The following is a 56915-nucleotide window of genomic DNA, read 5'->3' on the forward strand; positions in this document are numbered from 1 at the left end:
AACGTCAAGGGCGACTACGTCAACGCCTTCTGGAACATCGTCAACTGGAACGACGTCGCCGCACGCTTCGACCGCGCCCGCACCCAGACCGCAGGCCTCATCGTCTAAGCAGCTCCGCCGCACGACCCACTCCGCCGCGCCCGACCTCCGGGCGCGGCGGAGTCGTTTCCGGCAAACGGTCGTATCGTTGAGGGATGGACACCCTCGTCGAGGGTCTGACCTTTCCCGATGGGGCACGCTGGCACGACCGGCACCTGTGGTTCTCGGACACGCACGCCGGTGAGGTGTTGGCGTACGACCCGCTGACGGGCGCGCTCAACACCGTGGCCGAGGTGCCCGGCCGACCCGCGGGCCTGGGCTTTCTCCCCGACGGTCGGCTCCTCATCGCCTCCACCCGCGACCTGCTCGTGCTGCGCCGGGAACCGGACGGCACCCTGGTCGTGCATGCCGACCTCTCCGGCATCGCCACCTGGTACCTGAACGAGATGTGCGTCGACCGGTTCGGACGCGCCTATGTCGGCAACGTCGGCGACGGCAGCGATCCCCCGCGGCCGCCGCGGCCCGCCGACCTTGCGATGGTCGAACCCGACGGCACCGTCCACGACGTCGCGACCGCGATGGTGCTGGCAGGCGGCATGGTCGTGACCTCCGACGGCAGCACCCTCATCGTCGCCGAGAGCCGATCCACCCCCGGCCGGCTGACCGGCTTCACCATCGAGCCCGACGGCGGGCTCGAGCAACGACGGGTGATCGCCGAGTTCGACGCCTCGGTGCACCCCGACGGCCTCGCGATCGACGCCGAGGACGGCGTCTGGGTCGCCTCCCCGTTCGGGGACGAGATCTTCCGCGTCGACGCCGAGGGCGCCATCACCGACCGCCTGTCCGCGCCCCACCCGTACTCGCTCGCGCTGGGCGGGCCCGACGGTCGCGACCTGTTCGTCTGCACCGCCGAGACGTGGGTTCCAGAGGAAGCAGAACGGGACCGCGCCGGCGCCGTGCGGCGGGTCCGGGTGCGGGTTCCCGCCGCGCGGGAGTAGCGCGTCCCGCGGTCGGGCTGGCACTCCATCCCGCTTGTCTGCCAGCCGAGTTCGGCGCATCCTGGAGGTGTCCCGGGTGCGCTCCCGGGTCGCCGTCGTGCGGAAGGGGACGAATGTGAACCAGCACGGACACATCGGCGTCTCGCCCTTCCATGCCGCCGGGGCGCTGCGCGGGTTCATCATCTCCGGCCGGTGGCCCGACACCACCAAGGAGTGGGCCCAGCTACTGGTGTTCGCCGTCCGGGTCGCCGGCGTACCCGGGTTACTTCCCACCTCAACGGTTTTCGGCGCTCACGAGGACCTCCCCGACGACCCGGAACCCGGCACCGTCGGGCTCGTGGTCGCGGAGGGCCCGGTGCTCGGCGAATCCGCCGTCGCACCAGGATGTTTCGCGGAGCATCAGCCTCCTGCCCTACTGGTGCTGCACCCGCCGTCGGAGACCATGCCGTCGTTGCCGGAGTGTGTGGGCGCCGCCTCGGGCTGCCTGTTGCTGCCGGGCGTGCCGCACCTCGGCCTTGACCACCGGGCAGCCTGGGTGGAGGCGGACGCCGACGGGACCGTCACGTCCCTGGTCAGCCGGATGAGCCTCGATCCCAACTCCGACCCCGACACCGCCGTTTTGGCCATGCTGCTGGCCTCCTGACGCATACCGAAAGAACAAAGTTCGGTCTCCCAAACTTGTTGTGCGCTTTGCGATCTCGTGAACCTCGGGTAGTCTTACGCCTAGCGAAGGGGAGTAGCCCCCAATCGAGCAGTCGACATACTGGTCAGCATCGCGAAATGCGATGCGCCCGGCTGCCCGAACCGGCGTCGCCGTTCAGGCGACAGGCACCGGTGGGCGAGACCTTCGGCTGTCGACGTCCACACGTCGGCGGCCGGAGGACCGGTTCCCAACATCCTCCGAAACCAGATAACGGAGGAGGTTCGCATGCTTGCCGCGCTGCTGCTCAGCTTCGGCGTCATCTTCGTCGCCGAACTCGGCGACAAATCCCAGCTCATGGCGATGACGTTTGCCCTGCGCTACAAGTGGTGGGTTGTGATCGGCGGCATCACCGTCGCCACCACCGTGGTGCACCTGGTCTCCGTCGGCGTCGGCCACTACCTGGGCGTGGCCATCCCCACGAACCTGATCAGCACCGTCGGTGGCATCGCCTTCCTGATCTTCGCCTTGTGGACCCTGCGCGGCGACAGCCTCAGCGACGACGAGCAGAACAAGGCCGCTCGGGTCGGCACCTCGGCGTTCCTCGCGGTCGCCTCGGCGTTCTTCCTGGCCGAGCTCGGCGACAAGACGATGCTCGCCACCATCACCCTGGCCGCGGACAACGACTGGGTCGGCGTGTGGATCGGCTCGACGGTCGGCATGGTCGCGGCCGATGCCCTCGCGATCATCGTCGGCGCCGTGCTGGGCAAGCACCTGCCGGAGCGGTTCATCCAGCTCGCGGCCGCGACCCTGTTCTTCGTGTTCGGCGTGATGCTGCTGCTCCAGGGCCTGTTCCCCGGGTCCGCGGCGGGGCCGATCGCAGGCGGCGTGATCCTCGCGGTCGCGGCCGTGGTGGGCGGCGTCCGGTACGCGCGGGCGCGGGCGGCCGTACCGGTCGAGGAGACGAGCGAACCCCTCGACCGGTAGGCGCGACCAGCGGTCAGGACCCGGTGCTCCCTGTACCACCCATCGGGGTGACCCGGGTATTCCCTGTCGCCAACCAGCCCTCCGACGCCGGGACTCCGGTGCCGGTGACCGTGACCCCGCTTGGGTTGTCGAGGCCGTACCCGCTCGCGCGATAACGCAAATGGACCGTGACATCACCGGAGAGGAACAACGTCGTGTCGGGATTGGGGTGGTACTCGCGGGACTTAGGGACAGCCCAGCCCCCGGCAGGCGGGGTGACGGTGACATTCCCGGTGACGGGATCTACCGCAACGGTCGAGTCCAGTGCCCAATGCGTGGATCCCTCCGGATACCAGCCGGGTTTCCGGGCGAAAACCGTGGCGTCCATGAATTCGAAGCCTCTCGGAGGGTGGTGGGTGACGCTCGAAACTTCGACGTCCGGCACGGCCGGTTGGTATCCGCCCTCCCCTGCGCTGCTGCTCGCATAGAAGGACACAACGTCACCCGATTTGACGTCCTTGGGACCGGCATAACTCATATGAAGGTCGCCAGCCATCCCCTCGTCCGTGAAGGCTCTTTCGTAGCACGGCCCCCCCGACGGCATCGACTCGATGGTGCATGGAGGCAACAGATTTTGCAGTACCTCATCCTCCCACCACGACTGCCCGGCCGCAGTTCCCACACCCATCGTGATGCCGCTCGCGACAACGGTCAGCGCCGCGAGCACCGACCCACCCTTACGCACCAGATTTCCGACCATTGAACAGTTTCCTTCGGTTTACAGAGCCGCTGCCGTCGATGGCCCGCCGCTGTACGCGGTTGGATTCAGGCACGAGACTCGGCGTCGTAGATGATTCACGGCGACCAGGTCAGGAGGCCGGCATGATGGGCACTCGAAAAGGAGACGGGCGCAATCAGTTTCCCGAACTATTGAAACCACCGATGCCCGGCGTGACTCGGGTGGCACCCGTGGCCAGCCACCCCTCCGAAGCCGGGACGCCGGTGCCGGTGAACGTGACACCGCTGGTGCCATCGAGATGCGACTTTGTCACCTGGTAGCGCAATCTGACGTCGACCTGGCCGGTGCGCCAGCTACCGGAGCTTTCTTGACTCCTCGGGATCGCCCAGCCACCAGCGGGGGCCGCGACCGTCACATCCCCCGTGACGGGGTCCACCACCACGGTCGCGTCCAACTCCGTGTACGTATCAGGGTCCGGATACACGGCGCCCCGGCGGGACTGCACTTCGGCCCCTACGAATTCGAAACCTCGCGGAGCATGGTGGGTAACGCTCGTCACTGCCAGGTCCGGCATGGCGTCCCGGGCCAAGAACCTGGAGGTAAACGCGACCTCACTATCGACTTCGGCCTCGGCGGGCCCCCAGTAGGAGAGCCCGATGTTGCCGGCCGTGGCGCCGTCCGAGAAGATCCCGTCGCACAGCGGTGATGTGAGCCCGACGCAGGGCACTCCAGTGCTTCCAAACCCTCCGCCAGCCGCACCCCCCGCGACGCCCGTACCCATCGCCGCACCGCCCACGACGACGGCCAGCGCCGCGAGCACCGACCCACCCCTACGCACCAGGTGTCCAACCATCGACCATGTCTCCTTCAGTGTTGGGAGACCGGCCCACCGCCCGCCCCCCAAGAACTCGCCAAGGGTAAGGGGCGGAACGGCGCGCTGCGGCAGAATCGAACGGTTACTTTTCCCCAGGTCAAAGCGTTAAACACTGTCGCCGACGTTCCCGCCGCCGCATCAACGCAACCCGCCGCCGAAAGAGCGAGATTCGACGGATACTGGAAGGGTCTCGCAGGCACCCAGACGGAGGGTGACATGACCGAACAGATTCCCCCGGAACCGATCGCGGCCGCCAAGGTGGTGTTGCTGCAGACCCGCAAACGGGACGGCAGCTGGGTCGATACCCCCGTGAACATCGCGGTGGACGGGTCCCACACGTATTTCCGAACACCCGGCAGGGCCTCGAAGAACAAGCGGCTGCGGAACTTCCCCGAGGTCCGGATGTGGCCCTGCACCTGGTCGGGCAAACCGACCGGCGAGGAGGCGGATGCGACCGCGCACCTGCTCACCGGCACCGAGGCCGACGCCGCCGGCCGGGCCATCGACCGCCGCTTCCCGATCCTGCAGCGAGTCATGGTGCGGGCGGCACACAAGGTCATGCGCACCCCCACGCTCCACTACGAATTGACGGACTTCCACGCGCCGTGACCGAATCCAGGTCGGCGCCAAACGGAAGCATCGGCTGCGCTGTGGTGTTGTATCGGACATGACCAAATCCGCCGCTGCCACCGCCCGCGTCCGGATCGCGGCGGAGCAGGCCGCGACCGTGCATCGGATCGAGTCGCTGACCGCGCGTCTGGCCGACATCCTGGACGGCTCCGAGCTGACCACGAACGATGACGAGCACGATCCGGAGGGCTCGACGATCGCGTTCGAGCGCGCACAGGTCACCTCGCTCATCGGCGACGCTCGGCAGGAACTCGAGGACCTCGAAGCCGCCCTGCGCCGGGTCGGCGACGGCAGCTACGGGGTCTGCGAAAAGTGCGGTCGCGCAATCAACCCGGAGCGACTGGATGCCCTCCCCGCGGCCCGGCGCTGCATCGACTGCGCGTGACGCGGCGACGTCCACTCGGGCTAATCCGGACGGCCGACCGTCAGGACACGGGCGACGGGCCGAACACGTACGAGAGCGGGTCGACGACCCTCGTGCCGGTGCCCGTCGCGACATCCGAAAATTCGGGGTGCCCACCGCCTCACATATTGCCGGTATAGGGCGGGCGGTAGCACAACTCCTTCGCCTTGAAGCCAAGTCCGTCCATCACCGGCCAGTCCTGAGGAGGGAGGCCACTGGCGGTGAACCCGACGCCACCCTCCTGGATCGAGCCGGCCTCTACCGTCCACGGAACGTCGTACTCGAAATAGAAGTATGTGTTGTTCGGGGTGTACCCGCCCCCTCTGACAGTCCAGTTCCCCGTGACCGTCACCGCTCCGGTCTGCGCATCGACGGACGTCGGGGGATGATTCTCCGTCACGAGTTCGCCCGTACCCCCGTCCCGGTACTCGATCCGGATCGATCTGAGCTTGTAGGCGGCCGAGGGCGGGTAGTCGGTGTAACGCTGGATGTACCTGGTCTCATCGCTCGCGACTCGGAAGAAACTGCTGGTGAGATACCCGGATCCGGGTTCTCCGGGCGTGTCGACCCCTTGGCGCACTGTGACATCCCCGACCTGCTTCTCGGCGACCCCCGCGAAGCCTGGCCCGCAGAGGGGCAGACCAACTGAGCCGAGTCCCGTCGGCGTCCCCCCGAGGTCGGCGGACCCGACGGCCGCTGCCGTACCGACGCCCGTGGTCAGCCCTCCGGCAACGACCGCGAAAGCGGCGAGCAACGACGCACCCCGCCGGATCGGACTCGTCGACCGCTTCGAGCTTGTTCGCACTGAAGAACTCCATTCGATGAGTGATGGGTGCGCCTCACGTGCTGAACGCCCCGACCGCGTCGGAGTAGGGCGGTTTGTCAGGCTTGGCGGCCGAATCGGGTGACAATTTTCCCGCAGGTCAAAGCGTTAAACAGGACTCGACACCCAGCGATACCGCTCCACTCGGTGAACCGTCGTTAACCAGACTCACGACCGGGGCGCTATCGTTCAGGTCACTACCGGTCGGCCAACGGTGGCCGCCAGAAAAGAGGATCGACTGTGGAAATCCAGGGAACCGCGGCACTGGTCACCGGAGCTGCCTCCGGCCTCGGCGCTGCGACCGCCAAGCGCTTCGCCGACGCGGGCGCCACCGTCTTCGGGCTGGACCTGGCCCAGTCCATCGAGCGCGCGGGCGACAGCGTCCCCGCCGGCGTCACCCTCATCCCGACCGACGTCACCAGCGGCGACGAGGTCCAGGCCGCCGTCGAGCAGATCGTCGCCTCCGGCGTGCCGCTGCGCACCGTCGTGAACTGCGCGGGCGTCGGCTGGGCCGGCCGCATCCTGTCCAAGAACGGCCCGCACGACCTGGAGCTGTTCCGCACGGTCATCACCGTCAACCTGCTCGGCACGTTCAACGTGATGCGCCTGGCCGCCGACGCGATCGCCAAGACCGACACCGTCGACGAGTCCGGCCAGCGCGGCGTCGTCATCAACACCGCCTCGGTCGCCGCGTTCGAGGGCCAGATCGGCCAGATCGCGTACTCCGCGTCCAAGGGTGGCGTGCAGGGCATGACCGTCCCGGCCGCCCGCGACCTCGCGCAGTTCGGCATCCGCGTCAACACCATCGCCCCCGGCATCATCGACACCCCGATGCTCGCGGGCGTCACCGACGAGTACCGCAAGGGCCTCGAGGCAGGCGTGCCGTTCCCGTCCCGCCTGGGCAACCCCTCCGAGTACGCGCAGCTCGCGCAGATGATCGTCGAGCACGACTACCTCAACGGCGAGACGATCCGGATGGACGGCGCGCTCCGGATGGCGCCGCGCTAGGCAGCTCCGCTGCCCGTGCGTGGTTGACGGGTCCCAGGACTCGTCAACCGCGCACGGGCGCCGCAGGCGCCTACAGCTCCGAGGCCAGCGGGACCTCAAGATCGGCGCGGTCGGTCATCCACTCCCGCAACACCCGCGTCGCCTGCACGTCGTCCTCGTTGTAGACGAACAACCGCTCCCGCTGTTCGAGATCCGGCTCGTGGTCGTAGCCGACCGCCTCCCGATACCAGCTCATCGACGCCTCGCCTCCGGCGTCCGCGTCCCGCCAGTTGAACCCGGCGACGGGCGCAATCTTCTTGAGCCCCTTACCGTTCGGGCAGATGAACTGGTCGCTCACCGCCTGGTAGACGTCCACCCAGTCCGGGCTGTCGATGAAGGCGCGGATCTGCGCGACCGTTGGGATCCCCGGCATCCCGGCGAACCGGCTCGCCGAGTCGAGCAGCCACTTGTCTTCCGCCGCACGGGAATAGCAGTAGGCAGCGAAGGTCTTGCCCGCCGCGAGGGTCTCCTCCCTGACCCCCATCAGCCAGCCCCAGAACTCCGCGAACGACCTGCCCTCGTCCCGGGTCGGCAACGGGTCCCAGGTGACGAACGGCCGGTACGGCTGGGTGACGCCGTCCGCGGTGAGCAGCGTGCCCCACAGGTAGGCGCCGTGCTCCTGGTAGCTCTCCATGTCCACGTCGACCTCGACGTCGGCCCGGCGCACCGTTACCTCGGGCCTGCGCCGCACCAGCGGGACCTGGCCAAGCCAGGCCTTCGCGATCACCACCACGTCCTCGAACCCGTTGCCCTGCCACTCCTCCGGCGCCGGTCCGTCCCAGGCCGCCAGGTCGTCGATGGTGTAGACCCCGGCCGCGCGCAGCGCCTCGGCCCGCGAGCCCGTCGCGACCAGGCTGACATCCCGCGCGGCCGTCAGGTTCTCCTTGCACCGCGACCACCAGGGGCAGGACCGGCACTCGCCGATCTGCGACGGCGAGGTGAAGCGTTCGCCGCGCGCGACGGCCAGCCGGTCGGCGAACCGCTCGTCGTACACGTCCATCACCGCGGCGAGGTCGTGCACGAGGAAGCGCTCGCCGCCGTACCCGATGACGCCGCCGAGCATCGACGGGCTCGCCATGCCCTGCGCCTGCAGCATTCGCTGCAGGTGCGCCAGCCGGAGCTGATCGCGGAGCTGGGCGCGCACCTTCCGGTCCGGGTCCACGCTCGGGGCCCAGTCGTCCAGCCCTGAGATGACCGCGCCGCTGCCCGGATCGGTGACCTTGTGGTTCACCACGATGGCCGGGATGTATCCCCCACGGTCGGCGTCCCGGATCAACAGCTCCGCTCGCCCGCGCCTGCCGGTGTCGAACTCGAGCGGCAACACCGCGCCCCAGATCCGGTCCGCGCCCTCGGCGCAGGCCCGCAGGGTCGCCGCCGCCCGCTCGCGCGTCGGGACGGACTGATCGATCAGCACCCAGGTGTGGCCGCCGGGCGCCATCAACCGCCGGAGCATGTCCTCCCGGTGTGCCTGGGCCGATTCCCGGCGCTGCTGGACGCCGATGTCCTCCGGCGCCGAGGCGATCAGCTCGGGATAGGCCGAGTCGAGGTGGACCCGGTGCCGGCACGTGGTCAGCGTCCTGGGATCGATGAGCACCGACCGAGTGCCGTTGCGGCCCGGCTCGGCGTCCTGGTGCGGATCCCGGAGGTCCTGCGAAGAGTTCACGATGACGAGATTATGGTCCGTCGCACCGACAACCCGCACCGCGCCCGCCTGCGCAGCGGCAAGAACCAGCGCTGCCGGACTCGCCGCCGCCACCCTGAGCGGTGCGGATAGGCTGTCGGGGACGAGGTGTGCCGACGCTCGAGCGCCAAGAATGAGGGGCCTTACGCATGGGTTTGTTCAGGAAACGTAAGACACGCGCGACCCGGCGTGCCGAGGCGAAGGCCCTCAAGCACAAGGCGAAGGTCGAGGCGAAGCTCGGCGCCCGCAACGACCGCAAGAAGATGCGCACCGAGGCCAAGTCCGCGAAGAAGGTCGAGAAGGCTCAGCTTGCGACGCTGAAGGCGCAGGAGAAGGCCGCCACCCGCGGCAAGCTCAGCGTCGGCCAGATCCGCAAGTACCTGGGCATCGCCCGGCTGCTGACGCCGGTGCTCGCCCCCCTCGTCTACCGCGGCGCCACCATGCTGCGCGCGCAGCTCGACCAGCAGCGCGCCAACAAGATGGGCATCGCCCCCGAGGAGCTGGGCACCTACACCGGGCACGGCGCCCACCTCAGCGCCCGGATCGCAGGCGCCGAGCGGTCCGCGAACACCATCGCCGCCCAGTACCCCGACCCCGAGACCACCCGGTTCACCAACGCCGTCCTCGGCCGCCTGGCCGAGCTCAGCACTGCCGTCCGGGCCTCCGAGCAGATGCCGGTCCAGCGCCGCAGGGCCGCCCACCACGCGATCTCGGCGGAACTCGACGGCGTCGAGGCCGACCTGCTCGCCCGCCTCGGCGTCCGCTGACCCGGGCGCGACCGCTCCCAAGATGCCGACCCCCCGCCCCGACCACACCGCCCGCATGCGCGGCGCGGCGGTCGGGGCGCTCACCGCGGCGCTCGCCGTGGCAGGCCACGGGGTCGCGGGCGGCGGCTACCCGGACTCCTCGGCCCTGACGCTGCTGGTGCTGTGCTGCGCCGCCGTCGGCGCGCTCACCGGCAGCCTGCGCGGCGGCCGGGTCGCGCTGCTCGGTGCGCTGGCGGCCGGGCAGCTCGTCGGACACCTCGCGCTGTCGACCGCCCTCACCGCGCACCAGTTCCACGGCCCCGAGCTCTCCCCCCGCGGGCTCACGATGCTCGCCGCCCACGCCGTCGCGACGGCGCTGTGCGCCGCGCTGATCCTGGCCGCGGAGGCCGTGTACGGCCCGATCACCCGGGTGTTGCGGTCCGTCCTGCGTCGGTGGAATCCGCTGCCGCGCACGACCTTCGCACTCCGCACCGCGTCGACGGACCCGATCGCGACGGCGACGCTGCTGCACTTCTGCATCTCGAGACGGGGACCGCCCGCGGCGGTGCCCGCATAGTGGACTCGGTGACCCGAGCCCGCCCTCCCCTCTCGAGAAAGAACCCCATGACCACCCTCATTTCCCGCGCCCTCCTCACGGTCGGCGCCACCGGCGGCGTCCTGCTGCTCGGCACCGGACTCGCCTCCGCGCACGTCTCCGTCAGCGCCCCCGACGCCGAGCAGGGCGGCTACACCGTTCTGACCTTCAAGGTGCCCACCGAGTCGGAGACCGCGGGCACCACCAAGCTGACGGTGGCGCTGCCCAACCTGGCATCCGCGCGCACCGAGCCGATGCCGGGCTGGACGTCGCAGGTCACCAAGGACGCCGCCTCCGGCGAGGCCACCTCGGTCACCTGGACCGCTGATCCCGGCGTCAGCGTCGGACCCGGCCAGTTCCAGCAGTTCCTGCTGTCCACGGGACCGCTGCCCGAGCAGGACGAGGTGTCCTTCGCCGCCACGCAGACCTACAGCGACGGCCAGGTCGTGAACTGGGATCAGCAGCCCGGCGCCGACGGCAGCGAGCCCGACAAGCCGGCGCCCGCCCTCTCGCTGGCCCCCGCCTCGGAGTCCGGGGACGGCCACCACGGCGCCTCGACCGCCTCGTCCGCGACCTCCGACGACGGCGTGGACACCACCGCCCGTTGGCTCGGCGGCATCGGCCTGGTGCTCGGCGCCCTCGGCGCCGCGCTCGGCGTCGGCGCGACCGTCCGCGGACGGCGCTCATGAGTACCCGGGTCCGCGTCCTGGCCGTGACGATGTTCGCGGCGGTGGCCGCGCTGCTCGGCGCGGGCGTCGCCGGGGCCCACGCGGTCGTGACCAGTTCGAACCCCGCGGACGGCTCGTCCGTCGCGGTGGGCCCGGAGCAGGCCATCATCACGTTCAACGAACCGATGCAGCCCAGCTTCGCCACCCTCACCGTGGTCGGCCCGGACGGCAACCTGTGGTCGAAGGGTGAGCCAACCGTGCAGGGCCCCTCGGTCAGCGTCCCGGTCGGCGAGCTCGGCCCCACCGGGGACTACACGATCGCCTACCGGGTGACCTCCGCCGACGGCCACCCCGTCAGCGGGACCCGCACCTTCACCCTCACCGAGCAGGGCTCGGGCACCCCCGGCGCGAAGCCGGGCGGCGACAAGGCCGGCGCCGAGGGCGGCGATTCGGACGGGCTGCCGATGTGGCCGTTCATCGTCGCGGGCGTGCTGGTGTTCGGCGGCGGGCTGGCGTTCGCGCTGCGCCGTCCCAGCGGCAAGAGCTGACCTCGGTGGCCTCGGCGGGCGCGCGGCGGCGGTGGCAGATCTCGCCACGATGGCTGCTGTTCGCCGCGCCCGCCGGCCTGGCTGGGGTCGGGGTGGCCTGGCTGCTGGCCCGCCCAGCCGGCCCCGATCCGTCGAGCCTGATCCGGGTGCTCGCCGTCCTCCTCGGGTCGACGGTGCTCGGCCTGACGACACTCGAGTGGCTGCAGCGATCCGAGCCGCGACCGGTGATCGCGCGCGGCCAACTGTGGCGGCCGATCGCGGCGCTGGCAGGGGCCTGGACCCTGGCCGAGGTCGCCCTGGTGGTCGCCGCGGCGGCGGAGACGACCGAGACCGGGGCAGGCGCGCTCTCCTCGACCACGTTCGGCCGGTTTCTCGGTGACGTCAACGCGGGCCAGATCGGCGGCGCCACCGTGGCCTGCACCACCGCGATCGCGGTGATCGCGGCGCTGGCGTTCCGGCGGGGCGCCGACTGGCCGATCACCTCCGTCGCGGTGCTCGCCGCGGTCGCGCTCGCGTCCCGTCCCGTCACCGGGCACATGTCGGCGCAGACCCTCGGTTCGCTGCTCGGCGCCGCGCACGCGCTCGCCGCCGCGCTGTGGCTGGGACCGTTGGTCGCGATGGCACTGCTGCTGCGGGCCAGGGGCGCCTGGGCCGCCCTGCTGCCGCGCTACTCGGAGCTCGCCTGGCGCTGCGTCGCGGTGTTGACGGTGACCGGCGTGATCGACGCCGCGGTCAAGCTCGGCGGCGTTGGCGCGCTCGTCGACACCGGCTACGGGCGGATCGTGCTGGCCAAGACCGCGGCGCTGCTCGCGCTCGGCGCGCTCGGCTGGTGGTGGCGCCGGACCTGGGTGCCCGCGGCGGGTGCGCACCGCATGCAGGCGGAGGACTCGCTGCGGCGCGCGGTGCTGGAGGCTCTGGCGATGGCCGTCGCCTTCGGCCTGGCCGCCGCCCTCGCCACCACCGCATGAACGGTGCGGGTGTCGGCGGGCGGCGCTATAACTGCCTCATGCCCTCCGAGCAGGATGTACGCGCCCTGATGCTGGCCCTTCCCGAGGCGGAGGAGATCGTGGTCGACAGCTGGGGCAACCAGCCGACCTTCCGGGTGCGCAAGAAGATGTTCGCGATGGTCGGATACGGCGCGCCCACCGCATGCCTCAAGGCCACCCGCGACGACCAGGCCGCGCTGCTCGCACAGGACCCCGAGACCTTCCTGGTGGCCCCGTTTTTCGGGCGCTGGGGCTGGATCGACGTCGTCCTCGACCGGGTGGATCCGCAGGAGCTGGCCGAGCTCGTCGAGGAGGCGTGGCGGCTGACCGCCCCGAAGCGGGTGGTCGCCGCCTACGACCGCGACCGAGCGGCCGGCTAGGTCTCCTTGCGGGATCGCGCGTTCAGTGCGGTCGCGCTGACCAGGCCGAGCGCCAGGAACCCGGACGCCACGAACAGCGCGGTGCGGGTCGCGTCGCCGAAGCCCTCCGACAGCGCCGCGGTCACCTCGGGCCCGGACGGGCCGAGCTTGCCCTCCTCGCCCTGCTCGCGGATCCCGGAGATGGTGCCGCCCGCGGAGTCCCTGGTCGCGGTGACCAGCTGTTCCTGCACCGGCGGTGGCACCGACGTGACCGGTTCGAGGCTGTCGGAGAGGTTCTGCGCCAACGAGATCGAGAGCACCGCGCCCAGCACCGCGGACCCGAGCGCGGCGCCGAGCTGACGCACGGTGCTCTGCGTCGCCGAGCCCTGGCCCGACTTCTCCGCCGGGATGTCGGCGAGCACCGTCCCGGTCAGCTGCGCCGACGCCAGCCCGAGGCCCGCGCCGTAGATCGCCAGCAGCACGGCGAGCAGCCACGGCGACACCGTGGAGGACAGCGCGAACGCCACCACAGCCACGCCGACGGCCTCGAGCGCCAATCCCAGGATCACGGTCTTCGGCGCACCGAACGCGGCGGCGACGTGCCGGGCCGCGGCGCCGGAGGCGAAGGCGCCCAGCGCCATCGCGGCCAGCACCAGACCCGCGCCCATCGTGGTCAGGCCGAGCGCGTTCACCAGGAACAGCGGCAGCACCAGCAGCAGGCCGAACTCGCCGATCGCCACGGTCAGCGCGGTCAGGTTGCCCCAGCTGAACGTCGGGACCGAGAACAGGGTCAGGTCGAGGATCGCGGACCGGTGGCTACCGCGGGCCCGGTGCCGCTCCCAGAACACGAACAGCACGAGGCTGGCCAGGCCGATCGCGCCGACGACCGGGACCACCGACACCGGCGCGTCCGCGGGCCATTCGAGCCCGAACACGCTGAACGGAGCGATCGGCTTCCACCAGCCGAGGCTCTGCCCCTCGATCAGGGCGAAGATGACGCCGCCGAAGCCGATCGCGCTGAGCAGCAGCCCGTCCACGTCCAGGCCCGGCTCGGTGATGGTGGCCTTGGTCTCCCGCACCGCGTACAGGGCACCGATGATCACCGCGATGCCGATCGGGACGTTCACGATGAAGATCCACGGCCAGGTGAAGTAGGTGGTGAGCCAGCCGCCGAGCAGCGGGCCGACCGCCGCCATGCCCGAGATCACCGCTCCCCACACGGCGAACGCGACGATCCGGTCCTTGCCGCGGAAGGTCGCGTTCACGCTCGAGAGGGTCGTCGGGAGCACGAAGGCTCCGCCGACGCCCTGGATGACGCGGGCGATGATGAGCGAGGTCGCGCTGGTGGCGAGCGCGGCGAACACGCTGCCCAGCAGGAACACCAGCACGCCGAGGATGAACATGCGGCGGCGGCCGAGCCGGTCGCCGAGCCGCCCGGCGGTGAGCAGCAGCGCGGCGAACACCACCGAGTAGACACTGTTGACCCACTGGGCGTCGGTCAGGTCGAGGTCGAGGTCGGTGATGATCACCGGCAGTGCGACACCGACGATGGTGCCGTCCACCACGATCATGGACAGCCCCGCGGCGAGCACCCCGAGCCCGATCCAGGCGCGCCGATCGGCTCTCGGCTCCAAGTCGGTCGACTCGGCGGTCATAGGGGGTGCCCCTTCCACGTGACAAGCCGGCGCCGAACAGCGCCGCCACGATTCCACCATCGTCACCGACCCGTGTCGCCGCGAAATGCCGGGGGCGCGCCGAGCTTCATACTTTCGATGGATTCGCCGCGGCGCCGAGCCGGCTCCGGGCAGTGCCCTAGACCTCCTGGTGCGCCTCCAGGTGCGCCTTCATCCGCTCCAGCGTGGTCTGCATGCCGTCCCGCATCAGTGTGTCCCGGTTCCGACCGAGCACCTTCGAGCGCTGCACGATCCGCACCCACAGCGCGGGCGTCCCGTAGATCTCCCGGGTCTCGGTGAGCCGGGTACCGATGCCGGACGGCTCGAGCAGGTAGCTCCAGCGCGCCTTCGGCTCGTCCGCCTCGAACGAGAACCGCTCCCCCGGAACGACATCGACCACCGTGCAATGGGTGGTCCACCGCACGGGGCCGTGCCGGTTGCTGCCCGTGAAGGTCGCACCGGCGGTCACCGGCTCGCCGCCGGTCCACCGCCCGCCGGTGTTCTCCGGGCTGAACCGGCCCATGCCGGCGATGTCGGTGACCACATCCCACACCGCCGACGGCGCGGCCTCGATCAGAACGCTCGCGTGATCCATCCGGTCAGCGTCCGGGGACGTACTGCAGCACCTTGATGAACGGCGCCAGCACCTTTGCCCAGACCTTCGGCGGAAGTCCGCGGGGCCCACCGAGATTCAGCACACGCGTCGTCGCGATGGTCTGCGACTCGGTGTACTTGAGCAAACCGTCGGGACCGTGCCTGCGGCCGACACCGGACACACCCATGCCTCCCATCGGCGCCGCGGTGCTGCCCCAGGCGGGCGCGTACCCCTCGTCGACGTTGACGGTGCCCGCGCGGACCTGGGCCGCGATGGCCTCGCCCTCGGCCTTGCTGCCCGCCCAGACGCTGGCGTTGAGGCCGTACTCGGTGTCGTTGGCCTGCCGGATCGCCTCGTTCACGTCGGCGACCGGGTAGATCGACACCAGCGGACCGAAGGTCTCGTTGCGGGCGCACTCCATCTCGTCGGTGACGCCGGTGAGCACCGTCGGCTCGTAGAACAGCGGGCCCAGGTCGGGGCGCGCCTTGCCGCCCGCGACCACGGTGGCGCCCTTGACCACGGCGTCGTCGACGTGCCCGGAGACGGTCTTGACCTGCGCCTCGGAGACGAGGCTGCCCATCTCGATGCCGAACTCGTAGCCGGCCCCGAGGGTCATGTTCCTGACGCGCTCACCGAAGAGCTTGGTGAACTCGTCGGCGACCGGCTGCTCCACGTAGATCCGCTCGATGGAGATGCACAGCTGGCCGGAGTTCGAGTAGCAGGCGCGGACCGCCGCATCGGCGACCTCGCGCAGGTTGGCGCCCTTGGTGACGATCATCGGGTTCTTGCCACCGAGCTCGGCGGAGAAGCCGATCAGCCGTCGGCCTGCCTGCTCGGCGAGCAGCTGGCCGGTGGCGGTGGAGCCGGTGAACATCAGGTAGTCGGTGTTCTCGACGATCGCGGTGCCCACCACGGATCCGGGGCCGGGGACCACGGCGAACACCTCGCGCGGCAGTCCGGCCTGGTACATCAGATCGACGCAGGCGAGCGCGCAGTAGGGGGTCTGGCTGTCCGGCTTGATGACCACCGCGTTGCCCGCCATCAGGGCGGCGATCGCGTCGGACACCGCGAGGGTCATCGGGTAGTTCCACGGCGAGATGACACCGACGACGCCCTTCGCGTGGTGGTGCACCACGGTCTTGGTGAGGCCCGGCAGCATGCCCTGGACCCGCTTCGGCTTGAGCAGCTTCGGTGCGACGCGGGCGTAGTACCGCGAGGTCATGGCGATGTCGAGCACCTCTTCCAGGGCGGCGGCCCTGGACTTGCCGGTCTCCGCCTGCGCCATGTCGAGCAGCGCGTCACGGTTCTCCAGCACCAGCTCGCGGTAGCGGTGGAAGACGCGGGCCCGGTCGTCGGCTGAACGCTTGCCCCACTCCCGCTGGGCCACCCGGGCGCGCTCGATCGCGGCGACCGCGTCCTCCGCGGTGCCGACCGGGACGGTGGTCAGCTCGCGACCGGTGAAGGCCTCGACGATGGGGCGGGTCGGGCGGCTCGCCGCGTCCGGGATGGCGATGAGGTCGGCGAGCCGCGCGAAGGTCGCGGCGGACGGAGCAGGCATTTCGTACCCCTACTGGTGAGTAGTTCTTGCGGTTACACACAACTTACCTGTTCCGTGGCCGGCGTCACAGGGGAGTGCGACTCAGCCCTGCGCGACCATCTCCTTGGCCCAGCGGTAGTCCGCCTTGCCGCTCGGCGACCGCACGATCGACGGCACCACCACGATCGACCGCGGGATCTTGTAGCCCGCGACGTGCTCGCGGCAGTGCTCGGCGATCTCGGCGGTGTCGATGCCGTGATCGCCCTCGCGCAGCTGCACCACCGCCGCGACCCGCTCGCCGAACCGGGCGTCGGGTACCCCGGCGACGAGGGCGTCGAGCACCGCCGGGTGCGTCTTGAGGGCCTGCTCCACCTCCTCGGGGAACACCTTCTCGCCGCCGGAGTTGATGCACATCGAGCCGCGGCCGAGCAGCACGATGGTGCCGTCCGCCTCCATCCGCCCCATGTCGCCGAGGATGGCCATCCGCACCCCGTCCACCACCGGGAACGTCGCGGCCGTCTTCTCCTCGTCGCCGAAGTACGCGACCGGGACGTGGCCGCGGCGCGCGATGTAGCCCAGCTCGTCCGAGCCCGGCACGATGGCCAGGCCCCGCTCGTCGACGAGCAGCATGTTCGGGTTGGCCCTGATCCGCTTGGTGCCGTCGTCGCCGAACTCGACGACCCCGTCGTTCCCGGATTCGGAGGCGCCGAAGGCATCCTTGATGACCAAACCCGGCACCAGCTCGCGCAGCCGGTCCTTGAGCTGCGGCGAGAACAGGGCACCGCCGGAACCGATCAGCTTGAGGGAGGACAGGTCGTACTCCCCCGCGTGCGCCGTCATGGCGTCCGCGATCGGCCGGGCGATGGCGTCGCCGACCACGGTGACGCCGGTGATCTTCTCGGCCTCGATCAGCCGCAGCACCTCGACGGGGTCGAAGCTGCGCGCGATCACCCGCGGCGCCCCCATCAGGAAGGCGGTCAGCAGCGAGTAGACCGCCGCCCCGTGCATCAGCGGCGGAATGAGCATCAGCACGGCGGGATTCGTGTTCGCCACCGCGGCCTCGACCACCTCCGCCACGCTAGTGCGAGGCGGGCCGCTCAGGTTCGCACCGGACAGCGCGGCGTAGAAGAAGTCCTCGTGCCGCCAGACCACGCCCTTGGGCATGCCCGTGGTGCCGCCGGTGTAGATGATGAAGTGGTCGTCCTGGCTGCGCGGCGGGAAGTCCCGATCCGGCGACTGCGCCGCCAGCGCGGCCTCGTAGTCGGCGCCGACGGTCAGCACGTGCCCGACTCCTGGGCAGCGCGACAGGGCGGCGGTCGCGGTGGGGAGGTACTCCTCCTCGACGATGAGGGCGACGATCTCGGAGTTGTTGTAGAGGTAGACCAGCTCCGCGTCGGTGTACCGGAAGTTGACGTTGACCGGCACCGCCCGGATCTTCAGGCAGGCGAGCAGGCCCTCGACGTACTCGATGCTGTTACGCATGTGGATGCCGACGTGCTGGCCCGGCTGCACCCCGACCGACTGCAGATGGTGGGCGAGCCGATTCGCCCGGCGCTCGAGCTCCGCATAGCTGCGACGCTCGGCCCTCCCCGGACCGGTCCCCGCGGGATCCGGCGATCCGAAGATCAACGGCACGCGGTCGGGGATCGCGTCCGCGACCGCCTCGTACAGATCGGCAATATTGAGCGGCACGACCGAAATCCTTGCTTCAGGTGAAATGGTTCGCGACCAGCTAACACGAATGCTGTGCTCACCGAGCCGAATTCGTGTCCGCATCTCGTCCCCCGGGATCTCAGGGTCGGCGGGCCGCCCAGGCGGTTCGGCTGCCCCGGATGGTCAGGTCGCCGCGGCGCAGGACCGATGCGGGGTGGTCCGCGGCGAGGAGGTGGTCGAGGGTGTCGAGGTCGTCGGCGGCCAACTGGCCGTCGAGGGCGGCGCGGACACGACTCAGGAAGGTGTGTGCGTACCGCCCCGCGCGCTCCGGCATCGGATCCGCGCCGACGGTGCTCGCGTCCACGGTGAAACTGCGCTGCTCGAGGACATCGAATCCGGCCCGCTCCAGGTGCGGCCGCCAGTCCGGGTAGGTGTTCCAGTTCGCCTTGGCCAGGAGCTCGTGGCACCGCGACTCCAGGCCGGGGCGGCCGACGCCGATGTCGTCGGGCAGAAACCGTGGCAGCCCGTCCATTTCGAGGACCACCAGCAGCCCGCCTGGGTTCAGCCCCTCGTGCACCCCGCGCAGCACCCGGTCCGGGTCGGCGACCTCGTGCAGCGACGAGGCCGCCCAGGCGACGTCCGCGGAGCCGACCGCGGGCCAGCCGTCGTCCAGGTCGGCCCTGGCGACGCGCAACCGATCGACCACGCCTGCCGCGCGGGCGGATGCCTGGACACGATCGAGCATCACCGCCGACCTGTCGACCGCGATCAGCTGCGATGTCCCGAACCGCCGCGCGAGCGCCAGGCTGCCGGTGCCCGTTCCCGCACCGAGGTCGACGACAGCGCGCGGCGCCTCGGGCGCGTGCCACTGTGCCCATTCCGTCACCTCGTCGAGATACGCGCCGAGCACCTCCGCGTCGAGGTCGAGCATGTCCGCCAGACCCGCCTCGTCATGGTGCCCGTGACCGTGTCCGTGGTGATGGTCGTGTCCATGTCCGTGCTGGTGGGAGTGCTGCGTCATGCCTCCACCCTAAGCGCATCCTGCGCATAAGGCATACCATCTTGCTTATGACGCAAGAAGTCACCATGGACGCGATGATCCGGCAGCGCATCCGCGGCCTCCGCCTGGCCAGGGGCTGGTCGCTGGACGCCCTCGCGGCGCGCTGCTTTCTGAGCCCCTCCACCCTGAGCCGCATCGAGACCGGGCACCGCAGGATCGCCCTCGATCAGCTGGTCCCCATCGCCCGGGCCCTCGGCACCACCCTCGACCAGCTGGTCGAATCGGCCGACGACGAGGACGTGGTGATCCGTCCGCAGCCCGAGCACACGCGGGGAGTGACGACCTGGCTGCTCTCCCGCGACCGGGCCCTGCCGGGTGTGACCGTGGCGAAGATGCGCATCACCCCCGAGCGCCCGACCACGGCGGAGCAGCTGGGGGTGCACCCCGGTCGCGACTGGTTCACCGTCCTGTCCGGCACCGCCCGGCTGCACCTGGGCGAGCGAACACTGCTGGTCCAGGCCGGCGAGGCGGCCGAGTTCTCCACCATGGTCCCGCACGCCATCGGGGCTCACGAGGGACCCGTGGAGATCCTCACCATCTTCGACCGCGACGGGGAGCGGGCCCACCTGCACGGCCAGGACGGCGGTCCCGCCTGACCCCGAATCACCCGGCTTCTCACCAGCCCCGTTCCGTCCTGTTACAGAGCTGTTGCAGACCGTGGCACCGTCGACGAACAACGACCACTTCACGGTGACACTGACCGAGCAGTCTCGACTGCATGCCGATCCACCGCAGAATCATCTGCCTCGTCGCGCTCGGAGCGCTCACGCTCGGTGCATGCTCGTTCACCGATTCCGCAAAGCCCAAACGCGGTAACTACCTTGCCACTCACCCCGATTCGGGACCCGGCGGTGGCGAGATCGAGGACGGCATCCGTCTCGACGACAAGCATGTCCCCGCATTGGCCCGTCTCGACCCCGCGCTTCTCGTGGCGCTGCAGGCCGCGGCCGCCGATGCACAGGCATCCGGGGTGAAAATGCACGTCACGTCAGGTTGGCGGTCCGCCGCATACCAGCAGCGCCTGTTCGACGAGGCCGTGGTCGAGTACGGCAGCGCGAGCGAAGCCGCCAAGTGGGTGCACTCCCCGAGTCGCTCCAAGCACGTCAGCGGACAGGCAGTCGACATCGGACCGACGAACGCAGACGACTGGCTCATCCGGCACGGTGGCGACTACGGCCTGTGCCAGACATACGCCAACGAGATGTGGCACTTCGAATTGGCAACCACCCCGGGAGGGCAATGCCCACCACAACTGAACAATGCTTCGGACGGGCGATCGGAACGCTGACCATGACACGTATCAAACCGGCGAGACTGGTTGCCGCACTGGCACTCTTGATCCTCGGAGTCATCGGATTCGGATTGGCCGTCAACACGGGCGGAGGCCAGATAGTCGATCAACAACTCATGGTGGACGCGGCCGCGTTCTCCGAAGACCTCGGGGTGTTCTCTGCCGAGTTCGTCGGCCTCGTCACCCCGATCCTGATAGTGGGAGGGGTGCTCGTGGTACTCATGATCACGTTGCGCAACAACCCGATTGCACTGACACTGCGAGTCGTCGTCGTGACACTCGGCCCCATCACGACGGCCTGGGTTCTCAAACAGTCGCTGGATCGACCGGACCTGAACGGTCTCGTCATGCACAATTCCTTTCCCAGCGGCACGCTCACGGCCATCACTGCCCTTGCTTGCGCAATCGTCCTCGTCACCCCCAACCGGTGGCGGGCCGTCGTCGCCATCAACGGCGCCCTGCTCACAATCGGTACTGCGATCTCGGTGGTCGTAAGGCAGTGGCACCGTCCGAGTGACGTGATCGGCGCGCTACTCCTCGTCGGCTGCTACACCCTCGCCGTTTCCGCATTTCCGTTGAACACCGCCGCAGCGCGGCACTCGATACTGGCCGACCCCGGCAACGAACGACTCTCGGGAGTGTGACACCTGTACCCTTGGCTGACCGAGATTCCTCCGACCGCAGAAGACCCGGATCATCATGGTGAGCATCCTCTTCATAGAAGATGATCCAGCCGTGGCCGAAGCAATCACGTTGGGACTGAACCGACTCGGGCACGACGTCAGCCATCGCCCGGACGGCAACTGCGACTTCGACGACATCCTCACCACCGCGGACCTCGTCCTGCTCGACCTCGGGCTCCCGGGCGCCGACGGATACGAGATCTGTCGACGCATCCGCACCCGCAGTTCGATTCCGATCATCATCCTGACCGCTCGATCCGACGACATCGACACCGTTGCCGGTCTGGAAGCCGGCGCCGACGACTACGTCGTCAAACCTGCCAGCCCGCGAGTCCTCGACGCACGCATCAAAGCCGTCGTCAGGCGGTCGACGCCCGCAACGCCGCGGGCAGAGGCCGTACGGGTCGCCGAAACGTTCGGCAACCTGGAGGTCGATCGGTCGTCACTGCAGGTCCGCAAAGCCGGAACCGTGCTGGCCCTGACTCCGACCGAGCTGCGTCTGATCCTCGCTCTGACCGAGAATCCCGGACAGGTCCTCAGCCGACGGCAGTTGTTGTCGGCGGCCTGGGACCAGGAGTACCTGGGTGACTCCCGACTCGTCGACGCGGCGGTGCAACGACTCCGCGGAAAGATCGAGGACGACCCCGCCGAGCCGACCGTCATCGAAACGGTGCGCGGCTTCGGCTATCGCTTCAACCCCAGCTCAGCTCGATGAGACCGGCCTGGCTGCGGATCGACGGCCTGCGGACACGGCTGGTGCTGGTGTTCATCGCCATCGTCGTGATCATCGCCGGAGGAACAGCGGGCGTGGTGTCGCTCATGGCGCGGTCGTGGATCTATTTCAATGCTCAGGATGTGGCAACTGCACAGTTCCGCGACGAACTACAGTCCGTCAACGGCACGCCGGTGGACGGACTGACACCTGCCGGCCTCGCACCGGTCTTCCCATCCGACATGACACTGATCGCCAACGGTGAAGTCGTCCGTCAAGGATCCGTCGATCCGGCGACGATCACATCGGGCTTCGACGACGGCTTGAACAGCACCGGGCTGATCCGCTTCGAGCGGCTCGACTCAGAGCGCATCCTGGTGGGCATGTCCGTGTACGTCATGGACGTGACCGCAGGGGATGGCAACGACGACCAGACACTGGTCAAGGCCGCCGCCATCCGGCCACTGGTGGGAGTACAGGACAAGTTCGACGACCTGCTCCGAGTCGTCGGCATCACCCTCACGGCGGGTGTGTTGGTGAGCGGTCTGCTCGGACTCTGGATCGCGTCGACACTGGTACGTCCGCTGAGGCGTCTGGACGAAGCCGCGGCCCGCGCCGCCGACGGCGAGTTGAGCGTCCGGCTCCCCGAAGACGGGGTGACCGAACTCGCCCAGGTGACAACGACGTTCAACAACATGGTGGCGCGCAACGAAGCGGTCATCAGGGGCCTCGAAGAATCGGAAGAGCAGTCGAGGCGGTTCGTCGCCGACGTCTCCCACGAGCTTCGAACGCCGCTGGCGGCACTGGTTCCGGTCAGCGAAATACTCCGGGAGGAGATCCCCAATCTTCCGCCGGACGCCGGTGCCGCCGCGCGCATCGTGAGCAGTGAGATCGGCAAGCTCACTCGGCTCGTCGAGGATCTCATCGAGATGTCGCGCCACGATTCACAGCAGGCGCATCTCGTCCTCGACGACGTCGATCTCGTCGAACTGACCGAGCGCACCTTGGAGAGCCGCGGCTGGACCGAAACCGTCGAACTGCTTACGCCCGAAAGCATCAGCGCCAGAGTGGATTCGCGCCGGATCGACATAGTGGTCGCCAACCTCGTCGCCAATGCGCTGCGTCACGGAGCGCCCCCCGTGCGCGTCGAATTGAGCGCGGAACCCGGCTACGCCGTCATCACCGTCGTCGACCATGGCCCCGGCATCTCACCGGAAGACAGGCAGGCGATCTTTCGCCGGTTCTACAAGGTCGACACCGCGCGCGGACGCAGCGAGGGTAGCGGACTCGGGCTCTCCCTCGCCGTCGAGAACGTGCACTTGCACGGCGGCAGCATCGGCGTCGACCAGGTGGATGGACGGACGGTGTTCACCGTTCGCCTGCCCGGTCGCTGACCGCCCCCACTCTTCCCCCGCCTCCAGTCGCGGCAACAGTGGTCCTCCCGACAGGGTTGATCCGGCGACTAGCCTGGACCCATGGACCCACCGGGTACCAGGTACGTCGAGCGCGACGGTCACGCGCTTGCCTACCAGGTCGTGGGCGAGGGCGGCGCCGATGTGGTCCTGTTCCTCGAGATCGGCCTGCACCCGGACCTGATGTGGACCGACCCGCACATCCACTACGTCTTCGAGCGCGCCGCGACCTTCAGCCGGATGGTGTATTTCCAGCGCCGCGGCTTCGGCCTGTCCGACCCGGTCGACCACGTCCCCACCCTCGAGCAGCAGGCCGACGACGTGCTCGCGGTGATGGATGCGGTCGGCATGGAACGCGCCACCCTCGTGGGCATCGGCAGCACCTGCGGCGCCCTCGCGTTGATCGCGGCCCGCACCCCGGAGCGGGTGACCGGGTTGGTGTTCCAGCAGCCGTTCGTCGAGGGCGCGCTCCGCGAGGGCGCGGAGCTGCCCCGGGGTTGGACCGTCGAGGCACGGGACCGCTTCGTCGACGGGTGGCGGACGGTCTACGACAACTGGGGCTCCGGCGGGGTCATCGCGATGTGGGACCCGACGCAGGACTCGCCGTTCAATCGGCGACTGATGGCGCTGCTCGAACGCTGCTCGGCGACCCCCGCCACCGCCCGCGCGCACCTCGAATGGTTGTTCCGGATCGACTATTTCGATGTGCTCGCCTCCATCCAATGCGAGACGCGCGTACTCCACTCCGCCCGGAGCGCGGTCCCGTTGGCGGCCTCGCAGCACATCGCGGGGGCGATTCCGCACGGCACGCTGCACGTGCTGCCTCCGCTTCCGCCCGGCACCTCGATGGGCCAGGCCTGGATAGAGGTGCTCGATCACATCGAGGAGGTCGCGACCGGGGTCCATCGGACCGTGGACGCCGAGCGCTATCTCGCCTCGGTGATGTTCACCGACATCGCAGGGTCCACCGAGACGCTTGCCCGGATCGGCGACGCCCCCTACCGGGACCTGCGCGCCACGCACGAGCGGCAGATCCGCAACGAGGTCGAGCTGGCAGGCGGCCGGCTCGTAAACGTCGCGGGCGACGGCACGCTCAGCGTGTTCGACGGCCCCGCCGCGGCGGTCCGGTGCGCGCGCCTCGTCTGCCGCCAAGCCGAGGACCTGGGGCTGGGGGTGCGCGCGGGCGTGCACACCGGAGAGATCGAGGGGATCGGAACGGAACTGACCGGCATCACCGTGCACATCGGCGCCCGTATCGGGGCCGCTGCCGGGCCGGGCGAGGTGCTGGTCTCGCGGGCGGTGCGGGACCAGGTGGTCGGCTCCGGCCTCTCGTTCGTCGACCACGGAACGCGCGAACTCAAGGGCGTCCCCGGCCGATGGCGGCTGTTCGCGCTCGCCGCCACCGACGCCCCGGCCGAGTGCGAGCCCTCGACGGCGTCGCGAAAGACCCTGGGTCTCACCTTGCTCGATCGGGCGGTGCTCAGAATGGCCCGCCGCGCCCCGAACGTCCTGCGGGCCGCGGCCGGGATGGCCAACGCACGGCAGCGCCGACTGTCCCGTCGGCCCGACTGACGCGACTAGCCTGGATTCATGGACCCCCCGGGTACCAGGTACGTCGAGCGCGACGGTCACGCGCTGGCTTATCAGGTCGTGGGTGAGCGCGGGGCCGACGTGGCGCTGTTCCTCGAGATCGGCCTGCACCCGGACCTGATGTGGACCGACCCGCACATCCACTACCTATTCGAGCGGACGGCGACCTTCTCGCGAACCGTCTATTTCCAGCGCCACGGCCTCGGACTGTCCGACCCGGTCGACCATGTCCCCACCCTCGAGCAGCAGGCCGACGACGTGCTCGCGGTGATGGACGCGGTCGGCATGCAACGGGCCGCCCTGGTCGGTATCGGCAGCACCTGCGGGCCCCTCGTGCTGGTGGCCGCCCGTGCGCCCGAGCGGGTGACCGGCCTGGTGCTGCAGCAACCGTTCATCGAGGGCATGCTCCGCGACGGCCCGGACATCCCGCACGGCTGGGACCCCGATGCCCTGGCCCGCTACGTCGAGGGCTGGCGGGCCGTCTACGACAACTGGGGCTCCGGGCAGATCATGTCGATGTGGGACCCCAGCCAGGACTCGCCGTTCAATCGCAGGCTGCTTGCGCTCCTCGAGCGCTGCTCCGCACCGCCCGCGACCGCCCGCGCGCATCTCGAGTGGCTGCTCCGGATCGACTGCTCCGACGCCCTCCCCTCCGTCCAGTGCACGACGCGGGTGCTCCATGCGGAGGCGAGTTCGATGCCCGAGGCGGTCTCCCGCTACGTGACCGACTCGATCCCGCACGCCACGCTGCACACGCTGGCGGCGGCGGCACCGGGTTCGTCACTCGGCGAGGCCTGGATACCGATCATCGACCACATCGAGGAGGTCGCGACCGGGGTCCATCGGCCGGTCGATGCCGACCGCCACCTCGCCTCGGTCCTGTTCACGGACATCGCCGGGTCCACCGAGATGCTGGCCCGGATCGGCGACGGCCCCTACCGCGACCTCCGGGCTACCCACGAGCGGCAGGTCCGCAACGAGGTGGAGCTGGCAGGCGGCCGGCTCGTGAACGTCGCGGGCGACGGCACGCTGAGCGTGTTCGACGGTCCGGCGGCGGCGGTCCTCTGTGCGCAGATCGTGTGCCGCCAGGCCGAAGCGCTGGGGCTGACGGTGCGCGCGGGGGTGCACACCGGCGAGATCGAGGGGATCGGGGCGGACGTGACCGGGATGACCGTGCACATCGGAGCCCGGATCGGAGCCGCGGCGGGTCCGGGCGAGGTGCTGGTCTCGCGGACCGTCCGGGACCTGGTGGTCGGGTCCGAGCTCTCCTTCGTCGACCGTGGTGACCACGAGCTCAAGGGCGTCCCCGGCCGATGGCGCCTGTACGCGCTGGCCGCCAGCGCGGGCGAAAGCGAGCCCTACGCCGAACCCCGAAAACAGCTGAACCTCACCATGATCGACCGGGCCGTGCTGCAAACGGCCCGCCGCGCCCCGCACATCCTGCGCGCCGCGGTCGGCATGGCGAACGCCCGGCAGCGGCGCCGCACCCGGCAGTGAGCGGATGTGGATCAGACACCCAGCGAAATGCGCTCGCTCAGTTCGCGATTCGCCTGCCTGAGCCTGCGGACCTCACTCTCGAGGTCCCGGACCCGCTGCGGGAGATCCTCCTCCGACACGACTCGCGGACGGCCCAGCTCGTCATTGACCCAGCGCACCACGGTGTTCGTGTGCGCGCCGACGTCCGCGGCGATGGCGGCGCAACATTCCAGCCGCGACCGGTACTGGTCGCGGGTCTGCTTGTAGGTGTGGATCGCCCAGGTGCGAGTCGAATCCGTGTAGCCGCGGCTCATGCCGGGTCACTTCCCCTCTCGAAGCGTGATGGACGTGATGGCGACCCCGGTCGGCGACCCCGGATCCGCCGCGGTGGTGAAGGTGTGGCGGTAGTGATTCGCACTGTTGTCGGGACGCCGGTCGAACACGTCGACCGCGTACCGACCCTCGCCGATCCGTTTCACGAGCAGGCAATGCGTTGTGCCGAAAGGGATCTGGGAGATTCCCTGCCCGATCTGCTCCGCGGAGGCGACGAGCGCGTTGGGCGCGACATAGCTGCGGGCCCGGACCCCGTCGCGGGCCACGTAGTAAGCGTCCTCGAATCCGGCGATCGCCGCAGCGCCGCGGTCCGACGGGTCGGCCGAGACCACCTCGCCGTCGGCGAATCCGTCGCACCACGTCGCCTCGTCGGCCTCGTCGGACTGGGCCGCGGCGGGCGAGGTGGCGGGCGAGACCGTGCCGTCCGACGATCCCCGGTCGGCCAGCAGCAGCGCGGTCGCCGCCCCGCCCGCGACGACCACCGCGACGGCGGCGGCCAGCGCCACGTCGAACCGGTGCCGCCGCAGCCATCCCGGCTGGGACTGCGGCGGCACCCATCCGGTGTCGATGACCGGCGGCGCACCGTCCTGCGGTTTGTCGAACCAGGCACCGGGTGCGCCGGGGTCGGAGGTGTCCGGTTTCGGGCCGGCGATCGGGACCCACGGGGGCGGGCGACGCTGATCGGACGACGATTCGCCGAATCTGCCGCCCGGCGGCGGTTGTCGTGTGCCCACGATGTCGGACCTCCTGTTGCCGGTGCGCTGGCGACCCTAGACGGCCAGGCCGTCCCGGCCCGCGGCCAACGCCTCGCCGACCATGCCCGCGACGGGGCCGAACGCGTGATTCAGCTCCACCGCGGCGGCGTCGAGTCCGGCGATGACCTGCTCGCCGCCCGGCTGGGCGAGGGTGGCCTCGCGGGCCGCGATCGCCTGGTCGGTGACCTGCTCCGCGAGCTGCGGGGCCGCAACGACCGCATCGACGACGGCGGTGGCCGCGGCGGGCTGCTCCATGGCGAGCCGGGCGTACTCCTCGCCTGCCTGCAGCTTGAGGGCCGCGGCGTCGGGCTCGGTGACGTTCGGGAGGACGAACTCGGTCGGGGTGCCGAGGCTGTCGCCGGCGCCGAAGGCGGTACCCGCTGCACCGCCCGCCACGCCACCCACGACCGCGCCCACCGCTGCCGCCGGGATTCCGGCCGCGGCAGCGCCGATGGCGGCTCCGGCGGCGGTTCCGATGGGGGCTGCTGCGACCCAGCCCAATCCCGGAATGAAGGCGTTGCCGATGCCCACGCCGATGTTCCCGCCGATGGTGCCGCCGATGAGTGCGCCACCGACAGCGAACGGGACACCGGCGGTCATCGCGCCGGTGACGGCGCCGGCCGCCGCCCCACCGACGGTGGCCGCGGCGATGCGGTCACTGCGCTCGGCGTCCACACCGATCGACTTCCAGAACGTGTTGACCTGCGCCTCGATCACCGCGGAGGTGTTGTTCGTCCGGTTCAGGTACTCGTCGGAGAGCCAGTTCGGCTGGTCGGAGACGAAGTCACCGACACGCAGTCGCTCCTTGGGCGCCTCGATGGGGGCCACCACCTCGACCGCGACGGGCAGGTGCAGTTCCTGGAACTGAACCGGTTCGACGGGCTCGGAATACTCGGTGTAGTCGTAGGTGGGCACCGGCCGGGTCGGCAACTCGGCGTACTCGACCGGAGGAGCGATCCAGTAGGTCTTCGGCTCCTCGACGGGCTCGACCTCGGGCGCGGGCTCGGGGGCGGGCTCGGGGGCGGATTCCGCCACCACGCCGGGTTGCTCGGCGTTCGGCACCATCACGCCGGGCTGGGCGAAAGCCGGTCCCGCACAGGTGATCGCGATCGCCAGCGGGATCACGCCCACCACCGTCGCGCGCTCGGTGCGCGCGCGATGACGGGCGCCTCTGTGGTGGTTCATGGGTTCTCCTTCGATGTTTCGTGGTGGTGGCACCACCACGTGAGGTCGTGACGGTGCCGACGCGATCCGAGGCCGCAGTGGGCCGCGCGGCACAGCCGCGGATGGATGGCGTGGTTGCTGGGTCAGCGAAGTGGAGAAGAACCGTGTCGGTCGAGAGCACGACGGGTCTGCGCCGAACGGCGCGGGACTCGACAGATGACCTGGTCCGGCGCAGAGCGCGGGACCATTCCCCCGAAATACATATTCCCCCCGGAATACATTGCCTGCCCCTGATCGGAGCCGGTCTCGCTGCGGTGTTGCCTCCGGGGCCGCCACAACAAGCCACCGGTACCCCCGGAAGGGAGCAAACCAGAAATTTAGGACACGTACCGGTCGGTCTGCAAGTTGCGGTCCGCGCGGCCTCGCCCCGGGCCGGCGGTTTCGGGGCAGGCGTCACCGGACCGTCCGCCTCCAAGCGGGCGTTCGATTCCGGTCAGGGGTGCCCTACCCTATGACCATGCCCGACCAGCGCAGACCCTCCTTCACGCAGTACCTCGGCTACCTGTTCGGCCGCACCCTGCCCGACTCCATGCAGGACTGGGTCCGCAACGACCTGGTGGGCCCCGGCGCCTCGGTGCGCTACGTGCTGCGGTTCACACTGCCGCTGATCCCGCTGTTCCTGGCGTTCTACCTGCTCATCCCGGGCGAGCGATGGATCCCGCTGGCGATGATGGCGCTGTTGCTCTTCCCGGTGCTGTATTTCGCGATCGCGCTGATGAACATCTACCGCAGGCACCGGCTGCTCGCCCACGGCCTGGACCCGGAACTGCTCAACGAGAAGGCGCAGCGCCGGGCGGACAGCACCCGCGACGACTATGAGCAGCGCCACGGCCGCGGAGGGCCCGCGGCGAACTAGGGTGGATGCGTTCAACAGACGAAGGGAAGAACAGATGACTGAGCAGGTAGCCACCGCAGATCTGGCCGACGAGATCGGCCCCGACATCCGCAGCTGTGACACTCAGTTCATCCAAATCGGCGGTCGCGCAGTCTTTTCCGGCCGCATCACCACCATCAAGTGCTTCCAGGACAACCTGTTGGTGAAGCAGACCCTCGGCGAGCCCGGCAACGGCGGCGTGCTCGTGGTCGACGGCGACGCGAGCGTGCACACCGCGCTGGTCGGCGACATCATCGGCGGCAAGGGTGTCGCCAACGGCTGGGCGGGCGTGATCGTCAACGGCGCGGTCCGCGACTCGGCGATCCTTCGCACCCTCGAGATCGGCATCAAGGCCCTCGGCACCAACCCGCGCAAGAGCACCCAGACCGGCTCCGGCGAGAAGAACGTGCCGGTCACCTTCGGCGGCGTCACCTTCAACCCCGGCGAGATGGTCTACAGCGACGACGACGGCGTCGTGGTCCGTGCGGAGGACTGACCGCCCCACAGATCAGCGTGTTCGGCCCGGGTGCGACGAAGGTCCGCCCGGGCCGTTCGCGTTCAGTCGACGATGACGACCGTGTCCCCGACCTGCACGTTCTCGTAGAACCACTGCGCGTTCTCCGGGCTGAGGTTGATGCAGCCGTGGCTGACGTTCTCGTAGCCCTGCGAATCGACCGACCACGGCGCGGAATGCACGAAGATCCCGCCCCAGGTGAGCCGGACCGCGAACTCGGTGTCGATCCGGTATCCCTCCGGGGAATCGACCGGGACCCCGTACGTCGACGAGTCCATCACCAGGTACCGGTCCTTCTCGAGCACTTCGAAGGTGCCCAGCGGGGTCTCGTGACCCGGCTTGCCCATCGACGCAGGCATCGTTCGGACCACCTGATCCCCGATGCTGACCGTGAATTGGTGGGTGGAGACGTTCGCGACCGCGGACACCGCGCCGCCCTGCGTCCGCACCATCTGGGCGGCCGATGCGGTGACGCCGCCGAATCCCATGTGCAGCAACAGCATCACGATCGCCGCGACGATGATCCGAACCGCGTATCGAGACCTTCTGCGCTGTGGTGTTGTCCTCATCGCCGCGCCGCCCTTCGAGAAGACGTGACCGACCCATCCAGTGTGGCACCGCGGGACTCGTTGCAACAGTGCCCGGACCCCCGTCACGGGCGGGTGACCGCGACGGGGTCGTGGGGTCTCCAGCTCCCCCTGATCCTCGCCACGGTCACCCATCACACGGTTACGAGCCGAACGGGAGGCCCGTCTTGCGACGCCAGGGCCCGGTGATCGCAAGGACGATTCCTGGCGTCTGGATGTTCGCGTACAGGGTCTTCCCGTCGGCGCTGAACGCCGGACCGCAGAACTCGCTGTCGTTCAGCTCGTTACGGGCGATCTGGAACGGCTGCCCGTCCTCCGTCACGCCGATCAGGTGGCTGATGCCCTCGCCGTCCTCGGCGAGGATCATGCCGCCGTGCGGGGACACGGTGATGTTGTCGGGGCCGTCGTAGTTGCCGGTGTCGACGGACGGGTCCGGGTTCACGCCGAACAGGGTCTTCAGCTCGACGGTCTCGGTGGCGGGGTCGTAGAACCAGACCTGGCCGTCGTGTTCGACCGCGCTGCCGTCGCTGATGCGGGCGAAGCTGGCGACGAAGTAGACCCCGCCATCGCCCCACCACTGGCCCTCCAGCTTGCGGCTGCGGGTGACCTGGTCGTTCGTGAACTGCTTGCGCACCGAGGTGGCTTTCGCGTCGCGGTCGGGGACGTCGACCCACTGCACGCTGTAACGGACGCCCGGCACGGTGGCCTGCGACAGGTCCGGCACGTGGGTGCCGCCGGAGAGGCATTTCATCGCCTGCAGGCTGCCCGCGGTGTCCCCGCCGGGCGACTGGGCGAGGGCGTGCAGCGCGCCGCGGCCGCCGACGAACCCCTGCGGCGGCGTCCACCGGTAGTACAGGCCGTTGGGGCTGGATGCGTCCTCGGTGAGGTAGATGGCACTCGTCGCCGGGTCGACGGCGACCGCCTCGTGCGCGTACCGGCCGAGGAACTTCAGTGGGATCGGGCTCTTGCCGACGTTCGCGGCCTGGCCGGCCGGGTCGACCTCGAAGACGTAGCCGTGGGCAAGGGTGAAGCCGTTCGACCCGGCGCGGGCCTCGGTTTCCTCGCAGGTCAGCCAGGTTCCCCACGGGGTGATGCCACCCGCACAGTTGTTCACGGTTCCTGCGACGCTGACGTACTGGCCCTGGCGCGCCCCGTTCGGGCCGACCGTGGCGGTGGTGGTGCCGCCGCGCGCACCCGGGTCGTAGGTGAGGCCGGCGACCACCGGGACACCGAAGGGCTCGTTGCTGCCGACCTCGTGGTTGGTCACGATGGTGGCACCGTTTCCGTTCGCGAACACGCCGTTCGCGTCGGGGTCGCTCGGGACCGGCGAACCGTCGTCGAGCAGGGTCTCACCCGAGCGCGAGACGACCGTGTAGGAGAACCCCGCCGGCAGCGACAGGATCTTGTTGGGGTCGGGAACGAGCGGACCGTAGCCCGCCGCCTTCCCCGGCACCGCGGCCGCCACCTGGGGCCGGAACAGGGTGTCGACGCTTCCAGCGAGAGCGACGCCGAGCCCGGTGAGCGCGGTGCGTCCGAGGAACGCTCTGCGGTTGAGTGGTGAGGTGGTCACTTCCCGATCCCTTCATTGATGAACAACGATGACCGGACGCTATTCAGCGCATGGACGTACTTCGTGCATGCTTCGTGTCCTCCCCGTGAACCGGGAGGGAATTACTGACGGCGCGGGTTCACGTCCACGTCACGCGAGGCGAAAATCCAAGGATTCGCGGACAATTCGGACACGTCCACACGGAACTACCGACCGCGCCGAGTGTGCAGTCGTCGGGGCATCGGCCGAGTGGGACGTGCAGTAGGTGCACACTCGGCGAGGTCAGCGCTGACGCAGGGAGCCCAGCAGACGGTCGAGCGTCGCCAAGGCCGAGTCCCGGTCCCGATCGGGGGTCTCCGACTGTGCCACCCAGAGCACCGCCTCGTTCATCGCACCGGACAGCAGGTGCGCGGCCGGCGCGGCGAGACCCGGACCGATCGTGCCCTCCGTCTGCAACTCGTCGAGCACCTCCTGCAGCAGGCGACCCGAGTTGGCCGCGTCGAGTTCGCGCCAGCGCTGCCATCCGAGCACAGCTGGCGCGTCGATCAACATGATCCGATGGATCCTGGGATCCGACCCGGCGCGAACGAACTCGTGGCAGCCCTCCACGAGGGCGTCCCACAGGTTCCCCGCCCCGGCCGCGGCGTGACTCACCCGCTCGGCGACCTCTCGCTGCACCTGGTCCACGACGGCATCGAACAGCCCGGCCTTGCTGCCGAAGTGGTGGTATACCGCACCCCGGGTGAGGCCGGATTGCTTTGCGACGTCATCGAGTCCAACCGCGCTGAACCCACGGTCGGCGAACATCTCGACGGCCACCGCGAGCAGGGCTCGCGTTGTCGTAGCGGTCTGTTCCTTCTTCGACGGACTCAAGCCCACCCCTTCGATGACCCATTGATACGTACGCAGTGTATGCGTATGTTCAGACACATACATTGTGTACGTATCTATCTTGAACGGAGAGCTACATGGCCACGACGAGCTTCTATCCGGTGATCTGCACGGACGCCGTCGGCGAGTCGGCGGACTTCTTCCGCCGCTGGTTCGACTTCGAGGCGACGTTCGAATCCGATTGGTACGTAAGCCTTCGACGCGAACCCGACCTCGAACTCGCGATCCTCGACCACACCCACGAGACCATCCCCGACGGGCACCGATCGCGCGCGCATGGCCTGATCCTCAATTTCGAGGTCGACGATGTGGACGCCGAGTACGAGCGGCTCGTGACGCTCGGGGGTCGCCGCGCGGTGCTCGACATCCGGACGGAGGACTTCGGGCAACGGCATTTCATCATCGCCGGTCCCGACGGCGTCCTGATCGACGTCATCACGCCGACCCCGCCCACCGCCGAGTTCGAGCAGCAGTACGTCGAGTAGGACCGGTCCGCGTTCAATTTTCATGGATGATGCCGAGCGGGGCGTGCCGTCCATTCGGGCGCCCCGCCGCATCTTCGGGGCCAAACCGTGCCATTGCCAGGGCCTGTCGCAAGTGCACCGATCGCGCGATAGCGCCGCGGACAGAATCCAGACGTGGTAGAACGTGTTCCAGTTTGAGCGTCGCCGGTCCGGCGTCGCCACCTGGAACGTGGCCGAGCAGGCCGCTCGCACGATGAAGGATCTCGATGCACTGGTACACCGGGAACACGGTCTACGACACCGTCCTGACGATCGCGTTCGCCTTCGCGGCGTTCGTCATCGTCGGCGGCTTCTTCGCCCAGAGTTCATACGGTCGATTCAGCTCGACCAACCTCGGGTTCAACCTCAACCCGAAGCTGGGCTGGTGGCTGATGGAGATCCCCGCGACGGTGGTGTTCGCGATCTTCTTCCTGACCGGCCCGAACCGGTTCGAGCCCACCTCGCTGGTGCTCGCCGGGATCTGGCTGCTGCACTACGCGAACCGCGGCTGGTTCTTCCCGCTGTCGATCCGGCAGGTCCCAGGCAAGCGCAGCACCTTCAATGTCTCCGTCATCGGCATGGGCATGCTGGTGACCTGCATGCACGGCTACCTCAACGGCGCCTTCTTCAGCCACGACTACCTGAACCAGTACGGAACCGAGTGGCTGACCGATCCCCGCTTCCTGATCGGCGTGGTGATCTACCTGGGCGGATTCGCGCTGCTGGTGTCGTCCGAGTCGATCGTGCGCAATCTCCGGGACAAGCAGAACCCCGGCGCAACGGAGTACAAGATCCCGTACGGCGGCGGGTTCCGGTTCGTCACCAGCCCGGCGTACCTCGGCGAGCTCATCGCCTGGGCCGGGTTCGCCCTGCTGACCTGGTCGCTGGCAGGCGTCGTCATCTTCCTGATCACCGCGGGCAACCTGATCCCCCGGGCCATCGCGACCCACAAGTGGTACCGCGAGAAGTTCGAGGACTACCCCACCGACCGCAAGGCCCTCGTCCCGATGGTGGTCTGACCGCCGAGCGTGCAGTTGTCGGGACATCGCCCGAGTGGGACGCCGACAACTGCACTCTCGGCCAAGGCGTGCGTCATCATTGGCCAGTGCGAGCCGCCCCGCGTCCGGAGATTCGTCTTCCGATCCGTCCACAGACCGACGACGAGTTCCAGATGCCGACAGCAGCGAAAGGAATCCTGCGCGCACGGAACTACGAGTTGATCCATCCCGCGCCGAACGTGTGCGTTGCACACGGACAGATCACGGCAGAACACCGCAGTACGCATTTTTCATCAGTGCCGGTACTGCCGTTCACGGGACCGGGCTATCCCCGATGGAAGCGCATCACTTGCTTCATTGCCTTTTGGCAAATTGTCGAATGGAACCGCATCCGTGCGCAGTCACTGTTCCTCTGGGATGAGTGGCCGTTCTGCGATGAATGCCTGCTTCATCGACGGAAGCGCTTCGGATGCTCTCTGCTGGCGATCGTGGCCGGCGTGCTTCTGTTCTGCACGCTTTTCGCGCTCAGAGGTCGAGGCGAGGACGCGCTGATGACGATCGTCTTCTTCAGCTCAGTTGCCGTGTTCTTCGCAGGCCTGTTCACGCTTCCTCAGACCGACAAACTCGCGCACGGCCGCGTCGCCATGGACGGATCCGCTCTCATCGTGTCGAATCCACACCCCGACTTCGAGGGCGCGGTCGCTCAAACGACCCCCTAGCGCGAGACCCGCACGCTGATCCCACCGATCTCCACCACGTCGCCCTCGTGCAGCTGGCGGCCACGTCGGACCTCTTCCTCGCCGTTCACGCTGACCAGACCGTCGGCGATGACGGACTTGGCATCGGCGCCTGATTCGATCAGGTTCGCCAGTTTGAGGAACTGGCCGAGGCGGATCGACTCGTCGCGGATCGGTACATCTTGGGGCGCAGGCACTCGCTCATCATCCCCCACACCGACGGAGAACCCTTCACACTGGGTAGATGACGCCGACCACCACGACCGAAACGTCGCTCGAGTCCGCTCATCCTGCACCCCGGCGGCTGGGCAGACCGACCACGGGGCACTTCCGAGAGGTGCCGCACATCGCCGGCCTGGTGATCGGCGTCTACGCGACCCTGGTCTTCCTGTGGAGCATCTCGCCCGTGCTGCGGTACCTCGTCCGGACGCCGCGCGAGTACGTCAACAATTACTACTTCGACGCACCGGACACCAGTATCGTCTGGGCCCTGGTGCTGGCGCTGCTCGCGGCGGCGCTCGCCAGCCGCAAGCGCATCGCGTGGTGGTTGCTCACCGTCTATCTGATCCTCATCGCCCTCACCAATCTCGCCCAGGTGATCGTCGAGCGGAACATGAACGCAGCGCTTGCCCTCGTCGTCCACCTCGCGGTGATCGGCGTGCTCATCGCCGCGCGCAAGGAGTTCTACACGCGGGTCAGGCGCGGCGCGGGCTGGAAGGCTCTCGGGGTGCTGCTCCTCGGCCTCGCCATCGGCACCCTGCTCGGCTGGGCCCTGGTCGAGCTGTTCCCTGGCACCCTGCCGTCTGATCAGCGGCTGCTCTGGTCGCTCAACCGGGTCTTCGGCGGCGTCGTCTTGGAAAACGAGCAGTTCGACGGGCGCACACACGGTTTCGTCAGCACCATCCTCGGGCTGCTCGGTGCCCTCGCGTTGCTGGCCGCGGTGGTCACCCTGTTCCGATCACAGCGATCGGACAACGCCCTGACCGGCGACGACGAGTCGGCGCTGCGCGGACTGCTCGCCCGCTCTGGCGCCGACGATTCGCTCGGCTACTTCGCGACCCGCCGCGACAAGGCGGTGATCTTCGCGCCAAGCGGCAAGGCGGCAGTCACCTACCGGGTCGAGCTCGGCGTCTGCCTGGCCAGCGGCGACCCGATCGGCGACGAGGAGGCCTGGCCACACGCGGTGGACGCGTGGCTGGACCTGGCCTCCAATTACGGGTGGACCCCTGCGGTGATGGGGGCAAGCGAGCTCGGCGCCACCGCCTACGCGCGCGCGGGGCTGACCGTCCTCCAGCTCGGTGACGAGGCGATCCTGCACACCCGCGAGTTCAACTTGGGCGGCCGCGAGATGCGTCAGGTCCGGCAGGCGGTCAATCGGGTTCGCAAGCAGGGCGTCACCGTTCGCATCCGACGTCATCGCGACATCCCGCCCGAGGAGATGGCGAAGGTCATCGCCAGGGCGGACTCCTGGCGCGACACCGAGACCGAGCGCGGGTTCTCGATGGCCCTCGGCAGGCTCGGCGACATCGCCGACGGCGACTGCCTGCTGGTCGAGGCCATCGGCGAGACGGACCCGGACGGAGACGGCACGTCCGACGGCGAGGTCCTCGGCATTCTCTCGCTGGTGCCGTGGGGCCTGACCGGGGTGTCGCTCGATCTGATGCGCCGGAACCCGAAGGCGCCCAACGGCGTCGTGGAGCTGATGGTGACCGAGCTCGCCACCGGCGCGGACCGGTTCGGCGTAAACAAGGTGTCACTGAACTTCGCGGTGTTCCGGTCGGTCTTCGAGGAGGGCGCCCGGATCGGCGCCGGTCCGGTGCTGCGGGTGTGGCGATCGATCCTGGTGTTCTTCTCCAAGTGGTGGCAGCTCGAGGCGCTGTACCGGTCCAACGTGAAGTATCAACCGGATTGGGCCCCGCGCTACCTGTGCTTCTCCGACAGCCGGGTGCTGCCCAAGGTCGGCATGGCGTCCGCGGTGGCGGAGGGCTTCGTCACGCTGCCGCGGTGGCGGCGCCGCGACATCAGCAAGCACACCGGCACCCGCATCGCGGTGCCGCAGTCCGTGGCGGCGGCGGGGTTGCTGCACTCGGACGGCAGTGCGCCCGACGACGTCGCCGCGCTCGCCACCGAGACCGTCGGACCCCGTCGCCCGGAACAGGTCCGGGTGCGGATGGACAAGCTGGACCGGATGGCCGCCCATGGCATCGATCCGTACCCGGTGGCATACCCGCCCACCCACACCGTCGCCGCGGCAGCCTCGTCACCGGAGGGCACCCGGGTCCGGATCGCCGGGCGGCTCATGCGGATCCGCGCCTACGGCGGTGTCGCGTTCGCCGAAGTCCGCGACTGGTCCGGCGACCTCCAGGTGCTGTTCGACCGCACCACCGTCGGCGACCGGCTCGACGAGTTCACCGCCGACTTCGACCTCGGCGACCTCATCGAGGTGAGCGGCACCATCGGCCGCAGCCGCAAGGGCGAGCTGTCCGTGCTCGCCGCCGAGTGGCGGATGAACGGCAAGTGCCTGCACCCGCTGCCGGACAAGTGGAAGGGCTTGTCCGACCCCGAGACCCGGGTGCGTCAGCGCTACCTGGACCTCGCCATCAATGCCGAGGCCCGCGACCTGCTCACCGCCCGCAGCGCGGTGGTGAAGTCGCTGCGGGATTCGCTCACCTCGCGCGCCTTCATGGAGGTCGAGACCCCGATCCTGCAGCAGGTGCACGGCGGCGCGAACGCGGCGCCGTTCATCACCCACATCAACGCCTACAACCTGGACCTGTACCTGCGCATCGCGCCGGAGCTCTACCTCAAGCGGCTGTGCGTAGCGGGCATGGAGCGGGTCTTCGAGATCGGCCGGGTGTTCCGCAACGAGGGGGTGGACTTCAAGCACAACCCGGAGTTCACGATCCTGGAGGCGTACGAGGCACACAGCGACTACGAGCGGATGATGGTGCTGTGCCGGGAGCTGATCCAGGCGGCGGCGGTGGCCGCACACGGCCGGGAGATCATCCTGCGCCCCGGGCCCGACGGCACACCGGTCGAGGTCGACATCTCCGGCGACTGGCCGGTCAAGACCATGCACGGCGCGGTCGCCGAGAAGCTGGGCGTCGAGGTGACCCCGGAGACCCCCATCGAGGAACTGCGGCGGCTGTGCGACGAGAACGGGATCCCGCACCAGTCCGACTGGGACGCAGGCGCGGTCGCGCAGGAGATGTACGAACACCTGGTGGAGGACCAGACCGAGTTCCCAACCTTCTACACCAACTTCCCCACCTCGATGTCGCCGCTGACCCGGCCGCACCCCACCATCCCCGGAGTCGCCGCGAAGTGGGACCTGGTGGCCTGGGGTGTCGAACTCGGCACCGCCTACAGCGAGCTCACCGATCCGGTCGACCAGCGCAGGCGGCTCACCGAGCAGTCGCTGCTGGCGGCGGGCGGCGACGAGGAGGCGATGGAGCTGGACGAGGACTTCCTGCAGGCCCTCGAGCACGCGATGCCGCCCACCGGCGGGATCGGGATGGGTGTGGACCGGATCGTCATGCTCATCACCGGCGGCAGCATCCGGGAATCACTGGCGTTCCCCCTGGCCAAGCCGCGCCAGTGACCGACACCGACACCGCGCCCGACACCCAGAATTGGATCCGCCGGATCCTGATCGGCCTGCTGGTGCTGGGGGCGGTGCTGTACTCGTCCTGGATGCTGGAGTGGGTGCTGCCGACGGGCCTGGACCCGAGCCGGGCGTACGTCAGCGAACTGGCCGCGCTGGATCAGCCGTACGGATTCCTCTTCCGCACCGGGGACCTGCTCACCGGCATCGTGCTCGCCACCGCCGCGGGATTCGGCCTGGCGCTGCGCCCGCGCCGGCTGCTGACCACGATCGGCTGGATCGGTCTGGCGGTGTTCGCGGTCAGCACGTTCCTCGACTCCCGGATGCCGCTGGCCTGTTCCGCCCACGGCAGCAGCGAGTGCGCCGGTCGCGAGGAGGCCGGCCTGCTGCACGCCGTCCGGTCGCTGCACGCCGTGACCAGCTCGGCCGCCGCGACCGCCGCGGCCGTGTCGGTGTTCGCCTTCATCCTCGCCGCCTACCGCTACGGATTGCCGCACCCGCTGCGTTGGTTCGGCCTTGGCGTCGTCGCCCTCTATTCGGTTGGCACCGTCTGGACCCTCTTCGCCGTCGACATGGACGGGCGGGGCGACGAGGTCTGGCTCCTCGGCTACGCACAGCGACTGCAGCTGATCTCGGTCACCGCCTGGATCGTGTTCGCCGCACTGCTCACCGCGCAGGAAGGCCGACGGGGTTCCACGTGAAACCACCCGGAACCCTCGTCGAGGTCGGCGGCCGATCCCTGCACGTGATGGTGGAGGGGTCCGGCCCGCCGGTGGTCCTCGTCGGTGGGCTCGCGGGCAACTGGTTCGACTGGGACGGGGTCGCGGCCCTGCTCACCCGCGCCTGCACCGTGGTGCGGTTCGACCGGCCCGGCTTCGGACTCAGCCCCGCCTCCGACGAGCCGCCGACGGTCCGCGGGGAGGCCGACCGGATCGGTGCGGTGCTCGACGCGGTCGGGGTGCGCGGGCCCGTGACGGTGGTGGGCCACTCGATGGGCGGTTGGTACGCCGAGGGATTCGCGCGGACGAACCCCGGGCGGGCCTCGGCCCTGGTGCTGCTCGACACCAGCATCGCCGCGCGCCACCCCCTCGCGCTCCCCCGCCGATGGCGGCTCGGCGTCTCGACCGTCCTCGCTCGGGGCGCCTCGGCGTGCGGGCTCCAGCGCCTGGCCGGGCCGTGGGTGCGCCTGGTCACCCACGGCGCTCCCGACGCGGAAGCGGTCGAGTGGATCCGACTGACCTTCGCCGACCCCGACTACCTGCGATCGACCCTGATCGAGAACGCGGCGTACCCGGACCTGGGCGCGGAGCTCGAGCGGCTCCGCCCGCTCGGCCCCCTCCCCGCGACCCTGGTCGTGGCCGCCGACTCCGGCCGGTCGCGGCGCTGGGTCCGGGCGCAGCGGCGGCTCGCCGACCGGCTCGGCGCCGGGTTCGAATCGCTGCGTCCCGCCCGGCACAACATGATGGCGGACCGTCCGGCCTCGGTCGCGGCGCTGATCGCGAGCATGACAGTCTGACCGGGTGCAATTGCTGCTGATCCGTCATGCGCTGCCCGAACGAATCCTCTCGGCCGAGTCCGCCGACGGCGCGGACCCGGGCCTCACAGCGGAGGGTCACGCACAGGCCGGGCGGCTGGCCGCCGCCCTCGACCCGTACCCGATCTCGGCGATCGTCAGCAGCCCGCAGCGGCGCGCCCTCGAGACGGCGGCGCCGGTCGCGGCGGCCCGCGGGCTGACCGTGGCCGCCGATGCCGGGCTGGCCGAGTACGACCACGGCCATGCGCACTACGTGCCCATCCACGAGGCCAAGACGATCGCGCCGGAGGCCTATGCGCGCATCCTGGCCGGGCACCTCCCCGACTTCGTCGACGAGCGGGAGTTCCGGTCCCGGGTCCACGAGGGCCTGGACCGGGTGGTCGCGGGGGCCGACCACGAGGACACCGTGGCCGTGTTCGCGCACGGCGGCGTCATCAACGTGTACCTGCAGGGCCTGCTCGGCCTCGACCGCCCGCTGACCTTCCCGATCGACTACGCGTCGATCACCCGTGTCCTGGTGTCCCGCAACGGCAATGCCCGGGTGGCCTCGGTGAACGAGACCGGCCATGTGCGGGACCTGCTGATCCGGCACCGCCCGTAACGACCCGGTCCGGATACCGGACTCAGACCTCGATCGGGGTCAGCGGGTGGATCTGCGGCGCACCCGCCAGGTGGGCGCCGAACGTGCCCAACGCGGCCTGCAGGTGCGGCGTCGCCATGTGCGCCTGCAGTGCCTCCTGGTCGGTCCACACCTCGACCGTGACGAAGGTGCCGGGGGCGGCCGACGATTCGTACAGCTCGTAGCCGAGGCAACCGGCCTCGCCACGACTGGCGGCGGCGAGGGTGGACAGACCGTCCCGCACGATCTCTTCCGAACCGGGCTTCGCAGCGATGGTGGCCACCACCTTCAGATCCGACATCGTCTCCCCTTCTCTCAGGCCACCCCGTGCGGCCGTTTCCGGTCACGCTACTTGCCCGCGGAGGCCCCCCGAGGGCTTATCCGAACCCCGAACTGGACGCTTGTACGCAAAAACTGGACGCTCAGTACAGAAGCGGTCGGATTTCTCGTGCGGTGCGCCCGGTGGCAGGGCGGGCGATCCGCCCTAGTGTCCTTGAAATGTCAGTGACCGCCATCACATTTTGACCGCGCAGGCGGCCCCCGCGCCGCGCGCACCGATGACGATCGCGTTCCCTGCGAAGCCCCAAGGATGTCTACGTGACCAGCAGTGAAGTTGTGGAGTTTGTCAATGCCGGCGACCGCGAGTTCGGTTCGGTGCGGGCCCGCTTCGTCGACGGCGCGGTCGCGCCGCAGCCGGGCCACCTCCCGACCACGGTTGATCGCCAGGAGATCCACGGCACCAGCATGCAGTCGCGTGTGCTGGCCCAGGCACTGCGGATGACGGTGCGCCCGGTCATCTCGATGTGGGCGAAGGCGTCGGCGCTGCCCTGGCCGTTGAAGTTCCTCGACGACATGGGCGCCCTGATGCATCCGCCGATCGAGGGCACCCGCAGCCACACCATCCTGCTCGACAACTGCAGCGCGCAGTGGGTCGAGGCGGACGGCGCCGACAGCGATCGCGTCGTCCTCTACCTGCACGGCGGCGGATTCATGTTCTGCGGGGTCGGCACCCACCAGCGCCTCGTTTCGCGGATCTCCTCCGCCGCACAGGCGCCGGTCCTGATGGTCGACTACCGAATGCTCCCGACGCACAGCATCGGCGAAGCGGTCGACGACGGGGTCAACGGCTACCGCTGGCTCCTCGCCAAGGGCTACCGGCCCGATCAGATCGTCATCGCGGGCGACTCGGCCGGCGGCTACCTGTCCTTCATGATCCCGCTGGCCCTCCGTGAGCAGGGCCTGCCCGGCCCGGCAGGCATCGTGGCGCTCTCGCCCCTCACCGAGATGGATCCGGCCCGCAAGACCGAGCACCCCAACGCGGGCCGCGACGCCATGCTCCCGAGCCACGCACTCGACGAGCTCGCCCGCATCTCCGACCGGGCCGACAGCCGGTCCGGGTCGCTCCGCGACCGTTCGCGGCTGTGCCCGGTCGACAGCGACCTGCGGGGACTGCCGCCGGTGCTGATCCAGGTCGGGTCGCACGAACTGTTGCTGCCCGATTCCGAACTGATGGCCGACCGGCTCGCCGAGGCGGGCGTGCCCTGCGAGCTCCAGGTGTGGCGCAGGCAGGTGCACGTGTTCCAGGCAGCCGCCGACGTGGTGCCGGAGGCGCAGCGCGCGATCGACGAGATCGCCTACTTCGTCAAGACGGCGACGCGGGAACCGCTGAGCCTGGTCCGCTAGCCGCCCGTGCTCGAGGCGGCCGAATCCGGTCCCGCCTCGAGCACGGCCGCGCCGAGCCAATGACACAGCGCCAGAGCGATTTCGAGGTCGAGGTGGCCGTCGCGGAGCTTGTGCCCGAGCTGATCCTCCGCCTTGCGGAGCCGGTACACCACCGAGTTCTTGTGCATGTTCAGCTGTTCCGCGGTCGCGGTGTAGCTGGCGCCGTTGGCCAGGAACACGCGGATCGTCTGCCGCAGCCGATAGCTTGCGGCATCGTCCACGGCCAGCGGACCGAGGATATCGCGCACCCACCTCACGGCGGCCGGCATGTCCGCGCACATCAACGCGATCGCGCCGACGTCCGCGCTCGAGACGACCAGCGGGCCCCGACGCGCCGAGTTCTGCGCCACCAGCTGCGCCGACATCGCCTGCTCGTGGGTGCGACGGAATCCGGCCACCCCGTCGGCAGGCACCCCGACCGCGAGCGTGACCGGGTGCTCCCAGCCGGCCACGATCGGCCCGATCCCAGACAGGTCGACCGACGGCCCGACGGCCAACCAGGCCCACACCTCGTTGTCGGCGCGCGGCAGGACCAGCGGTGGGCCGTTGCAGCCGAGCCGTTCCGCGAGGGCACCGACCGACCGCTCGAGAAAACTCGTCCCGCCGTCCCTGGATTCGGCCCGCTCGGTCCACACCGCCAGCGCCAGATGCCGCTGGGCCAGCCGATATCCGAGGGTCAGTTCGGCGGCGGCCAGGTCCGTGGCCCGGCCCGTAAGGAGCTGTCCGATGCAGGCCTCACGGGAGATGCTGCTGCGACGCAGCCACAGCGCGCGCTCGGTCTCGTAGGCGGCCGCGAGCTGGTGCGCCACCCGATCGCCGTAGCCGGCCGTGTCGGTCATGATCAGCAGCGCGGCCTGCGCGACCACCGCAGCGTCGTCGCTGAGCAGTTCCATCTGCTCGAGGCACCACCGCATCACGGTGTCCGTGGACAGGCGGTTGGCCCGCTCCATCGCGGCGAGCGAGACCCCGCGTTGCGCGAGCTGCCGCGCGTACTCGATCGCCGTCGCGGGCGCGTCGGTGCGCCCCGCCTCGATCCGATGCTGCAGGATCTGGCGGATCGAAGCCAGCGACTCCACGGTGGTGGCGACCTGCATGGTGGCGATCAGCGGATCCCTGGCCTCCTCGATCTCGGAGGTCAGCCGATCGATCACCCGCGCCGCGAGTTCCTCGCTCTGCGCCTCCATCGCCGAGGCGAGCGCGACCACGAGCTCCCGCGCACCCAAGGCCACTTCACCTGACGATCGCATGCCGCTGCTCCCTCACGCCCGACAACGTGGCGGGGCTGTCCGCCGTGTCGCAGGGCATTGTGCCGGACCCTGGCCCCACTTGACCAGAAATCCGGTGTTGCCCCTGCCCCGGGGACCGGTCGATCACGCGATGAGCAGCGGGTTCATCGCATGATCGCAACGAGGTGATCGGCGGGGCGAGCCCCAGTCGATCAGGCGCGGTCGCGCAGCCAGCCCGCCAACCAGGTGGTCGGGGTGTTCCCCGCTTTGTCGACGGCGTACCCCTGGTAGTCCTGGTGCGCTCCCGACCCGTAGAACCGTTCGAGCTGCTTCCGACGGCCCACGTTCGCCTCATCGGTGAGCTGGTTCTGCAGCGTGGGGATGCCGCCCGCGCCGAGCAGGTCGTTCCAGATCATCGTCGCCTCGTCGCCGTAGCGCGGGGAATCCGAGGAGCCCGGATCCGAGTTCTGTGCGAGGAAGCCGGCCAGCCGGGTGACGAAGTCGGTGCGCTCGGTCGCGCAGTACAGGTCCCCGGGTGCGCAGAAGGTCACCGTGCGATCGCTCAGCCAGCCGAACCCGCCGATTCGCGGGCCGCCCGAGCCGATGCCCGGCACGGCCGGGCCGATCAGCACGTCGCTGTCCGCGCGGCGGGGGTCGGAGAGCAGCCCGACGGCCGCCACCTTCTCGGGGCGGATGGTGCTGGTGCCGGTGCCGATCTCCGCGGCCAGATCGCCCGCGGCGTCCGCGCCCTGGCTGTAGCCGATGATGCCGAAACGCGTATTGGCGCAGGCCTTCTGCATCGCCTCCAGCATCCCGCGCGCGTTGTCGGTGGCCTGCTTCTTCGATGCCCCGTACACCTCCGTCTCCCACGGGAACGCGGTCGCGGCGTAGGTGACGTAGTCGGACCGGATCTTCGACGCGGGAAGCGCGTTCGTCACGGCGGCGAGCATGCCGGGGCCGGGACGCTTGTCCGGCTGCGTTGACGTCTCCCAGGTACCCGGGACGGCCACCACATACATGCTCGGGCAATTGCCTCCGGCCGGATCGGCGTGCGCGGCCGTGCCGGAGAGCACCGTACCCACGGTGGCAGCAGCGAATGTGGACAGCACTGCGATGGACTTCTTCAGGCGCATTGTGCGAGCCCCCTCTTTCCTTCCGATTCCCGGTCCGGCCAGCCCATACTGCCCGCGGGAGGTATCAAAAAGATGCACAGACGATGAACCAGACGCTACCGCAGACCCCGGGGTCTGCGCGCGCCGAGATCACCCTCCGCGCGATACCCCCGGGGTGCACGCGGGCCCACCCCCGACGCGAGGCAGAATCGAACCATGGTCGATGCCGCCGTACTCGTGACGATCGCCTCCGTCTGCGTCGGGTTCGTCCTGTTCGTGACCGCGGCCAGCGGCGCCCGCGGCCGCTGGAATCGGGGGCTGGTCATCGCCCTCTTCGCGGCCGCGATCTGCTGCCTGACGGTCGTCCCACTGACCGTCGCGCTCACCGCAGGGGTGTAGCGAGACCTCCCCGCCGCGAGCGGCGGGTGCGCCGCCGGCCGTGAGCCGGCGACGCACCCCGAGCGCTCGGCCTCGATCAGGAGCCGAAGATGCTCTCCAGGCTGCCGAGTCCGCCGCCGTTACCCGGACCGGTGGCACCGGGCACCGTCAGCGTCTGTGGAGCCGAGGCGGAACTGGTGAACCCGGCGTCACCGGTGAACTCCGCCGTGACGTTGTAGGTGCCGGAGTTGTGGAACGTGGTGGGTAGCGTCGCGACACCGTCGACAACGTCCACGGGGCCACCGATCAGCGCGGTGCCGATCTTGAACTGCACCTTGCCCTTGGCGTTGGCCGGGTCGACCGTCGCCCTCAGCGTCACCGGGACGTTCTTCTCCACGGTGCCGGGTGCCGCGAGCGTGGTGGTGGTCTCCACGTCCGCGGGTGCGGGCGTCGTGACGCTCACCGGGAAGGCGAGCGAGGTCGACGGCGCGAAACCCTGCGCGCCGCTGAACTTCGCGACCACCCTGTGGGTTCCGGTCGTGGTGAACGTGTACGGCGCCACGGCGATGCCGTCGGTGCCGACCATGCCGGTCACCGGAGCCCCGCCGTCGACGATGAAGTTCACCGTGCCGCCGGTGCCCTCGGGGGTGACCCGCGCGGTGAGGTTCACGTCCTGGCCGACCTTGGCGTTGGCCGGGGCCTCGACCGTGGTGGTGGTCGCCGTTTCCGGCGGTGCGTCGGTGGTGACCTTGACGATCTTGACCGCCGAGGTGGATCCCACGAATCCGGTCGCGCCGGAATAGACCGCGGTGATCGGGTGGTCGCCGTCGGTGGTGAACGTCGTCGTCAAGGCCGCGTTGCTGCCCGCCAGCGCGATCGGGTCACCGATCGGGGCGTCACCGTCCTTGAACTGCACCGTGCCGCCGTTCGCTGCGGGTGCGACGTTGGCGGTCAGGGTGACCGGGGTGCCGTTCTTGGCGCTGCCCGGGCCTGCGAGGGTGGTGGTGGTGGCCTTGTCCGCCTCGGTGATGCTGGTCGTGGCCAGCGGGCCTGCACCCCCGTTGAGGGGCGCGCTCTCACCGTCACGTGGAGAGCACTGGGTCGGAGCCCATGCGGTGATGATCAGGCTCGCCTTCGGCAGGAACGTCAGGAAGTTCTTGTCGTTGGCCCACGCCCCCGCGTCACCGCCGGTGCGCAGCTTGATCTGGACGTTCCCGGACGCACCCGCCCGCAGCCGAGCCTTGACCTTCGGCAGTTGGAAGGTGGTGTTCGCGCCGCTCGCCGCGGGCGCGACGATGCCGCCCTCGGAGTTCTTGCTGGAGTTGGGACCGTTTCCGATGGTGGCATTGTTGCCCGAGAGCCGGATGACGGTCCCGTTCGGGTCGACCGTGCCGCTCTCGTTGACCCGCAACACATTAGGTGCGACGCCGCTGAGCCCTGAGCTGGTTCCCGGCACGATGTCTGCACCGAGGAACTCCGCGTTCTGTGGCACGTCGATGTCGATCTTGATCCGCGAGACGTTTTGCACGCTCGCCCCCGACACCGAGTTGGGGTAGGTGATCGGCGGGGGCGCGACGGTGACCTCGTACTCCTGGCCGGCATTCACCGTCGCGGGAGCATCGATCGTCACCGAGGAGGGCTGCGCCTGCACCTGCGGTCCGGCGACGGCCGACGGGGTCGCGAGGCAGGCGGCGGTGAAGTTGGTGGTGATCGGGGCGGCCTGGGCAGGCATGCCACCGAACACGGTGATCCCGACGACGGCCGCCGCGGTGATCGGAGTCGCTATCCGCCGAATTCTTTTGTTCTGCATGAATTCTCCTGAGATAGGGGAAAGTCTGGATCCCCACCCGGGCCCGGGGCGCGCACGCGTCGCGCCCCGGGGCCGGCCATGGGGGTGGGTCGACTAGCTACCGAAGAGGCTGGACAGCGATCCGGTGTCGAGGCTGCCCGTGCCGCCGGGGGTCCCCGCGGCCGCGACGTTCACCACGGACGGACCGGAGACCGAGTCCTTGAACCCGGCGCCCCCGATGAAGGTGGCGGTGACGCCGTAGGTGCCCTCCTCCGCGAAGGTGTGCGACATGGTGGCCACGCCGTTGACGACGGCCACCGGGCCACCGATCGGGGTGGTACCGACCTTGAACTGCACGGTGCCGTTGGCACCCGCGGGCGCGACGGTCGCCTTGAACTGCATGGCCTGTCCGACAGCCGCGTTGCCGGTGACCGCGAGGGCCGTCGTGGTGGCCTCACGGGTGTCGGGCTCGGTCACGGTGACGGTGAACCCGGGCGAGGTGGATCCGGTGAAGCCGGTGGTGCCGGTGAACTCGGCGACCACGTTGGCGGTGCCGGCGGCGCCGAAGGTGTGCGGCAGGATCGCGACGCCGTCACCGGTGCCAACCGGAGCGGTGCCAACCTCCGTGCCGTTGACGAGGAACTTGACGGTGCCGCCGCTCGGGATCGGGTGCACGGTGGCCGACAGGTTCACCGAGGTTCCGACGACCGCGGTGACCGGCTCGAGCACGGTGGTGGTGGTGCCCCAGTCGGCGTCCTTGACGATCAGCTCGGCCGGCGGAGACACCGAGTCGGTGAATCCGGCGGTGCCGGTGAAGACACCGACGAAGCTGTGGGTGCCCGCCTCGTCGAACTTGCGGGTGATCGAGGCCGTGCCGTTGACCACGGGGACCGGTTCGCCGACGTTGGTCGCTCCGTCCTTGAACTGCACGGTGCCGACCGCGGTCGCGGGGGTGACCGTCGCGGTGACCTGGACGTCGTCGCCGACCAGCGCGGTGGCCGCCACCTGGATCGCGGTCGAGGTGTCGGCGGTGACGTCGACCGTCTTCACCCCGGAGGTCGAGTCATGGAAGCCAGGTCCCCCGGTGAACACCGCGGAGATATTGTGCGCGCCAACGGAATCGAAGGTGTGCGAGAGGGTGGCGTTGCCGTTGGCCACGCCGACCGGGCCGCCGATGTTCGCGGCACCGTCCTTGAACTGCACCGTACCGACCGCGTTGGCGGGTCCGACATTCGCGGTGAGGTCGACCGAGGTGCCGGTCTTGGCGGTGGCCGGGACCTGCAGGTCCGCGGTGGTGTTGACGGAGGGGTCGACGACACGCACCCACGCGCCTGCCGGGTTGGCGCCCGACTGCGTGCTGAACGCATAGACGTCGAACACGAAGCCGGCGTTGTAGTCGCCGAAGGGCTGGGTCGTGGGGATCTTGTAGGTGACGTCGAAGTTCACGTTGTCGAGATAACCCTTGGTGCCCAGGATCGGCACCGAGTTGCAACCGCCCCCGGTGCACGTCGCCTTGACGCCCGCGGCGCCCTCGTTGGTGACGTTCGACTGCTTGCTCACCGTGTGCGAGAGGTACTGGAAGCCGGCGGGCTGGATCTGCCGGATCGCGGTCATGTACCGGCCGATGCCTGCGGTCTTCCAGATCTTGGCGGTGTAGGTCACGGTGTCGCCCGGGTGGACGACGTTGACGCCAGGCGTGGCGGGGTCGACCGCGGTCCCGTTCACGGCGGTCAGGCCGAGGTTCCATCGCAGGTTGTCGGCCGACTGGTCGCCCGACGAGGCCGGCGGCGGCGGATCGGCGGCGGCGGTGACGGCGCCGCCGAGCAGCAGTCCCATCGCGGCGGTTGCCGCGACGATCGGTGTCGCAAAGCGACGGGTCATGGACAAGAGCACGGTTACCTCCTGAGCGGCCCACCGAAGTGGGTTGCAGTGGCGTGACTCACATCACAGAATCGCCGGAAGCCTAACCGTCACAAAATGGATACGTGCCCGCTTTTCTGAACATTCGTCCATATGACCGACAGACCGGGAAATCACCCCGTTACGCAGCGAACCCGCCGCCCCGAGCTGTCGGGACGGCGGGTTCGCCGTTCAGTTGCCGGCCGTTACCGGCCCGTGATCATCGCTGCGGTGCCGCCGTGGGAACGATCGGCGACGGCAGCGCGGTCTCGCCCTCGAGGAACTTGTCGACGGCGGCCGCGCAGGCGCGACCCTCCGCGATGGCCCACACGATGAGCGACTGGCCGCGACCCATGTCACCGGCCACGAACACGCCGTCCACGCTGGTCGCCCACTCGCCGGAACGGGTCACGTTGCCGCGCTCGTTCAGGTCGACGCCCAGGTCGGTCAGCAGGCCCGGCTTCTCCGGTCCGACGAAGCCCATCGCCAGCAGCACCAGGTCGGCCTCGAGCTCGAAGTCGGTGCCCTCCTGCTTCTCGAAGCGGCCGCCGACCATCTTGACCTCGTGCGCCCTGAGGCCGGTGACCTTGCCGTCCACTCCGGAGAACTGCTCGGTGTTCACCGCGAACACCCGCTCGCCGCCCTCCTCGTGTGCCGAGGAGACCCGGTACATGAGCGGGTACGTCGGCCACGGGGTGGAGTCCGCGCGGGCCTCCGGCGGACGCGGCATGATCTCGAACTGGTGCACCAGCTCCGCGCCCTGGCGCAGCGAGGTGCCAAGGCAGTCGGCGCCGGTGTCGCCGCCACCGATGATGACGACCTTCTTGCCCTCCGCGGTGATCGACGGTGCGTCCGCATCGCCGAGTTGCACGCGGTTGGCGATCGGCAGGAACTCCATCGCCTGATGGATGCCGTCCAGCTCGCGACCGGGGATCGGCAGGTCGCGCGCCTCGGTGGCGCCACCGGCCAGCACGACGGCGTCGAAGTCCGCGCGCAGCTGATCCGCCGAGATGTCCACGCCGACATTGACTCCCGGGCGGAAGATGGTGCCCTCGGACTCCATCTGGACCAGGCGCCGGTCGATGTGGCGCTTCTCCATCTTGAACTCGGGGATGCCGTAGCGGAGCAGACCACCGATGCGGTCGGCCCGCTCGAACACGGTCACGGTGTGACCGGCCCTGGTGAGCTGCTGCGCCGCGGCCAGGCCGGCAGGCCCGGAACCGACGATCGCGATCTTCTTACCGGTCAGGCTGGACGGCCGCACCGGCTTGACCCAGCCCTCGTCGAAGGCGCGGTCGATGATCTCGACCTCGACCTGCTTGATGGTGACCGGATCCTGGTTGATGCCGAGCACACAGGACGCCTCGCAGGGCGCCGGGCACAACCGACCGGTGAACTCCGGGAAGTTGTTGGTCGCGTGCAGACGGTCGATGCTGTCGCGCCAGCGATCCTTGTGCACCAGGTCGTTCCACTCGGGAATCAGATTCCCGAGCGGGCAACCGTTGTGGCAGAACGGGATACCGCAGTCCATGCATCGGCTGGCCTGGGTGCGGAGGGTCTTCGAATCGAAGTCCTCGTACACCTCCTTCCAGTCCATCAGTCGCAGCGGCACCGGCCGCCGGACCGGCAGCTCGCGCGAGGTGTGCTTGAGGAAGCCGCTTGGATCACCCACGAGCTGCCTCCATGATTGCCTCGTCCACGTCAGTTCCGTTCTTCTTCGCGGTGTCGATCGCCACGAGCACCTTCTTGTAGTCGCGCGGCATCACCTTCACGAAGTGATTCACCTGCTGAGACCAGTCCGAGAGGATGCGCGCGGCAACCTCGGACCCGGTCTCGTCCCGGTGCCGTTCGATGGCACCCTTCAACCAGCCGAAGTCCTCGTGCTCGAGGTCCTCGAGATCGACCAGTTCCGTGTTGAGGTCCTTCTCGAAGGACTTCTCCGGGTTGTAGACGAACGCCACACCGCCGGACATGCCGGCACCGAAGTTGCGTCCGGTCGCGCCGAGCACGACCACCCGTCCACCGGTCATGTACTCGCAGGCGTGGTCGCCCACGCCCTCGACCACCGCTGTCGCGCCGGAGTTCCTGACCGCGAAACGCTCACCCGCGATGCCGCGGATCAGGGCCTCGCCGCCGGTGGCGCCGAACAGGATCACGTTGCCCGCGATGATGTTCTCCTCGGCGACGAACCCGTCGGCGGCCTGCAGCGGCGGGCGCACCACGATGCGTCCACCAGACAGTCCCTTGCCGACGAAGTCGTTGGCGTCGCCGTGCAGGCGCAGCGTCATGCCCTTCGGGACGAAGGCGCCGAAGCTGTTGCCCGCGGATCCGGTGAAGGTGATGTCGATGGTGTCCTCGGGCAGGCCCGCACCGCCGTACGCCTTGGTCACCTCGTGGCCGAGCATGGTGCCGACCGTCCGGTTGACGTTGGTGATCTTCGACTCGAACTTCACCGGCTGACCGCTGTCGATGGCCGCACGACTCTGTGCGATCAACTGCTGATCCAGCGCCTTCTCGAGCCCGTGGTCCTGCGAACCGGTGCAGTACAGGTCCTGATCCATGAAGGACGACTCGGTCTTCGCCAGGATCGGCGACAGGTCGAGCTTGGATGCCTTCCAGTGCTCGAGCGCCTCGGTGGTGTCCAGAGCGTCGACCTGGCCGACCGCCTCGTTGATGGTGCGGAAGCCGAGCTCCGCGAGGAGCTCACGCACCTCCTCCGCGATGAACATGAAGAAGTTCTCCACGAACTCGGGCTTGCCCGCGAAACGCTTGCGCAGCACCGGGTTCTGGGTCGCGACGCCCACCGGGCAGGTGTCGAGGTGGCACACGCGCATCATGATGCAGCCGGAGACCACCAGCGGCGCGGTGGCGAATCCGAACTCCTCGCCGCCGAGCAGCGTGGCGATGATCACGTCGCGGCCCGTCTTGAGCTGGCCGTCGACCTGCACCACGATCCGGTCGCGAAGACCGTTGAGCAGCAGCGTCTGCTGGGTCTCGGCCAGGCCGAGCTCCCACGGCGCGCCCGCGTGCTTGACCGAGGTCAGCGGGGTGGCGCCGGTGCCACCGTCGTGACCGGAGATCAGCACCACGTCGGCGTGCGCCTTGGAGACACCCGCGGCGACGGTGCCGACACCGATCTCGGAGACCAGCTTGACGTGGATACGAGCTGCGGGGTTCGCGTTCTTCAGGTCGTGGATCAGCTGTGCGAGATCCTCGATCGAGTAGATGTCGTGGTGCGGCGGCGGCGAGATGAGGCCGACGCCCGGGGTGGACCCGCGCACCTCGGCGACCCACGGGTACACCTTGTGCGGCGGCAGCTGGCCACCCTCGCCGGGCTTGGCACCCTGCGCCATCTTGATCTGGATGTCCGTGCAGTTGCTGAGGTAGTGCGCGGTCACACCGAACCGGCCGGACGCGACCTGCTTGATCGCGGACCGGCGCCAGTCGCCGTTCGCCTCCACCTCGAAGCGCGACGGATGCTCTCCGCCCTCACCCGAGTTGGAGCGACCGCCGAGACGGTTCATCGCGATGGCCAGCGTCTCGTGCGCCTCGGCGGAGATGGAGCCGTAGCTCATCGCACCGGTCGAGAAGCGCTTGACGATCTCGGAGGCGGGCTCCACCTCGTCGATCGAGATCGGCTGGCGCACACCGCTCTTGAACTTGAACAGGCCACGCAGCGAGGCCAGGCGCTCCGACTGGTCGTCGACGAGCTTGGTGTACTCCTTGAAGATCGAGTACTGGCCGGTCCTGGTGGCGTGCTGGAGCTTGAACACCGTGTCCGGGTTGAACAGGTGGTACTCGCCCTCGCGGCGCCACTGGTACTCGCCGCCCACCTCGAGCTCGCGGTGCGCGCGCTCCTCGGGACGGTTCAGGTACGCGGCCGCGTGCCGGATGGAGATGTCCGCTGCGAGCTCGTCGAGGCCGATACCACCGAGGCTGGAGTTCAGCCCGGTGAAGTACTCGTCCACCAGCTCCTGCGACAGGCCGATCACCTGGAACAGCTGCGCGCCCGTGTAGGAGGCGAGCGTGGAGATGCCCATCTTGGACATCACCTTCAGCACGCCCTTGCCTGCGGCCTTGATGTAGTTCTTGACCGCGTCCTCGAAGGCGATGCCGGTGAGGTCGCCGCCCTCGATCATGTCCTCGATCGTCTCGAAGGCCATGTACGGGTTGATGGCCGCGGCGCCGAAGCCGACGAGCGTGGCCATGTGGTGCACCTCGCGGGCGTCACCGGTCTCGATGACCAGTCCCACCTTGGTGCGCGAGCGCTCCCGGACCAGGTGGTGGTGCACGGCCGAGGTCAACAGCAGCGACGGGATCGGGGCGAACGTCTCGTTCGAGTTCCGGTCGGAGAGCACGATGATCCGGGCCCCGCCCGCGATCGCCTCGGACACCTGGAAGCGGATGTCGTCGAGCGCCTTGCTCAGGCCCTTGCCGCCGTCGGCGACCCGGTACAGGCCGGGCACGACAACCGAACGCAGGCCGGGGAAGTCACCGTCGTCGTTGACGTGGACCAGCTTGGCGAGGTCGTCGTTGTTCAGGATCGGCTGCGGCAGCGCCAGCAGGCGGCAGGACGCCGGGCCCGGGTGGAGCAGGTCGCCCTCCGGTCCCATGCTGCCGCCGAGGCTGGTGACGACCTCTTCGCGGATCGCGTCCAGGGGCGGGTTGGTCACCTGTGCGAACAGCTGCGAGAAGTAGTCGAACAGCAGGCGCGGGCGGGCCGACAGGACCGCGATCGGGGTGTCGGTGCCCATCGAACCGAGCGCCTCACCGCCGGTCTTGGCCATCGGCGCGATGAGGACGTTCAGTTCCTCGTTGGTGTACCCGAACATCTGCTGACGGATCAGCACCCGCTCGTGGTTCATGTGCACGTGGTCGCGCTCGGGCAGGTCGGCCATGTGGACCAACCCGGCGTCGAGCCACTCCTGGTAGGGGTGCTCGGCCGCCAGCTCCGACTTGATCTCGTCGTCGCTGATGATCCGGCCCTGCGCGGTGTCGACCAGGAACATCCGGCCCGGCTGCAGGCGGACCTTCTTGATCACCTTGGCGGGATCGATGTCGAGGACACCGACCTCGGAGGCCATCACGACCAGTCCGTCGTCGGTCACCCAGATGCGGCTCGGGCGCAGACCGTTGCGGTCGAGCACGGCGCCGATGACGGTGCCGTCGGTGAAGCACACCGAGGCGGGTCCGTCCCAGGGCTCCATCAGCGTGGAGTGGTACTCGTAGAACGCCCGGCGGGCCGGGTCCATGCTCTCGTGCCGCTCCCACGCCTCGGGGATCATCATCAGCACGGAGTGCGGGAGGCTGCGGCCACCGAGGTGCAGCATCTCGAGCACCTCGTCGAAGCGCGCGGTGTCGCTGGCACCCGGGGTGCAGATCGGGAAGATCTTCTCGAGCGCGCCTGCACCGAACACGTCGGACTCGATGAGCGACTCGCGAGCGCGCATCCAGTTCTCGTTGCCGGTGACGGTGTTGATCTCACCGTTGTGTGCGACGCGCCGGAACGGGTGCGCCAGCGGCCACGACGGGAAGGTGTTGGTGGAGAAGCGCGAGTGCACGAGGCCCAGCGCCGACTCCATCCGCTCGTCCTGGAGGTCCAGGTAGAAGCTCTTGAGCTGCGGCGTGGTGAGCATGCCCTTGTAGACGATGGTCTGGCCGGACAGGCTCGGGAAGTACACCGACTCGCGGCCAGGGCCGTCCGCACCCGCCCCGCCGTCGCCGAGCTCGTGCTCGACGCGCTTGCGGACCACGTAGGCGCGCCGCTCCAGGGCCATGCCGGTGATCGACGCGTCGGCCGCCACGACGAAGACCTGCCGGAACGTGGGCATCGCGTCGCGCGCCATCGCACCAAGCGAGGAGTCGTCGGTGGGGACCTCGCGCCAGCCGAGGACCGTCAGGCCCTCCTCCGCGGCGATCTTCTCGACGCCCGCGGCGGCCTCGTCGGCGGCCGCGGCGTCCTGCGGGAGGAACCCGATACCGGTCGCGTAGGCACCCTCGGCGGGCAGGTCGAAGTCGACGACCGCGCGCAGGAACGAGTCCGGGACCTGCAGCATGATGCCCGCGCCGTCGCCGGTGTTCGGCTCGGAACCGGCAGCACCACGGTGTTCGAGGTTCACCAGCGCGGTGATGGCCTTCTCGACGATGTCGCGGCTGCGTCGCCCGTGCATGTCGACGACGAACGCGACACCACAGGCGTCGTGCTCGTTCGCGGGGTCATAGAGGCCCTGGGGTCCGGGAGACCTGTGGCCTGGAAATTGCTTCATACCTAGCCTTCGTGTGCGTCAGATGCACAGACGACCAGCAACGCTGATGGCCATCACGTGGCAATACAAAGCGCCGACGCAACACTGGGCCGGCGCGCCCATTCAGCTGCGGCGGCAGACGGTGATCGGGATGTGTCCCCGCCTCCGCCGACGTGGCTGAGTGACTATCTGGACGGTTGTGTGTCCAGCATGTTCCGAACACGATAATTCAGCACCCCCGTTGAGCGCCAACTTAGGTTAGCCTTTTTGGCCGCCTGACCAGTGCATAGGTCGGGAATCCCGGCGCTCATGGGCCGTCGGAATCTACCCCGAGCAGGGCGCGCATGACCGCCTCGATCTCGCTCGCGGGATCGAATTGTGATGCGGGCGTTGACAACTGATGCAGGATCATCCCGTCCACGTAGTCAGCCAGGATTCGGCACACCCGCTCCGGCTCGACCGCTCCGAGCCCCGCGAGCAGGCCGGTCGCCCAGGAGAGGAGTTCGCCCCTGGCCCGGCCGAGCGGGGTGGCCAGCGCCGGCTCCGCCACCGCGGCGACGACCAGCGCGTACCGAGCGGCGGTCCGAACCCGGTCCGGTCCGGTCGCCGACCGGACGAACGCGGTCATCCCGGCGACGAACTCATCCACCGAGACCGGCTGGGGCACCGCCGCGAGCGCACTCCAGTCCTCACGATCGCGCTCGACGAGCCGGAGCATGACCGCCTCCAGCAGCGATTCCCTGGTCCGGAAGTAGTTCGAGGTGGAGCCCTGCGGGATGCCGGCGACCTCGTCCACGGCCCGGTGCGTGATCCCACGGAGGCCGCGGGTGCCGAGCACCTCGATGGCGGCGTCGAGGACGCGCTCGCGCTTACCGGACATGCTGCGACACTACAACAGTAGTATTGTCACTACATCCGTAGTAACGTGTCGGATATGAGGCGAACAGCAACCGTCGTCGGCGGCGGCATCGGCGGCCTCACCGCCGCGAACTACCTGATCCGGGCCGGATGGGAGGTTCGGGTGCACGAACGCGCCGATGCGCTGCCCGACACCGGCACCGCGCTCGGCCTGTGGCCGCAGGCGCTCACCGCCCTGGACGCGATCGGACTCGGCGACCGGGTCCGAGAGCTCGGCGTACCGCAGTCGTCCGGCGCACTGCTGCGCCCGGACGGCACCGCGATCGCCCGCATCACGGTGCGGGGCGGGTCCACCACCCTGCTGTCGCGGCCCGCGCTGCTGAGCACCCTGGCCGCGCCGCTGGCGCCGGGAGTGCTGCGCTACGACACGACCGGCGACCGAACCGGCGACGGGGCTGACGTCGTGATCGCCGCGGACGGCATCAACAGCCGGATCCGGGACGCGGTGTTCGGCGAGCGCTACCGCCCCCGCCCGCTCGG

55 protein-coding genes and 1 pseudogene (1 of these 56 running past the window's edge) are annotated in these 56915 nt (G+C 69.3%); 32 read left to right on the forward strand and 24 right to left on the reverse strand.

Annotation, left to right across the window (positions count from 1 at the left end):
- The 4 genes from C8K38_RS03895 to C8K38_RS03910 form a co-directional block, all read left to right on the forward strand.
- On the forward strand, positions 1-108 hold a 108-nt coding region (locus C8K38_RS03895; RefSeq protein ID WP_306455722.1), incomplete at its 5' end, for a Fe-Mn family superoxide dismutase.
- An 86-nt stretch (positions 109-194) separates the two neighbouring features.
- The gene (locus tag C8K38_RS03900) at positions 195-1037 is read left to right on the forward strand and encodes an SMP-30/gluconolactonase/LRE family protein (RefSeq protein ID WP_097210678.1); all 843 of its coding nucleotides are present in this window, start codon (positions 195-197) and stop codon (positions 1035-1037) included.
- 115 nt (positions 1038-1152) lie between these two features.
- Positions 1153-1680 (forward strand): peptidase, encoded by a 528-nt coding sequence (locus C8K38_RS03905; RefSeq protein ID WP_097210897.1) that lies wholly within the window; start codon positions 1153-1155, stop codon positions 1678-1680.
- A 285-nt stretch (positions 1681-1965) separates the two neighbouring features.
- Positions 1966-2664: a TMEM165/GDT1 family protein gene (locus C8K38_RS03910; RefSeq protein ID WP_097210679.1), complete on the forward strand. Its 699-nt coding sequence runs from the start codon at positions 1966-1968 to the stop codon at positions 2662-2664.
- A 13-nt stretch (positions 2665-2677) separates the two neighbouring features.
- Here the strand turns inward: C8K38_RS03910 and C8K38_RS03915 are convergent, their stop codons facing one another.
- Both C8K38_RS03915 and C8K38_RS03920 read right to left on the reverse strand, forming a co-directional pair.
- The gene (locus C8K38_RS03915) at positions 2678-3403 is read right to left on the reverse strand and encodes a hypothetical protein (protein WP_097210680.1); all 726 of its coding nucleotides are present in this window, start codon (positions 3401-3403) and stop codon (positions 2678-2680) included.
- A 154-nt stretch (positions 3404-3557) separates the two neighbouring features.
- Positions 3558-4202 (reverse strand): hypothetical protein, encoded by a 645-nt coding sequence (locus C8K38_RS03920; protein WP_097210681.1) that lies wholly within the window; start codon positions 4200-4202, stop codon positions 3558-3560.
- A 270-nt stretch (positions 4203-4472) separates the two neighbouring features.
- Here C8K38_RS03920 and C8K38_RS03925 point away from each other — a divergent pair, with 270 nt between their 5' ends.
- Both C8K38_RS03925 and C8K38_RS03930 read left to right on the forward strand, forming a co-directional pair.
- A complete protein-coding gene (locus C8K38_RS03925; RefSeq protein WP_097210682.1) occupies positions 4473-4865 on the forward strand; it encodes a PPOX class F420-dependent oxidoreductase in 393 nt (130 codons plus the stop codon).
- Between the two features lie 58 nt (positions 4866-4923).
- A complete protein-coding gene (locus C8K38_RS03930; RefSeq protein WP_097210683.1) occupies positions 4924-5271 on the forward strand; it encodes a TraR/DksA family transcriptional regulator in 348 nt (115 codons plus the stop codon).
- Positions 5272-5410: 139 nt separating this feature from the next.
- Here C8K38_RS03930 and C8K38_RS03935 read toward each other — a convergent pair whose 3' ends face one another.
- A complete protein-coding gene (locus C8K38_RS03935) occupies positions 5411-6043 on the reverse strand; it encodes a hypothetical protein (protein WP_097210684.1) in 633 nt (210 codons plus the stop codon).
- A gap of 309 nt (positions 6044-6352) precedes the next feature.
- Here C8K38_RS03935 and C8K38_RS03940 point away from each other — a divergent pair, with 309 nt between their 5' ends.
- Positions 6353-7120, forward strand: coding sequence for an SDR family NAD(P)-dependent oxidoreductase (locus C8K38_RS03940; RefSeq protein ID WP_077043292.1), 768 nt, complete (start codon positions 6353-6355; stop codon positions 7118-7120).
- A gap of 70 nt (positions 7121-7190) precedes the next feature.
- On the opposite strand, the gene C8K38_RS03945 is transcribed toward C8K38_RS03940, so the two are convergent.
- Complete coding sequence (locus C8K38_RS03945) at positions 7191-8753, reverse strand: TM0106 family RecB-like putative nuclease (RefSeq protein WP_097210898.1); 1563 nt, start codon at positions 8751-8753, stop codon at positions 7191-7193.
- 236 nt (positions 8754-8989) lie between these two features.
- On the opposite strand from C8K38_RS03945, the gene C8K38_RS03950 reads away from it, so the two are divergent.
- Genes C8K38_RS03950 through C8K38_RS03975 form a run of 6 tightly spaced genes read left to right on the forward strand, consistent with a single transcriptional unit; the run spans position 8990 to position 12763 of the window.
- The gene (locus C8K38_RS03950; RefSeq protein WP_097210685.1) at positions 8990-9607 is read left to right on the forward strand and encodes a DUF6474 family protein; all 618 of its coding nucleotides are present in this window, start codon (positions 8990-8992) and stop codon (positions 9605-9607) included.
- Positions 9608-9629: 22 nt separating this feature from the next.
- Entirely contained in the window at positions 9630-10163 is a 534-nt protein-coding gene (locus C8K38_RS03955) for a hypothetical protein (protein ID WP_143548390.1), read from the forward strand.
- A 47-nt stretch (positions 10164-10210) separates the two neighbouring features.
- Positions 10211-10870: a YcnI family copper-binding membrane protein gene (locus C8K38_RS03960; RefSeq protein WP_097210687.1), complete on the forward strand. Its 660-nt coding sequence runs from the start codon at positions 10211-10213 to the stop codon at positions 10868-10870.
- The gene (locus tag C8K38_RS03965; RefSeq protein WP_097210688.1) at positions 10867-11397 is read left to right on the forward strand and encodes a copper resistance CopC family protein; all 531 of its coding nucleotides are present in this window, start codon (positions 10867-10869) and stop codon (positions 11395-11397) included. Before C8K38_RS03960 ends, C8K38_RS03965 begins: the two co-directional genes overlap by 4 nt.
- Positions 11398-11402: 5 nt before the next feature.
- Positions 11403-12365: a CopD family protein gene (locus tag C8K38_RS03970; protein WP_373560234.1), complete on the forward strand. Its 963-nt coding sequence runs from the start codon at positions 11403-11405 to the stop codon at positions 12363-12365.
- A 38-nt stretch (positions 12366-12403) separates the two neighbouring features.
- Complete coding sequence (locus tag C8K38_RS03975; protein ID WP_097210689.1) at positions 12404-12763, forward strand: MmcQ/YjbR family DNA-binding protein; 360 nt, start codon at positions 12404-12406, stop codon at positions 12761-12763.
- Here the strand turns inward: C8K38_RS03975 and C8K38_RS03980 are convergent.
- From C8K38_RS03980 to C8K38_RS04000, 5 genes are all read right to left on the reverse strand, one after another.
- On the reverse strand, positions 12760-14397 hold the full coding sequence (locus tag C8K38_RS03980) for a DHA2 family efflux MFS transporter permease subunit (RefSeq protein WP_097210690.1): 1638 nt from the start codon (positions 14395-14397) through the stop codon (positions 12760-12762). The genes C8K38_RS03975 and C8K38_RS03980 overlap by 4 nt on opposite strands.
- A 157-nt stretch (positions 14398-14554) precedes the next feature.
- Positions 14555-15010 carry an SRPBCC family protein gene (locus tag C8K38_RS03985; RefSeq protein WP_097210691.1) on the reverse strand — a complete coding sequence of 152 codons (456 nt, stop codon included), beginning with the start codon at positions 15008-15010 and terminating at the stop codon, positions 14555-14557.
- Positions 15011-15014: 4 nt separating this feature from the next.
- On the reverse strand, positions 15015-16568 hold the full coding sequence (locus C8K38_RS03990) for a succinic semialdehyde dehydrogenase (RefSeq protein ID WP_097210692.1): 1554 nt from the start codon (positions 16566-16568) through the stop codon (positions 15015-15017).
- 81 nt (positions 16569-16649) lie between these two features.
- The gene (locus C8K38_RS03995; RefSeq protein ID WP_097210693.1) at positions 16650-18239 is read right to left on the reverse strand and encodes an acyl-CoA synthetase; all 1590 of its coding nucleotides are present in this window, start codon (positions 18237-18239) and stop codon (positions 16650-16652) included.
- A gap of 100 nt (positions 18240-18339) precedes the next feature.
- Positions 18340-19221, reverse strand: a complete 882-nt coding sequence (locus C8K38_RS04000; RefSeq protein WP_097210694.1) for a class I SAM-dependent methyltransferase — start codon at positions 19219-19221, stop codon at positions 18340-18342.
- A gap of 47 nt (positions 19222-19268) precedes the next feature.
- Between C8K38_RS04000 and C8K38_RS04005 the strand changes: the two genes are divergently transcribed.
- The 7 genes from C8K38_RS04005 (at position 19269) to C8K38_RS04035 (ending at position 26445) form a co-directional block, all read left to right on the forward strand.
- Positions 19269-19856, forward strand: a complete 588-nt coding sequence (locus tag C8K38_RS04005; protein WP_097210695.1) for a helix-turn-helix domain-containing protein — start codon at positions 19269-19271, stop codon at positions 19854-19856.
- A gap of 122 nt (positions 19857-19978) precedes the next feature.
- Positions 19979-20548, forward strand: a complete 570-nt coding sequence (locus C8K38_RS04010; RefSeq protein WP_097210696.1) for a M15 family metallopeptidase — start codon at positions 19979-19981, stop codon at positions 20546-20548.
- Positions 20464-21195, forward strand: coding sequence for a phosphatase PAP2 family protein (locus C8K38_RS04015; protein WP_258195848.1), 732 nt, complete (start codon positions 20464-20466; stop codon positions 21193-21195). Before C8K38_RS04010 ends, C8K38_RS04015 begins: the two co-directional genes overlap by 85 nt.
- 55 nt (positions 21196-21250) lie before the next feature.
- A complete protein-coding gene (locus C8K38_RS04020; RefSeq protein ID WP_097210698.1) occupies positions 21251-21949 on the forward strand; it encodes a response regulator transcription factor in 699 nt (232 codons plus the stop codon).
- Entirely contained in the window at positions 21946-23340 is a 1395-nt protein-coding gene (locus tag C8K38_RS04025; protein WP_097210699.1) for a sensor histidine kinase, read from the forward strand. The genes C8K38_RS04020 and C8K38_RS04025 overlap by 4 nt, the downstream gene beginning before the upstream one ends.
- A gap of 81 nt (positions 23341-23421) precedes the next feature.
- On the forward strand, positions 23422-24930 hold the full coding sequence (locus C8K38_RS04030) for an adenylate/guanylate cyclase domain-containing protein (protein WP_097210700.1): 1509 nt from the start codon (positions 23422-23424) through the stop codon (positions 24928-24930).
- Positions 24931-24948: 18 nt separating this feature from the next.
- Positions 24949-26445, forward strand: coding sequence for an adenylate/guanylate cyclase domain-containing protein (locus C8K38_RS04035; RefSeq protein ID WP_097210701.1), 1497 nt, complete (start codon positions 24949-24951; stop codon positions 26443-26445).
- A gap of 11 nt (positions 26446-26456) precedes the next feature.
- On the opposite strand, the gene C8K38_RS04040 is transcribed toward C8K38_RS04035, so the two are convergent.
- The 3 genes from C8K38_RS04040 to C8K38_RS27035 are packed head-to-tail and all read right to left on the reverse strand — an operon-like array spanning position 26457 to position 28697.
- Positions 26457-26738, reverse strand: a complete 282-nt coding sequence (locus tag C8K38_RS04040; RefSeq protein WP_097210702.1) for a transposase — start codon at positions 26736-26738, stop codon at positions 26457-26459.
- A 6-nt stretch (positions 26739-26744) separates the two neighbouring features.
- Complete coding sequence (locus C8K38_RS04045) at positions 26745-27491, reverse strand: hypothetical protein (protein ID WP_097210703.1); 747 nt, start codon at positions 27489-27491, stop codon at positions 26745-26747.
- A 36-nt stretch (positions 27492-27527) separates the two neighbouring features.
- Entirely contained in the window at positions 27528-28697 is a 1170-nt protein-coding gene (locus C8K38_RS27035; RefSeq protein ID WP_097210704.1) for an insoluble domain protein, read from the reverse strand.
- Positions 28698-29193: 496 nt separating this feature from the next.
- On the opposite strand from C8K38_RS27035, the gene C8K38_RS04055 reads away from it, so the two are divergent.
- Complete coding sequence (locus tag C8K38_RS04055; protein ID WP_097210900.1) at positions 29194-29592, forward strand: DUF5313 family protein; 399 nt, start codon at positions 29194-29196, stop codon at positions 29590-29592.
- 34 nt (positions 29593-29626) lie between these two features.
- Entirely contained in the window at positions 29627-30106 is a 480-nt protein-coding gene (gene rraA, locus C8K38_RS04060) for a ribonuclease E activity regulator RraA (RefSeq protein WP_097210705.1), read from the forward strand.
- 62 nt (positions 30107-30168) lie between these two features.
- On the opposite strand, the pseudogene C8K38_RS27490 reads toward rraA, so the two are convergent.
- The 3 genes and pseudogenes from C8K38_RS27490 to C8K38_RS04075 form a co-directional block, all read right to left on the reverse strand.
- A pseudogene (locus C8K38_RS27490) lies at positions 30169-30597 on the reverse strand (L,D-transpeptidase); the annotation flags it as partial.
- A 256-nt stretch (positions 30598-30853) separates the two neighbouring features.
- A complete protein-coding gene (locus tag C8K38_RS04070; RefSeq protein WP_097210707.1) occupies positions 30854-32281 on the reverse strand; it encodes an alkaline phosphatase PhoX in 1428 nt (475 codons plus the stop codon).
- A gap of 261 nt (positions 32282-32542) precedes the next feature.
- Positions 32543-33133 (reverse strand): TetR/AcrR family transcriptional regulator, encoded by a 591-nt coding sequence (locus C8K38_RS04075; protein WP_097210901.1) that lies wholly within the window; start codon positions 33131-33133, stop codon positions 32543-32545.
- 95 nt (positions 33134-33228) lie between these two features.
- On the opposite strand from C8K38_RS04075, the gene C8K38_RS04080 reads away from it, so the two are divergent.
- From C8K38_RS04080 to C8K38_RS26790, 3 genes are all read left to right on the forward strand, one after another.
- The gene (locus C8K38_RS04080) at positions 33229-33636 is read left to right on the forward strand and encodes a VOC family protein (RefSeq protein ID WP_097210708.1); all 408 of its coding nucleotides are present in this window, start codon (positions 33229-33231) and stop codon (positions 33634-33636) included.
- Between the two features lie 245 nt (positions 33637-33881).
- Positions 33882-34673, forward strand: a complete 792-nt coding sequence (locus tag C8K38_RS04085; RefSeq protein ID WP_097210709.1) for a methyltransferase — start codon at positions 33882-33884, stop codon at positions 34671-34673.
- An 86-nt stretch (positions 34674-34759) separates the two neighbouring features.
- Positions 34760-35371 (forward strand): hypothetical protein, encoded by a 612-nt coding sequence (locus tag C8K38_RS26790; RefSeq protein ID WP_143548391.1) that lies wholly within the window; start codon positions 34760-34762, stop codon positions 35369-35371.
- Here C8K38_RS26790 and C8K38_RS04095 read toward each other — a convergent pair.
- Positions 35368-35586, reverse strand: a complete 219-nt coding sequence (locus C8K38_RS04095) for an RNA-binding S4 domain-containing protein (RefSeq protein ID WP_097210711.1) — start codon at positions 35584-35586, stop codon at positions 35368-35370. The genes C8K38_RS26790 and C8K38_RS04095 overlap by 4 nt on opposite strands.
- Before the next feature lie 47 nt (positions 35587-35633).
- On the opposite strand from C8K38_RS04095, the gene lysX reads away from it, so the two are divergent.
- Genes lysX through C8K38_RS04115 form a run of 4 tightly spaced genes read left to right on the forward strand, consistent with a single transcriptional unit; the run spans position 35634 to position 41128 of the window.
- A complete protein-coding gene (lysX, locus tag C8K38_RS04100) occupies positions 35634-38990 on the forward strand; it encodes a bifunctional lysylphosphatidylglycerol synthetase/lysine--tRNA ligase LysX (RefSeq protein ID WP_097210712.1) in 3357 nt (1118 codons plus the stop codon).
- On the forward strand, positions 38987-39694 hold the full coding sequence (locus tag C8K38_RS04105; RefSeq protein WP_257017145.1) for a DUF998 domain-containing protein: 708 nt from the start codon (positions 38987-38989) through the stop codon (positions 39692-39694). Before lysX ends, C8K38_RS04105 begins: the two co-directional genes overlap by 4 nt.
- Entirely contained in the window at positions 39691-40509 is an 819-nt protein-coding gene (locus C8K38_RS04110; RefSeq protein ID WP_257017147.1) for an alpha/beta fold hydrolase, read from the forward strand. The genes C8K38_RS04105 and C8K38_RS04110 overlap by 4 nt, the downstream gene beginning before the upstream one ends.
- Before the next feature lie 4 nt (positions 40510-40513).
- Positions 40514-41128: a histidine phosphatase family protein gene (locus C8K38_RS04115; RefSeq protein WP_097210713.1), complete on the forward strand. Its 615-nt coding sequence runs from the start codon at positions 40514-40516 to the stop codon at positions 41126-41128.
- A gap of 22 nt (positions 41129-41150) precedes the next feature.
- Here the strand turns inward: C8K38_RS04115 and C8K38_RS04120 are convergent, their stop codons facing one another.
- Entirely contained in the window at positions 41151-41447 is a 297-nt protein-coding gene (locus tag C8K38_RS04120) for a putative quinol monooxygenase (RefSeq protein WP_097210714.1), read from the reverse strand.
- Between the two features lie 296 nt (positions 41448-41743).
- Between C8K38_RS04120 and C8K38_RS04125 the strand changes: the two genes are divergently transcribed.
- Positions 41744-42829, forward strand: coding sequence for an alpha/beta hydrolase (locus C8K38_RS04125; RefSeq protein ID WP_257017148.1), 1086 nt, complete (start codon positions 41744-41746; stop codon positions 42827-42829).
- Here the strand turns inward: C8K38_RS04125 and C8K38_RS04130 are convergent.
- Positions 42826-44115: a PucR family transcriptional regulator gene (locus C8K38_RS04130; RefSeq protein ID WP_097210715.1), complete on the reverse strand. Its 1290-nt coding sequence runs from the start codon at positions 44113-44115 to the stop codon at positions 42826-42828. The genes C8K38_RS04125 and C8K38_RS04130 overlap by 4 nt on opposite strands.
- Before the next feature lie 191 nt (positions 44116-44306).
- Positions 44307-45227, reverse strand: a complete 921-nt coding sequence (locus tag C8K38_RS04135) for a cutinase family protein (protein ID WP_097210716.1) — start codon at positions 45225-45227, stop codon at positions 44307-44309.
- Positions 45228-45422: 195 nt separating this feature from the next.
- Between C8K38_RS04135 and C8K38_RS04140 the strand changes: the two genes are divergently transcribed.
- A complete protein-coding gene (locus tag C8K38_RS04140) occupies positions 45423-45605 on the forward strand; it encodes a hypothetical protein (RefSeq protein WP_097210717.1) in 183 nt (60 codons plus the stop codon).
- Between the two features lie 76 nt (positions 45606-45681).
- Here the strand turns inward: C8K38_RS04140 and C8K38_RS04145 are convergent, their stop codons facing one another.
- From C8K38_RS04145 to C8K38_RS04165, 5 genes are all read right to left on the reverse strand, one after another.
- Complete coding sequence (locus tag C8K38_RS04145) at positions 45682-47394, reverse strand: Ig-like domain-containing protein (protein ID WP_097210718.1); 1713 nt, start codon at positions 47392-47394, stop codon at positions 45682-45684.
- Between the two features lie 93 nt (positions 47395-47487).
- The gene (locus C8K38_RS04150) at positions 47488-49266 is read right to left on the reverse strand and encodes an Ig-like domain-containing protein (protein ID WP_257017151.1); all 1779 of its coding nucleotides are present in this window, start codon (positions 49264-49266) and stop codon (positions 47488-47490) included.
- A gap of 226 nt (positions 49267-49492) precedes the next feature.
- On the reverse strand, positions 49493-50944 hold the full coding sequence (locus C8K38_RS04155; protein WP_097210720.1) for a glutamate synthase subunit beta: 1452 nt from the start codon (positions 50942-50944) through the stop codon (positions 49493-49495).
- On the reverse strand, positions 50937-55538 hold the full coding sequence (gltB, locus tag C8K38_RS04160) for a glutamate synthase large subunit (protein WP_097210721.1): 4602 nt from the start codon (positions 55536-55538) through the stop codon (positions 50937-50939). Before gltB ends, C8K38_RS04155 begins: the two co-directional genes overlap by 8 nt.
- A gap of 286 nt (positions 55539-55824) precedes the next feature.
- Positions 55825-56397, reverse strand: a complete 573-nt coding sequence (locus C8K38_RS04165; RefSeq protein ID WP_097210722.1) for a TetR/AcrR family transcriptional regulator — start codon at positions 56395-56397, stop codon at positions 55825-55827.
- Positions 56398-56451: 54 nt separating this feature from the next.
- On the opposite strand from C8K38_RS04165, the gene C8K38_RS04170 reads away from it, so the two are divergent.
- On the forward strand, positions 56452-56915 hold the 5' portion of the coding sequence (locus C8K38_RS04170) for an FAD-dependent monooxygenase (protein WP_097210723.1). It continues 589 nt past the right edge of the window; the window shows 464 of its 1053 coding nt (coding positions 1-464); its start codon is at positions 56452-56454; its stop codon lies off the right edge, out of view.

The organism is Rhodococcus sp. OK611 (genome assembly GCF_003050885.1).
Classification (GTDB): domain Bacteria; phylum Actinomycetota; class Actinomycetes; order Mycobacteriales; family Mycobacteriaceae; genus Rhodococcus_G; species Rhodococcus_G oryzae.

Coding starts and splice junctions, on each gene's coding strand:
- C8K38_RS03900 (WP_097210678.1), top strand. CDS start 195: ATGGACACCCTCGTCGAGGGTCTGACCTTTCCCGATGGGGCACGCTGG.
- C8K38_RS03910 (WP_097210679.1), top strand. CDS start 1,966: ATGCTTGCCGCGCTGCTGCTCAGCTTCGGCGTCATCTTCGTCGCCGAA.
- C8K38_RS03915 (WP_097210680.1), bottom strand. CDS start 3,403: ATGGTCGGAAATCTGGTGCGTAAGGGTGGGTCGGTGCTCGCGGCGCTG.
- C8K38_RS03925 (WP_097210682.1), top strand. CDS start 4,473: ATGACCGAACAGATTCCCCCGGAACCGATCGCGGCCGCCAAGGTGGTG.
- C8K38_RS03930 (WP_097210683.1), top strand. CDS start 4,924: ATGACCAAATCCGCCGCTGCCACCGCCCGCGTCCGGATCGCGGCGGAG.
- C8K38_RS03950 (WP_097210685.1), top strand. CDS start 8,990: ATGGGTTTGTTCAGGAAACGTAAGACACGCGCGACCCGGCGTGCCGAG.
- C8K38_RS03955 (WP_143548390.1), top strand. CDS start 9,630: ATGCCGACCCCCCGCCCCGACCACACCGCCCGCATGCGCGGCGCGGCG.
- C8K38_RS03960 (WP_097210687.1), top strand. CDS start 10,211: ATGACCACCCTCATTTCCCGCGCCCTCCTCACGGTCGGCGCCACCGGC.
- C8K38_RS03965 (WP_097210688.1), top strand. CDS start 10,867: ATGAGTACCCGGGTCCGCGTCCTGGCCGTGACGATGTTCGCGGCGGTG.
- C8K38_RS03975 (WP_097210689.1), top strand. CDS start 12,404: ATGCCCTCCGAGCAGGATGTACGCGCCCTGATGCTGGCCCTTCCCGAG.
- C8K38_RS03980 (WP_097210690.1), bottom strand. CDS start 14,397: ATGACCGCCGAGTCGACCGACTTGGAGCCGAGAGCCGATCGGCGCGCC.
- C8K38_RS03985 (WP_097210691.1), bottom strand. CDS start 15,010: ATGGATCACGCGAGCGTTCTGATCGAGGCCGCGCCGTCGGCGGTGTGG.
- C8K38_RS03990 (WP_097210692.1), bottom strand. CDS start 16,568: ATGCCTGCTCCGTCCGCCGCGACCTTCGCGCGGCTCGCCGACCTCATC.
- C8K38_RS04000 (WP_097210694.1), bottom strand. CDS start 19,221: ATGACGCAGCACTCCCACCAGCACGGACATGGACACGACCATCACCAC.
- C8K38_RS04005 (WP_097210695.1), top strand. CDS start 19,269: ATGACGCAAGAAGTCACCATGGACGCGATGATCCGGCAGCGCATCCGC.
- C8K38_RS04010 (WP_097210696.1), top strand. CDS start 19,979: ATGCCGATCCACCGCAGAATCATCTGCCTCGTCGCGCTCGGAGCGCTC.
- C8K38_RS04020 (WP_097210698.1), top strand. CDS start 21,251: ATGGTGAGCATCCTCTTCATAGAAGATGATCCAGCCGTGGCCGAAGCA.
- C8K38_RS04025 (WP_097210699.1), top strand. CDS start 21,946: ATGAGACCGGCCTGGCTGCGGATCGACGGCCTGCGGACACGGCTGGTG.
- C8K38_RS04030 (WP_097210700.1), top strand. CDS start 23,422: ATGGACCCACCGGGTACCAGGTACGTCGAGCGCGACGGTCACGCGCTT.
- C8K38_RS04035 (WP_097210701.1), top strand. CDS start 24,949: ATGGACCCCCCGGGTACCAGGTACGTCGAGCGCGACGGTCACGCGCTG.
- C8K38_RS04040 (WP_097210702.1), bottom strand. CDS start 26,738: ATGAGCCGCGGCTACACGGATTCGACTCGCACCTGGGCGATCCACACC.
- C8K38_RS27035 (WP_097210704.1), bottom strand. CDS start 28,697: ATGAACCACCACAGAGGCGCCCGTCATCGCGCGCGCACCGAGCGCGCG.
- C8K38_RS04055 (WP_097210900.1), top strand. CDS start 29,194: ATGCCCGACCAGCGCAGACCCTCCTTCACGCAGTACCTCGGCTACCTG.
- rraA (WP_097210705.1), top strand. CDS start 29,627: ATGACTGAGCAGGTAGCCACCGCAGATCTGGCCGACGAGATCGGCCCC.
- C8K38_RS04080 (WP_097210708.1), top strand. CDS start 33,229: ATGGCCACGACGAGCTTCTATCCGGTGATCTGCACGGACGCCGTCGGC.
- C8K38_RS04085 (WP_097210709.1), top strand. CDS start 33,882: ATGCACTGGTACACCGGGAACACGGTCTACGACACCGTCCTGACGATC.
- lysX (WP_097210712.1), top strand. CDS start 35,634: ATGACGCCGACCACCACGACCGAAACGTCGCTCGAGTCCGCTCATCCT.
- C8K38_RS04120 (WP_097210714.1), bottom strand. CDS start 41,447: ATGTCGGATCTGAAGGTGGTGGCCACCATCGCTGCGAAGCCCGGTTCG.
- C8K38_RS04130 (WP_097210715.1), bottom strand. CDS start 44,115: ATGCGATCGTCAGGTGAAGTGGCCTTGGGTGCGCGGGAGCTCGTGGTC.
- C8K38_RS04135 (WP_097210716.1), bottom strand. CDS start 45,227: ATGCGCCTGAAGAAGTCCATCGCAGTGCTGTCCACATTCGCTGCTGCC.
- C8K38_RS04140 (WP_097210717.1), top strand. CDS start 45,423: ATGGTCGATGCCGCCGTACTCGTGACGATCGCCTCCGTCTGCGTCGGG.
- C8K38_RS04145 (WP_097210718.1), bottom strand. CDS start 47,394: ATGCAGAACAAAAGAATTCGGCGGATAGCGACTCCGATCACCGCGGCG.
- gltB (WP_097210721.1), bottom strand. CDS start 55,538: ATGAAGCAATTTCCAGGCCACAGGTCTCCCGGACCCCAGGGCCTCTAT.
- C8K38_RS04165 (WP_097210722.1), bottom strand. CDS start 56,397: ATGTCCGGTAAGCGCGAGCGCGTCCTCGACGCCGCCATCGAGGTGCTC.